The following is a 41,077-nucleotide window of genomic DNA, read 5'->3' on the forward strand; positions in this document are numbered from 1 at the left end:
ACAGACCCGGCCGCGGCCTTCTACGCCCGGTCCGGCTGGCAGGACCTCGGACTCGTGAACCAGAGGTGGGGGCCCGACCAGGTGGTTTCCCTGCGCTGCTATGCGGCGCCGGGACCCGCGGCGCGGACCTTGTAGCACGGAACCGGGCACCGCAGGAGCCGGGACGAGGAGAAGGCACCCGGATCCGCGCCTTTCCTCACCCGTTCTCGTGGTGTTCACGCTCACCCTGCCGCGCCACCCCCCGGTCCCCGTGGGAAAGTTGCCGCCCACACCACACGGGGGGGCATGTGACACCTGGTCAAGAGCGGTCCCGTACGCGCAAAGCGGCGCTGACGCTTCTGACGGCACTGGGCACGTTGGCCGGCGCGGCCCTGACGGGGGTGACACCGGCCGGCGCGGCGACGGGGTCGGGGGCGGGCACCACCATCGCGTCCGGCGTGGTGTACCGGCAGTACGACCTCGAGGCGGCGGCCGGCGTGACGCACGCGCACGTGCTCGGGGTCGACCTGACCGACGCCCACGTACACCTGGGCCTGTTGTATCCGGGGAAGGTCGCGTCCCGCGCCACCCTCAGCCGGCAAGCCACCGCCCAGAACGCCGTCGCCGGCATCAACGGCGACTTCTTCAACGTCATCGAGACGCAGCATCCGGGCGTCACCGCGACCGGCGCGAGCGTGGGCCCCGCCATCGCCGACGGCAAGGTGCTCAAGGCCGCCGTTCCGACGGGACAGCGGTTCGGCCCCGAACTGCCGCCCGGCACGGACACCGACGACGTGCTCGGGGTGGCCGGTGACGGGCGGGCCCGGCTGGACAGCCTGGCCCTCGACGGCACGGTCTCCACCCTCGGTCGGCGGTTGCCGCTGCGCGGCCTCAACCAGTACGCGCTCCCGGAGGACGCCATCGGCGCGTACAACTCCGACTGGGGCGGCGTCTCACGGGCGCGGGCCACCTGTGGCACCGACAGCGAACGGGCCGCGCCGTGCAGCACCAGCACCTACGAGGTGACGGTGAAGGCGGGCCGGGTGGTGTCGGCCTCGGAGAGGCCGGGCAGCGGCGCCATCGCGGCGGACACGACGGTGCTCGTCGGCCGGGAGGCGGGCGCGCGGCACCTGCGGAAGCTGGCCGAGGGGCAGCGGGTGGCGGTGCGGTACGGCCTCGCGGCCGCTTCGCGGCGCGCCTACCGCTTCGCCGTCGGCGGACATCCGGTGCTCATCGGCGGGCATCCGTTGACAGGCCTGGACACCCGGACCTCGGCGGTACGCACCGCGGTGGGGATCGCGGACGGTGGACGGCGTGTGCTGCTGTTCGCGGTCGACGGCGCGCCCGCGTACCGCGAGGGCCTGACGGTCGCCGAGGTCGCGGCCGCCCTCAAGAGCCTGGGGGCGACCGAGGGCTTCAGCCTGGACGGCGGCGGCTCCTCGACCCTGGTGGCTCGCGCGCCGGGCGCGACCAGGGTGTCGGTGCGCAACCATCCCTCCGGCGGGGTGGAGCGTGCCGTGCCGAACGGCATCGGGGTGTTCACCAGGTGAACCGTCCGCGCGGGGTCCGTTCGGCCGGTGACCGCGCAGGGCCTCACGGCCGCAGGCTGCTGACGATGTCGGCGGTCGCCGTGAGGCCACTGTGAATGGTGGGGGCCATGCTCGTGCCGGCCAGGAAGAAGCCGAGCAGCAGGCAGACCAGCGCGTGCGAGACCTTCAGTCCGCCGTTGCGCAGGAAGATCACCGCCAGGATCAGCAGCAACAGCACCACGGAAATGGAAACGGCCACGTCAACCTCCTCCGCCACGTCCGCTTTCGCGGCATTCGGCCGCAAGTGTGGCGTAGCGGAGGCTTCGTCCGTGCGGCTGGCCTGTCCGCCGAACGAGTGGTTCACGAATCGGCCGGGCGTTCGGTGGCGGTCACGCCGTCCCGCGGGCGTCGAGGAAGGCCTCCAGGCCGGAAAGATCGTCGGTGTTGAGGTAGTCGACACCGGCGTCGAGCAGTTCACCCCAGAGCGCGTCCCGAGCGGGGCCGGCCAGGTCGGGCGTGGCCCAGAAGCGCACCTTCTGCCGGCGGTCGTGGGCGGCCCGGACAAGGGCGCGCAGCCTCTGCCGCTCCGCGTCGGGGAAGGCACCGACGCCGAGCCAGGTGAAGTTGAGCGTCCAGTTGTCGCTGATCAGGGCGGCGAAGGAGGCGTCGGTGCTGCCGAGGTCGGCGAGGCGGCCGTCGTAGAAGGCGCGCCGCACGGTCTGTGCCGTCATCGGCGCCCGGGCCGCGCGGTCACCGGAGATGACGACGGTGACCGGGCCGCGGCGCACCCGGCCGTGGTCGTAGGTGGTGAACAGGTGCTGGTAGCGGCGCAGTCGGCGGTCGAGTTCGAGGTAGGTCGACGAGCCCTCGGTCTTGATGTCGATGAGCAGTTGCAGCGGGGTGCGCGAACCACGGTGAACCACCCCGTGGTTCGCCGCGACGCGGGCGGCGAGCGGGGCGAGATAGAGGGATTCCAAGGTGCGGGCCGGGTCGAGGTCGGCCGGGTCGTGGGCGACGAGAAGTTGGCCGTCGACGAGGAAGATGTCGGCCTCGACGCTGCCGAAGCGGTGGTCGAGGGCGTCGAACAGGGGGCGGGGGTGCTCGTAGTCGTTGTGGGCGTGCGCGTGCCACAACGGACGTGGGCGGTACCGGTGTTCGTCGGCGAAGGCACTGCCGGCGGGCGACGCCAGCACTGCCGTGAGGACGGCTCCGAACGTGGTGAGGGCTCTGCGACGAGTGGTGAGGGCCATGCTCTGCCTCCCTGTGGGACGGTCCGAACCACAGGGAGTATGAGCCCGGCGGAGCCGCGATGAACCTGTACATGCCAGGAGTTGGCCGGACCGCCCTCGTCTGTTCACTCCTTCCGCGCGGGCGCACGAAGAAGCCCGCCCCAGGTGGGGCGGGCTTCACCGGTGGATCGTCAGGGGGCTTGCAGGTCGACGAGTTCGGCCAGGGCTCCACGGTGCGAACCCGCCGTGCCGTAGGCGATCGAGTCGGCCTTCGCACGCTTCAGGTACAGGTGGGCCGGGTGCTCCCAGGTCATCCCGAGGCCGCCGTGCAACTGGACCGCCTCCTCGGCGGCCCGGACGGCGACGGACGCCGCGTACGCCTGGGCCACGGCGACGGCCACGTCGACGTCCTCGCCGGTCGCGAGCGCGTCCGCCGCGCCCCGGGCCGCCGCCCGCAGATTGACGACCTCCAGCCACAGCTGGGCGAGCCGGTGCTTGAGCGCCTGGAAGCCGCCGACGGGCCGGTTGAACTGCTTGCGGTCCTTCAGATAGCGCACGGTCTCGGTCAACGCCCATTCGGCGACGCCGAGTTGCTCCGAGGCCAGCAGCCCGGCTCCGGTGCGCAGGGCCCGCCGCACGGTGGGCGCGGCGTCCCCGAGCCGACGGCCCGGTGCCGCGGCGAGGGTGACCGTGGCGAGCGGCCGGGTCAGGTCGAGGGACACCTGCGGAGTGACGGTCACGGCGGCGGCGTCGACCGCGTACAACCCGCCGTCGTCCGCGGGGACGAGCAGCAGGCCGGCGAAGGCCGCGTCGGCGATGCCGGTCAACTCCCCGTGCAGCGCGCCGTTCTCCAGCCGTACGGACGGGAAGGCCGCGCCCGGCGCGGTGTGCAGCCCGACGGCGAGCACGGCGACCGCCGTGGTTTGTGCCAACCGGCCGAGCAGATCGTCGGCGCGGCAGGCCAGCAGCGCCTCGGTGGCGACGACCGCGCTCGTGAGGTACGGGACGGGGGCGACCGCGCGCCCCAGTTCCTCCAGGACGACGGCTGCCTCCCGGTGGGTGGCGCCCTGGCCGCCCAGTTCCTCGGGCACCAGCAGCCCCGCGAGGCCCATCTTGTCGGTGAGCGTCTTCCACAGCCGGAGGTCGTGCGGAGCGTCCGACTCGGTGCGGGCGATCACGCCTGCCGCGTCGCAGTGGTCGCCGAGCAGGTCACGGACCGCGGCGCGGAGCGCCTCTTCCTCCTCGGTGTAGAGAAGATCTGTCATCGGGCCAGGTCCTTCCAGGCGACGTCCTTGTCGGTGCGCGGCTCGGTGGGCAGGCCCAGGACGCGCTCGGCGACGATGTTCAGCAGGACCTCGGTGGTCCCGCCCTCGATGCTGTTGCCCTTGGAACGCAGGTAGCGGTAGCCCGCCTCGCGGCCGGTGAAGTCGACGAGTTCGGGCCGGCGCATGGTCCAGTCGTCGTACAGCAGGCCCTCCTCGCCGAGGAGTTCGACCTCCAGGCCGCTGATCTCCTGGTTGAGGCGGGCGAAGGCGAGCTTCATGCCGGCGCCCTCGGGTCCGGGCTGGCCGGCGACGAGCTGCTGACGCAACCGCTCGGCGGTGAGCCGGGAGACCTCGGCCTCCACCCACAGCTTCAGCAGCCGCTGGTGCAGATCGTGCGTGCGCAGTCCGGGGCGCTCGCGCCAGGTTCTGGCGGCGGGGCCGATCATGCCGCCCTCGCGGGGCAGCCGCATGCCGCCGATGGCGACCCGCTCGTTGTTCAGCGTGGTCTGCGCGACCCGCCAGCCGTCGCCGACCTCGCCGAGGCGGTGTGCGTCGGGGATGCGGACGCCGGTGAGGAAGACCTCGTTGAACTCGGCCTCGCCGGTGATCTGCCGCAGCGGCCGGACCTCGACGCCGGGGTCGGTCATGTCGCAGACGAAGTACGTGATGCCGCGGTGCTTGGGCACGTCCGGGTCGGTGCGGGCGATGAGGATGGCCCAGCGGGCGACGTGGGCGCTGGACGTCCACACCTTCTGTCCGTCGACGATCCAGCCCTCGCCCTCCCGGACGGCCCGGGTGCCGAGGGCGGCCAGGTCCGAGCCGGCACCGGGCTCACTGAACAGCTGACACCAGACCTCCTCACCGGTCCACAGGGGCCGCAGGAAGCGCCGCTTCTGCTCGTCGGTGCCGTACTGGAGGATCGTCGGCGCGGCCATGCCGAGGCCGATGCCGATGCGCCGCGGGTCGTTGTCGGGCGCGCCCGCGGCCTCCAGTGCGGCGTCCACGACGGCCTGGAGGGAGCGCGGCGCGCCGAGTCCGCCGAGTCCCTCGGGGTAGTGCACCCAGGCGAGACCGGCGTCGAAGCGGGCCTTGAGGAAGTCGAGCCGGTCGGTGCCGGCCGGCGGGTGCGCGGCCAGCAGCTCGGAGGTGCGGCGGCGGAGTTCGGCTGCGTCGGTCATACGGCGGCTCCGTTCTGCGGTACGACGGCGACCCGGCCGGTGGTCACACCGTCGGCGACCCGCTGGACGGCGGCGGCGGCCCCGTCCAGCGGCACGCGCTCGCTCACCAGCGGCTTGATCGCGCCACGGGCGGCCAGGCCGGTGAGCTGCTCGTGGCAGTGCTGGACCAGCTTCGGGTTCCTGGTGTTGTACAGGCCCCAGTGCAGGCCGAGGATGGAGTAGTTCTTCACCAGGGCGTGGTTGAGCGAGGGGCTGGGGATCGTCCCGCTCGCGAAGCCGACGACGACGATCCGGCCCTCGAAGGCGACGGCCTTGGCGGACTGGGCGTAGGCCTCACCACCGACCGGGTCGTAGATCACGTCGGCGCCCCGGCCGCCGGTGGCCCCCTTGACAGCGGCGATCACGTCCTCGGCGCTCCGGTCGATCACCACGTCGCAGCCCACCTCGCGGGCGACGGCCGCCTTCTCGGGACCGCCGACGACGCCGATGACGGTGGCCCCGGCCGCCTTGCCGAGCTGGACGGCGGCGCTGCCGACGCCGCCCGCCGCGGCGTGCACGAGGAGCGTCTCACCGGCCTCCAGGCCGGCCCGGCGGTGCAGGCCGAACCAGCCCGTCTGGTAGCCGATGTGGAGCGCGGCGGCCTCGGCGTCGTCCAGCGAGTCCGGGGCGGGCAGCACAGCGGCGGCGTCCGCGACGGCGTACTCGGCGAAACCGCCGTGGGGAAGCGCGGGGTTGGCGATGACGCGGCGGCCGTCCTCGGTCTCGCCGCAGATCTCCACGCCCGGCGTGAACGGCAGGGGCGGCCGGACCTGGTAGTGGCCGCGGACCATGAGCGCGTCCGGGAAGTTGATGTTCGCGGCGCGCACCCTGAGCAGGATCCGGCCGTCGCCGGGCGTGGGCCGCTCCACGTCCGTCAGCCGCATCACCTCGCTCGGCTCGCCGTTCTCGTGCACCTGCCATGCCTGCATGCGGAGCCTCCACGGGACTGCGTCGTCTGACCGGGGTCGATCGCATACTAAGCGGTCGCTTGCCCATCAGGGAACAGCCCGCGGGCAACCGCCCCCGCCCACGGGACGTCGGATGCGTCACTCCCCCCTGGACCGCGCCCGCACATGCATCCGCTCCCCCTGCGGCCCGAAGAGGCTGAGGAACTCCACCGGCCCCTCCCCCGTCGACCCGAACCAGTGCGGCACCCGCGTGTCGAACTCGGCGGCCTCCCCCGCCGCCAGCACCACGTCGTGCTCCCCCAGAACCAGCCGCAGCCGCCCGGACAGCACGTACAGCCACTCGTAGCCCTCGTGCGTACGCGGGTCCGGATCGAGCTCGCGCTGCGGTTCCAGCACCTTGAACGCCTGGAGACCGCCGGGTTGGCGGGTCAGCGGCCAGTGGGTGCGGCCGTGGCGGACGATCGGCTGCGCCCGGACCCGCGGATCGCGCACCGACGGCGCGCCCACCAGTTCGTCCAGCGCCACCTCGTGGGCCCGCGCGATCGGCAGCAGCAGCTCCAGGCTCGGCCTGCGCAACCCCGACTCCAGCCGCGACAGCGTGCTCACCGAGATGCCGGTCGCCTCGGACAGCCCCGCCAGCGTGGCGCCGCGCTCCTTGCGGATCCGGCGCAGCCGGGGCCCGACCTCCGCGAGCACGGTCTCCATGCGGCCGTCGATGTCGTCGTCGCTCATGAATCTATTGCAGTTTCGGCAAACTTGTTTGTCAATACGGTAGTGCTCGCGCGACCGTCCGAAGTGGAGGTGGTCATCATGACCGAGAACACCGCGAGCGCGGACACCTACGAAGTGATCGTCGTCGGCGGCGGCGCGGCGGGCCTGTCGGCAGGCCTGGTCCTGGGTCGGGCCCGGCGCCGCACCCTGGTCGTCGACGCCGGCGAGCCGCGCAACGCGCCCGCCGCCCACATGCAGGGCTACCTGTCGAGGGACGGCATGTCGCCGGCCGAGTTCCTGGCGGTCGGGCGGGAGGAGATCGCCCGGTACGGCGTCGAGCTGGTCCGGGACCGGGCGGTGGACGCCACGCGGGGCGACGGGTTCGCTGTGACGCTGGCGAGCGGGCGGATCGTACGGGCCCGCCGGCTCGTCGTCGCCACCGGCCTCAAGGACGAGCTGCCCCCGGTCGACGGCCTGGCCGAGCGGTTCGGGCGGGACGTCCTGCACTGCCCGTACTGCCACGGCTGGGAGGTCCGCGACCAGGCCCTCGGAGTGCTCGCCACCAGCGCGATGAGTGTGCACCAGGCGCTGATCGTGACCCAGTGGTCGAAGGACGTGAAGCTGTTCCTGCACACGGTCGACGAGACCGGACTGTCCCAGGAGGACCTGCGTCGGCTCGCCGCGGCCGGAGTGGACGTCGTCCCCGGTGAGGTGGCCGGACTGGTCGTCGAGGACGACCGGCTCACCGGCGTCCGTCTCGCCGGGGCCGCCCTCGCCGGGGGAAGGACCGTGCACGCCCGCGAGGCCTTGTTCGTCGCGCCTCGGGCGGTCCCGCGGACCGGTCTTCTGACACGTCTGGGAGCCGAGATGACCGAGACGCCGTTCGGCGCCTACCCCGTGGTCGACGACCGGGGGCTGACGACCGTGCCCGGACTGTGGGCGGCGGGCAACGCCTCCGGCTTCGCCGAGCAGGTCGTCAACGCGGCGAGCCGCGGCTACCGGGCGGGCGCCGCGATCAACGGGGAGCTGCTGATGAGCGATCTCGACGCCGCCGTCCAGGTGTAGTCGGCACGTCGGCGTTGCACCATGGCTGCATGTTGCTGACCCGGCTCGCCGACGTGTCGCGGGAGGTCGCCGCCACCTCGGCGCGCTCCCGCAAGATCGCTCTGCTCGCCGCACTGTTCCGGGACGCGGAGGCGGACGACGTTCCGATCGTGATCCCGTATCTCGCCGGACGGCTTCCGCAGGGGCGGCTCGGCATCGGCTGGAAGGCGCTCAGCCGCCCGGTCGCCCCGGCCACCGCGCCGACCCTGACCGTGCGTGAGGTGGACGCCCGGCTCACCCGCCTGGGCAAGGTGTCGGGCTCCGGATCGCAGGCGGAACGGGCCAGGCTGGTCGGGGAGTTGCTGGGCGCGGCCACCGCGGAGGAGCAGCGCTTCCTGATCGCCCTGATCAGCGGTGAGGTGCGGCAGGGCGCCCTGGACGCGGTGGCGGTGGAGGGTCTCGCCGCGGCGACCGACGCTCCCCCGTCGGACGTACGGCGGGCGGTGATGCTGGCCGGCTCGCTCCAGACGGTGGCCGACGCGCTGCTGCGGGACGGGCCGCCGGCTCTGGAGCGGTTCCGGCTCACCGTCGGCCGCCCGGTGCTGCCGATGCTCGCGCGCACCGCGTCCTCCGTGGCCGAGGCGGTCGGCAAGCTGGGTGCCTGTGCGGTGGAGGAGAAGCTGGACGGCATCCGCGTCCAGGTCCACCGGGACGGCGACGCGGTACGGGTCTACACCCGCACCCTGGACGACATCACCGACCGGCTGCCCGAACTCACCTCGGCCGCACTGGAGTTGCACGGCGAGCGGTTCATCCTGGACGGCGAGGTCATCGCCCTCGACGAGACGGGCCGGCCCCGCTCGTTCCAGGAGACGGCGGGCCGCGTCGGCTCCCGCGCGGACGTGGCCACGGCCGCGGCGGCGGTACCGGTCTCCCCGGTCTTCTTCGACGCGCTGTCGGTCGACGGCCGGGACCTGCTCGACCTGCCCTTCTTCGAGCGGCACGCGGAGCTGGCCCGGCTGGTACCCGAGCCGATGCGGGTGCGCCGGACGGTCCTGGCGGGTGAGGCGGACCTCCAGGCGGCGGAGGACTTCCTGGAGGAGACGCTGACCAGGGGCCATGAGGGTGTGGTCGTGAAGTCCCTCGACGCGCCCTACAGCGCGGGCCGGCGCGGCGCGTCATGGCTGAAGTTCAAGCCCGTGCACACGCTCGACCTGGTGGTCCTGGCCGCCGAGTGGGGCCACGGCCGGCGCACCGGCAAGCTCTCCAACCTGCACCTGGGCGCCCGCACCGCCGACGGCGGCTTCGCCATGCTCGGCAAGACCTTCAAGGGCATGACCGACGCCGTGCTCAGCTGGCAGACCGACCGCCTCCGGGACCTGGCCGTCGAGGACGACGGCTGGGTGGTGACCGTGCGCCCCGAACTCGTCGTCGAGATCGCCTACGACGGCCTCCAGCGCTCCACCCGCTACCCGGCCGGCGTCACCCTCCGCTTCGCCCGCGTGGTCCGTTACCGCGAGGACAAGCGCCCGGAAGAGGCGGACACGGTGGAGACACTGCTGGCCGCACACCCGCAGGTACGGCCGTGACGGCGCGGCGCAGCGCGGGTCTGCTGTTGTTCCGGCACACCGCCGACGGGCCGCAGGTGTTGCTGGGGCATATGGGCGGGCCGTACTTCGCGAAGAAGGACGCCGGCGCGTGGACGGTCCCGAAGGGCGAGTACGAGCCGGAGGAGCCGGCCTGGGAGGCGGCCCGCCGTGAGTTCCTGGAGGAACTGGGGGTGGCGCCGCCGGACGGCGACGCGTTCCCGCTCGGGGAGGTCCGGCAGACGAACGGCAAGATCGTGACGGCCTGGGCTGTCGAGGCCGACCTCGACCCGGCGGCGATCGAGCCCGGCACCTTCGTCATGGAATGGCCGCCGCGCTCCGGCCGTACGCGGGAGTTCCCCGAACTGGACCGGGTCGCCTGGTTCGGCCTCGACCGGGCGCGCGAGGTGATCGTGAAGGCACAGGCCGCGTTTCTCGACCGACTGGCGGAGCACTCGGGCTGAGCGGACGCGCACGCGTTGCGGGGCCCCCCGCGACGCGGGAAGGTCGAAGCACAGCCAGCACTCCAGGAGGTCGGTCATGCCCATCGCGACGGTGAACCCGGCGAACGGCGAGACGCTCAAGACGTACGAGGCCATGGACGAGGAGGAGCTCGAACGCCGGCTCCAGCTCGCCGAGGCCACGTTCCGCACGTACCGCACGACGGCGTTCGCCGACCGCGCCCGGCTGCTGAACCGGGCCGCCGACCTCCTCGACGAGGACCGGGCGGAGATCGCCCGCGTGATGACCACCGAGATGGGCAAGCCGGTGACGCAGGCCCGCGCGGAGTCCGCGAAGTGCGCGAAGGCGATGCGGTGGTACGCCGAGCACGCGCCGGAACTCCTGGCCGACGAGCGGCCGGCCGAGTCCGACGTGAAGGACTCCGGCGCCTCCCACGCCCTGGTCCGCTACCGGCCGCTGGGTCCGGTGCTCGCCGTGATGCCGTGGAACTTCCCCCTGTGGCAGGTCGTCCGCTTCGCCGCGCCCGCGCTGATGGCGGGCAACGTCGGCCTGCTCAAGCACGCCTCGAACGTCCCGCAGACCGCTCTGTACCTGGAGGACCTCTTCCACCGGGCCGGCTTCACCGAGGGTTGCTTCCAGACCCTGCTGATCGGCTCCGGAGCGGTCGACGAGATCCTGCGCGACGAGCGGATCAAGGCGGCCACCCTGACCGGCAGCGAGCCCGCGGGCCGCGCGGTCGCCTCCACCGCCGGCACGATGGTCAAGAAGACGGTGCTGGAGCTGGGCGGCAGCGACCCGTTCGTCGTCATGCCGTCCGCGGACGTCGACCGGGCCGCCGAGGTCGCGGTGACCGCGCGTGTGCAGAACAACGGGCAGTCGTGCATCGCCGCCAAGCGGTTCATCGTCCACTCGGACGTGTACGACCGCTTCGCCGACCGCTTCACCGAAGGCATGAGGTCGCTGAAGGTCGGCGACCCGCTGGCGGAGGAGACGGAGGTCGGTCCCCTCGCCAGCGAGCAGGGTCGCGCCGACCTGGAGGAGCTGGTGGACGACGCGCGGCGCAGCGGCGCCGAGGTGCTGTGCGGTGGCGAACGTCCTGACCGGCCGGGCTGGTACTACCCGCCGACCGTCCTCGCCGGCATCGACCGCGAGATGCGCATCCACCGTGAGGAGGCCTTCGGACCGGTGGCCACCCTGTACCGCGCGGCCGACCTGGACGAGGCGGTCCTCATCGCCAACGACTCCCCCTTCGGCCTGAGTTCCAACGTGTGGACCCGGAAGGAGGCCGAGGTGGACCGCTTCGTACGGGATCTGGAGGCGGGTGGGGTGTACGTCAACGGGATGACCGCGTCCCACCCGGCGTTCCCGTTCGGCGGGGTCAAGCGGTCCGGGTACGGGCGTGAGCTGTCCGGGCACGGAATCCGCGAGTTCTGCAACATCACCACGGTTTGGCACGGCGCGTGAGCGCCGCGCGGATACGATCCCGGTTGTGAACCGCGAAGTGACTCTGCCTCTGATCGTCGATGACCGCGGGACCCTCCAGGTGGCCGCGGCCGACGTGAGCAAGCTGCTCCGCACGTTGGGCGGACGGTGGCTGCATCTCGTCGAGGCCGGGACCGAGGGTTTGGACGAGGACACGGTGGCCGCGCTGACGATCGAACTGGCGAAGCTGGCCGACCGGATCGATGTGGCGTGCATCGCCCACAGCAGCGGGGGCGCGCCGTAGGCGTGCCCCCTGCCGGGCAGCCGGACGACCGACCCGGGGCCTGTGAGGGGACCGCGCGACCGGCCCACCACCCCCGGAGCGGATCGCGCCGTTCCCGCCCTCGACGGCTACCGGATCGGCATCCCCGACAGGGTGCGGGCGATCACCAGCCGCTGAATCTCGCTCGTGCCCTCGAAGATCGTGTAGATGGCACTGTCGCGGTGCATCCGCTCCACCGGGTACTCCCGCGTGTAGCCGTTGCCGCCGAGGATCTGGACGGCCTGCGCCGTCACCTTCTTCGCCGTCTCGCTGGCGTACAGCTTCGACATGGAACCCTCGGCCGCGGTGAACGGCCTGCCGTTGACAGCCATCCACGACGCACGCCACACCAGCAGCCGCGCCGCGTCGATCTGCGTGCGCATGTCCGCGAGCTGGAAGGCGACGCCCTGGTTGTCGATGATCGGGCGGCCGAACTGCTCACGCGTCCTCGCGTAGTCGAGGGCGACCTCGTACGCCGCGCGGGCCGTGCCGACGGCCATCGCGCCGACGGCCGGCCGTGAGGCCTCGAAGGTCGCCATCGCCGCGTTCTTCACCCGCTCGCCGCCGCCCGCCCTCGCCCGCTCGCGCGCCCGCGCCAGCCGCTCGTCGAGCTTCTCCTTGCCGCCCAGCAGGCAGGAGCCCGGGACGCGCACGTTGTCGAGGACGACCTCCGCGGTGTGCGAGGCGCGGATGCCGTGCTTCTTGAACTTCTGGCCCTGGGCGAGCCCCGGCGTGCCCGGCGGGACGATGAAGGAGGCGTGGCCCTTGGATCCCAGCTCGGGGTCGACGACCGCGACGACCACATGGACGTTGGCGATGCCGCCGTTGGTCGCCCAGGTCTTCGTGCCGTTGATCACCCATTCGTCCTTGGCCTCGTCGTACACGGCACGCGTGCGCATCGAGGCGACGTCCGAGCCGGCGTCGGGCTCCGAGGAGCAGAAGGCGGCGACCTTGACGTCGGCCGGGTCGCCGTACATCTGGGGGATCCAGGTGCCGATCTGCTCCTCGGTGCCGTTGGCGAGGACGCCCACGGCGGCGAGGCCGGTGCCGACGATGGACAGGGCGATGCCCGCGTCGCCCCAGAACAGCTCCTCCATCGCCATCGGGATGCCGAGGCCGGTGGGGTCGAAGTACTGCTGGGCGTAGAAGTCGAGGGAGTAGATGCCGACCTTCGCGGCCTCCTGGATGACCGGCCAGGGAGTCTCCTCACGCTCGTCCCATTCGGCGGCCGCGGGGCGGATGACGTCGGCCGCGAAGCCGTGCAGCCAGTCCCGGACCTCCTTCTGTTCGTCGTTGAGCTCCATGGTGAACTCGGCCATGTCCCCTCCAGCGGCGGAACGTGCTTGTTACTAACGGTAACGCGAGTCTGTTACCGGTCGGTAGGAAAAGTCAACTCCTGAGGACAGCCCGGCAACCCGTTCGATGCCGGGCCACCGTGAAGTGTTAGTTTGCGCAGGCGTCACCGAATCAGCACGGGTGGGGAGAGCACATGGACACCACGCAGCGGACCGAGCAGCAACGGTCCGCCGACCGCCGACGGCGCGAGTTGCTGGAGGCCGCCGACAGAGTGGTGCTCCGAGACGGCCCCCAGGCCTCCATGAACGCCATCGCGGCGGAGGCGGGCATCACCAAGCCCATCCTCTACCGCCACTTCGGCGACAAGGGCGGGCTGTACGCCGCTCTCGCCAAGCGCCACACCGACGCGCTGCTCGCCTCCCTGAGGGCCGCGCTGGACGCTCCCGCCGAACGACGGGAGCGGGTCGAGGCCACGCTGGAGACCTACCTCGCGGCCATCGAGGCCCGCCCCCAGGTCTACCGGTTCCTGATGCATCCCGCGGACGGCGGCCCCGGCGAACAGGGCTTCGACGTCGGCAAGCACTCGGCTCCCCTGCTGCGGCGGATGGGCGAGGAACTCGCCCAGGTCATCGAGGAGCGGCTGGACCTCGGACCCGGGACGCAGCAGCTCGCCCGTGTCTGGGGACACGGGATCGTCGGCATGATGCACGCGGCGGGTGACTGGTGGCTGGGTGAGCGGCCCTGCTCCCGGGCCGACCTGGTGCGCAGCCTCGCGGATCTGTTGTGGGGTCGCCTCGCCGCGGCCGGCGACAAGGTGGGCGGACCGGGGTTCTGAACCGCCCCCCGCGCCTGCGCGTGCGCCCGCTCAGCCACCCCAGGAGGCCCGCCTCACCTGGCGTGTCAGCCGCCTCCTGCGCCAGCCCGTCACACGGTCCGCGTACACCCGCCCCTCCAGGTGATCGCACTCGTGCTGCAAGCATCTGGCAAAGAATCCCGTGCCGTGGACGGTGACGGGCTCGCCCGTCACCGTGAATCCCTCGACCACGGTGTGGTCGTAACGTTCCGTCCCCGCCTCCAGGCCCGGCAGGGAGAGGCAGCCCTCCGGGCCGCGGACCACCACACCGTCCACGTCCACCAGGCGTGGGTTCACCACATGGCCGAGGTGGCGCACGTCCTCGTCGTCCGGGCAGTCGTAGACGAACACCCGCAAGGACTCCCCCACCTGGTTGGCGGCGAGGCCCACGCCCTGCGCCGCGTACATGGTGGCGAAGAGGTCCTCGACGAGGCGGGCCAGTTCCGGACCGAACTCGGTGACCTCGGCGCAGGGTTGCCGCAGGACCGGATCGCCGAGCAGGGTGAGGGGCCGGACGCGCCCGTGGGCACCCGGGATGGAACCTTGTCGCATGGCGGCAAGGGTACGGTCCTTCATGACACGCGCATGCCGTGCGCAGCGTGAGACGGTGCCGGGATTCGGGACTGCGAACGGATCTCGATAGGCTGACCACCTACCACGTTGCCGTCAGGCTTCAGGCGCGGCGCGTACGCAAGGAGGATCGAGAACTGATGGCAGGCAACTCGGACCCGCTCACGCCGCGGGCCAAGATCGCCGTGACCGCGGGCAAGGCGGTCGCTGCGGCATCGCGTGCCGCGGGACGCGGCAGCGGTTCGGTGATCGGCGGCCGGGTCGCGCTGAAGCTCGACCCCGACCTCCTTGCCCGGCTCGCCCAGAACCTGGACGTCATCCTCGTCTCGGCGACCAACGGCAAGACCACGACCACCCGTCTCATCGCGGAGGCCCTGCGGGCCGCCGGACCGGTCGTGTCCAACGCGCTCGGCGCCAACATGCCCGCCGGCATCACCTCGGCGCTCGCGGGCGGTTCGGACGCCAAGTTCGGCGTGATCGAGGTCGACGAGAAGTACCTCGCCGGCGTCGCCCGCGACACCGCTCCCAAGTGCATCGCGCTGCTCAACCTCTCGCGCGACCAGCTGGACCGCGCCGCCGAGACCCGCATGCTCGCGGAGAACTGGCGCGAGGGACTGGCGGGTTCCAAGGCCGTCGTCGTCGCCAACGCCGACGATCCGCTGGTGGTGTGGGCCGCGTCCTCCTCCCCCAACGTGGTCTGGGTCGCCGCCGGGCAGATGTGGAAGGACGACGCCTGGTCCTGCCCGTCCTGCGGTGGTGTGATGCAGCGCCCGGGTGACGACTGGTTCTGCGGCGAGTGCGGGTTCCGGCGGCCGACGCCGAGCTGGGCGCTCTCCGGCGACCACGTGCTCGACCCGCACGGCTCGGCCTGGCCGATCCACCTCCAGCTGCCGGGCCGCGCCAACAAGGCCAACGCCGCCTCCTCGGCCGCCGTCGCCGCCGTCTTCGGCGTGCCGCCGCAGGTCGCGCTGGAGCGGATGTACCAGGTGCAGGCCGTCGCGGGACGCTACGACGTCGTCCAGTTCATGCAGCGCGACCTGCGCCTGCTGCTGGCGAAGAACCCGGCGGGCTGGCTCGAGACGTTCAGCCTGATCGACCCGCCGCCCACGCCGGTCATCCTCTCGGTGAACGCGCGCGGCGCCGACGGCACCGACACGTCGTGGCTGTGGGACGTCGACTACACCCGTCTGACCGGCCACCCGATCTTCGTCGTCGGTGACCGGAAGCTGGACCTCGCGGTACGCCTGGAGGTCGCCAACCAGCACTTCCAGGTGTGCGAGAACGTCGACCAGGCCGTGCAGCTCGCACCGCCCGGCCGTATCGAGGTCATCGCGAACTACACCGCATTCCAGGACCTGCGCCGCCGCGTCGGCAACTGACCCCGAGGGACCTTCACGTGATGAGTGACAATCAACTGCGGGTCGTCTGGGTCTACCCGGACCTGCTCAGCACCTACGGCGACCAGGGCAACGTCCTGGTCGTGGAGCGGCGGGCGCGGCAGCGCGGGCTCGACGTGGCCCGGCTGGACGTGCGCAGCGACCAGCCGATCCCCACCTCCGGCGACATCTACCTCATCGGCGGCGGGGAGGACCGGCCGCAGCGGCTCGCCGCCGAGCGGCTGCGCCGTGACGGGCACCTGTACCAGGCGGTGCAGAACGGCGCGATCGTGTTCGCGGTGTGCGCCGGCTACCAGATCCTGGGCCACGAGTTCGTCAACGACCTCGGTCAGCGCCAGCCCGGCCTCGGTCTGCTGGACGTCACCACGACCCGCGGTGAGGGCGAGCGGTGCGTCGGCGACGTGCTGGCGGACATCGACCCGCGACTCGGCCTGCCCTCGCTGACCGGCTTCGAGAACCACCAGGGCGTCACCCACCTCGGGCCGACCGCCCGCCCGTTGGCCCGCGTCCAGATCGGCAAGGGCAACGGCACCGGCGACGGCACCGAGGGGGCGTACAACGACACCGTCTTCGGCACCTACATGCACGGTCCGGTGCTGGCCCGCAACCCGCTCATCGCGGACCTGCTGCTGAAGCTGGCGCTCGACGTGAACGCGCTCCCGCCGACCGACGACCGCTGGTACGAGGCCCTGCGCAACGAGCGGATCGCGTCCGCGCAGCAGCCCGCCTAGCGACACCTCACGGCACCCCGCGCGACCAGTGTGTTCACCGGATCTTCGGGGTGCCGTCAGCAGCCCGGATGACGGTACGTCCGCACAGGTGAGCGGGCGCGTCCAGCAGGCGGACGTGTGCTTCGGCGACGCCCCCTCCTGCCGCTAGGGTGGCCGGGATCCAGCCGGACAACGCGGTCCGGATCCGGCCCACGTGGAGAAGGTTGTTCGGGCTATGCGCATTGGTGTCCTCACGTCCGGCGGCGACTGCCCCGGCCTGAACGCCGTCATCCGGTCCGTCGTACACCGTGCCGTCGTCGACCACGGCGACGAGGTCATCGGCTTCCGGGACGGCTGGAAGGGCCTCCTGGAGTGCGACTACCTCAAGCTCGACCTGGACGCCGTGGGCGGCATCCTCGCCCGCGGCGGCACGATCCTCGGCTCCTCCCGCGTCCAGCCCTCGCACCTGCGGGACGGCGTGGAGCGGGCCCGCGGACACGTCGAGGAACTCGGCCTCGACGCCGTCATCCCGATCGGTGGTGAGGGCACGCTCAAGGCGGCCCGCCTGATGTCGGACAGCGGCCTGCCCATCGTCGGCGTGCCGAAGACCATCGACAACGACATCGCCGTCACCGACGTCACCTTCGGTTTCGACACGGCCGTGGGCGTCGCCACCGAGGCGCTCGACCGGCTCAAGACCACCGCCGAGTCCCACCAGCGGGTCCTGGTCGTGGAGGTCATGGGGCGGCACACCGGCTGGATAGCGCTGCACTCCGGCATGGCGGCCGGCGCCCACGCCATCGTCGTACCGGAGCGTCCCTTCGACATCGAGAAGCTGGCCCGGCGGGTCGGCGAGCGGTTCGAGGCGGGGAAGCGGTTCGCGATCGTCGTCGCCGCGGAGGGGGCCAAGCCGGCGCCCGGCTCCATGGTCTTCGACGAGGGCGACAAGGACATCTACGGGCACGAGCGGTTCGCCGGGATCGCCCGGCAGCTGTCCATCGAGCTGGAACAGCGGCTCGGCAAGGAGGCCCGGCCGGTGATCCTCGGGCACGTGCAGCGGGGCGGCACGCCCACCGCGTACGACCGTGTCCTCGCCACCCGCTTCGGGTGGCACGCGGTGGAGGCCGTGCACCGCGGCGAGTTCGGCATGATGACGGCCCTACGCGGGACGGACATCGTGATGGTGGAGCTGTCGGAGGCCGTCGAGACGCTGAAGACGGTGCCCTCGGACCGGTACGCCGAAGCGGAGTGCGTGCTCTGAGCCGTCCGGCGGGCGCGCCTGGTCCGTGGCTGGCTCCGCCCACCCGACGGCGCCGCCCCCCGTTCGGCCCCGCGCCCCCGGGACACGGCCCGGCGCGCCTGGCCGTGTCCCGCCCCCGGTCGCAGTCCCGCCCCCGGTCGCAGTCGCGACCGGGGGCGGCTCTACTCTTGGGGCGCAGGAAACGTACAACCCCCCACGAATCAGGAGCCGGCGGATGGATCACAGCGGGCACGGCATGACCATGGATCTGCCGCCGTTCACGCTGGGGCGAGGTCTTCAGTGGTCGGCGGACCCGTTCTTCCTCGTCGCCTGTCTGGCCGCGCTGGGGCTGTACGCCTGGGGTGTCGTCCGGCTGCGGCGGCGCGGGGACACGTGGTCCGCGGGACGGACGGTGGCGTACGTCACCGGCGTGCTGACGATCATGCTGGTGATGTGCACCGGGCTGAACGACTACGGCATGGTCATGTTCAGCGTGCACATGGTGCAGCACATGGTGATCAGCATGCTGTCACCGATCCTCATCCTGCTCGGCGCCCCGGTCACCCTGGCGCTGCGCGCCCTGCCCACCGCCGGCAAGGGCCGCAAGGGGCCGCGTGAGCTGCTGCTGATGCTGCTGCACAGCTGGTACATGCGGATCGTCACGCATCCCGCGTTCACCATCCCGCTGTTCATCGCGAGCCTGTACGGGCTGTACTTCACGCCGATCTTCGACTTCCTGATGGGCTCGAAGACGGGGCACGTCGCGATGATGGTGCACTTCCTCGCCGTCGGGGTGGTGTTCTTCTGGCCGATCATGGGCGTGGACCCGGGACCCAACCGGCCCGGTTACCTGATGCGCATGCTGGAGCTGTTCGCCGGGATGCCGTTCCACGCGTTCTTCGGCATCGCGCTGATGATGGCGTCCACGCCGATGGTGGAGACGTTCGAGAACCCGCCCGCCTCCCTCGGCATCGACGCCCTCTCGGACCAGAACGCGGCCGGCGGTATCGCCTGGGCGTTCAGCGAGATCCCGTCGGTGCTGGTGCTGGTCGCGCTGCTGTTCCAGTGGTACGGCTCCGAGCAGCGGCAGGCCAAACGCCAGGACCGGGCCGCCGACCGGGACGGCGACAAGGAGCTGGAGGCGTACAACGCCTACCTGGCCTCGTTGAACGGACGCGGGTGAACCGGTCGTGGCCGAACGGACGCGTTGGAGCGTTCGCCTGGGCTGAAGGGCCGCAACCGGGGCACCATGGAAGGGGACACACCCTGTGGGGGGTGTGCCGGAGGAGGGTGTCGCGATGCCCGGTTCCATCAACGGTTCGACGGACGGCTCCACGAAGACCATGGGGGTGCTCACCATCGGCGGCCTCGTCATGGTGACGGCCTACACGGTGGCGCTCGGCAGCAACGGCTGGCTGTGGTTCGGCTGGGTCGTGCTCGGGCTGATCACGCTCGCGATGGTCGCCACGCGCACGACGTGAGCGACGGGGCGGCGTGAGCGACGGGAGGCTCACCCCGGTGCGAGGCGGGCGGCGGAGTGGACGCCGGGCTGGTACTTCGGCACTCGGGCGCTGATCTTCATGCCCGCTCCGGGCGCCGTCTCGATGACGAGTCCGTGGGCGTCGCCGTACACCTGGCGGAGCCGGTCGTCGACGTTGGACAGGCCGATACCGCCGGAGGGGCTCACCTCGCCGGCCAGGATGCGGCGCAGCAGGGCCGGGTCCATGCCCGCGCCGTCGTCCTCGATGACGACCAGGGCCTCGGCGCCGGCGTCCTGCGCGGTGATCTGGATGTGGCACTTGTCGGCCTTGCCCTCCAGGCCGTGCTTGACGGCGTTCTCCACCAGGGGCTGGAGGCAGAGGAAGGGCAGCGCCACCGGGAGGACCTCGGGAGCTATCTGGAGGGTGACGGAGAGACGGTCGCCGAACCGGGCCCGGACCAGCGCCAGATAGTGGTCGATGGCGTGCAGCTCGTCGGCGAGCGTGGTGAAGTCGCCGTGCCGTCGGAACGAGTAGCGGGTGAAGTCGGCGAACTCCAGGAGCAGCTCGCGGGCCCGCTCGGGGTCGGTGCGGACGAACGAGGCGATCACCGCGAGCGAGTTGAAGATGAAGTGCGGGGATATCTGGGCGCGCAGGGCCTTGATCTCGGCCTCGATGAGGCGGGTGCGGGAGTCGTCGAGGTCGGCCAGCTCCAGCTGCACGCTCACCCAGCGGGCCACCTCCCCCGCGGCCCGGACCAGGACGGCGGATTCGCGGGGCGCGCAGACGACGAGGGCGCCGTGCACCCGGTCGTCGACGGTGAGCGGGGTGAGGACGGCCCAGCCGACCGGGCAGTCGGGGGCGTCACAGGCGAGCGGGAAGGCCTCGCCGCGGCCGGTGTCCAGCGGGCCGGCCAGCCGGGCCATGATCTCCGTGCGGTGGTGGCCGCCCACGCCGTCCCAGGCCAGGAGTTGTTCGCGGTCCGTCAGGCAGAGCGCCTCCGTGCCGAGCAGGGTGCGCAGCCGGCCGGCGGACTTGCGGGCCGTCTCCTCGGTGAGGCCGGCGCGCAGGGGCGGCGCGGCGAGGGACGCGGTGTGCAGGGTCTGGAAGGTGGCGTGTTCGACGGGAGTGCCGAGGCCGCCGAGGCTCTGCGGACGAGCGGTGCGCCGGCCCAGCCAGAAACCGGCCGCGAGGAAGGGCAGGATCGCGATGCACAGGCCCGCCAGGAAGCCGCTCATGCCTTGACCTCCGCCGTCCGCAGCTCCTCCGGGAGATGGAAGCGGGCCAGGATGGACGCGGTACCGGCCGGGACGCGGCCCGGGGTCGCCAGCGACACGAGGATCATGGTCAGGAAGCCCAGCGGGACCGACCACAGAGCGGGCCAGGCCAGCAGGGCGTGCGGTCCGCCCTTGACGGGGAGCCCGGCCATGGTCGCGGCGACGGCGACGAACGCCGAACCACCGCCCACCAGCATCCCGGCGGCCGCGCCGGGCGGGGTGAGCCGTCGCCACCAGATGCCGAGCACGAGCAGGGGACAGAAGGAGGACGCGGACACCGCGAAGGCCAGTCCCACCGCGTCGGCCACCGGCAGCCCGCCCACCAGCAGACTCGCGGCGAGTGGGACGACCATGGCGAGACCGGTGCCCAGGCGGAAGTGCCGTACGCCGCGGGTGGGCAGGACGTCCTGGGCGAGGACGCCGGCCACGGCCATGGTCAGGCCCGACGCGGTGGACAGGAACGCCGCGAAGGCGCCGCCCGCGACCAGTGCGCCGAGCAGGTCGCCGCCGAGGCCGCCGATCACCCGGTCGGGCAGCAGCAGGACGGCGGCGTCGGCGTCGCCGGTGAGGGCGAGTTCCGGGGCGTACAGGCGTCCTAGGGCGCCGTAGACGGGCGGCAGCAGGTAGAAGGCTCCGATGAGCGCGAGGACGGCGACGGTGGTGCGGCGGGCGGCGACGCCGTGCGGGCTGGTGTAGAAGCGGACGACGACGTGCGGCAGACCCATCGTGCCGAGGAAGGTGGCCAGGATCAGGCCGTACGTCGCGTACAGGGGGCGTTCCTCGCGGCCCGCGGCGAGGGTGGTGGACATGCCGCCGTTGCCGCCGGGCTCCGCGGTGGGGACGGGGGTGCCCGGGACGAAGGTGAGCCGGGTGCCCTGTTCGATGCGGTGGGTGCCGAGGGGCAGCCGCACCGCGGCGTGCTCGTACCGGCGGCCGTCGACCGTGCCGGTCACCGTCACGCTCAGGGACCGGTCCAGTTTCAGGTCGAGGGTGGTGTCGACGCGTACGGCCCGCTGCTCGCGGAAGGCGGGCGGCTCCTCGAACACGTGCCGGGGCGCGCCGTCGCCCTGCCAGGCGAGGATCAGGAACAGGGCGGGGACGAGGAGGGCGGTGAGCTTGAGCCAGTACTGGAAGGCCTGCACGAACGTGATGCTGCGCATGCCACCGGCGGCGACGATCGCGGTGACGACCACGGCGACGATCAGCCCGCCGAGCGAGTCGGGCGCACCGGTGAGCACGGCCAGGGTCAGCCCGGCACCCTGGAGCTGGGGCAGCAGGTACAGCCAGCCGATGCCGACGACGAAGGCGCCCGCGAGCCGCCGTACCGCCTGGGAGGCGAGGCGGGCCTCGGCGAAGTCGGGCAGGGTGTAGGCGCCGGAGCGGCGCAGCGGGGCGGCGACGAAGAGGAGCAGGACCAGGTAGCCGGCGGTGTAGCCGACCGGGTACCAGAGCATGTCGGGGCCCTGTACGAGGACCAGTCCGGCGATGCCGAGGAAAGAGGCCGCGGAGAGGTACTCGCCGCTGATGGCGGCCGCGTTGAGGCGGGGGCCGACCGTGCGGGAGGCGACGTAGAAGTCGGAGGTCGTGCGGGAGATGCGCAGGCCGAAGGCGCCGACGAGGACGGTCGCCACGACGACCAGGGCGACGGCGGGCACGGCGAACGCGGAGTTCACCGGTCCTCGACCAGGCGCACGAGGTCGTGTTCGTTGCGTTCGGCGCGGCGGACGTACCAGCGGGCGAGCATGACCAGCGGGGCGTACAGGCCGAAGCCGAGGACCGCCCACTCCAGGCGGCGGGCGTCGGGCATCGCCGCGAACAGCAGGGGCAGCGGACCCACCAACAGGACGAGGACCGCGAACACGGTCAGCGCGGCCCGCAGTTGGGTGCGCATCAGGGAGCGGACGTAGGTGTGGCCGAGGGTGGTCTGCTCGTCGATCTCGGTGCGCGGGCGGTAGTAGCCGGAGGCGTGGGGGTAGCGCCCGCGCGTGCGGGGCCGGGGATGGGCAAGGGTACGGCGGGGCGGGCCGGTGACGACGACGCGACGTTCGGCGGGGTCCTGCTGGGGCACCGTCACGGCCTCCTCATCAGCAGGTCCCGCAGTTCGCGGGCGTGGCGGCGGCTGACCTGGAGTTCCTCGCCGCCGACGACGACGCTCACCGTGCCGGCGTCCAGGCGGAGTTCGCCTATGTGACGCAGGGCGACGAGGTGGCGGCGGTGGATGCGGACGAAGCCGCGGGCGCGCCAGCGCTCCTCCAGGGTGGACAGCGGGATCCGGACCAGGTGGCTGCCGCGGTCGGTGTGCAGGCGGGCGTAGTCGCCCCGGGCCTCGACGTGGGTGATGTCGTCCACGGACACGAAGCGGGTCACGCCGCCCAGTTCGACGGGTATGTGGTCGGGGTCGGGTTCGTGGACGGGGATGCGCGGGGCGGCGCCGCACCGTTCGGCGGCGCGTCGCACGGCCTCGGCGAGGCGTTCCTTGCGGACCGGTTTGAGGACGTAGTCGACGGCCTTCAGGTCGAACGCCTGGACGGCGAAGTCCTCGTGGGCGGTGACGAACACGACCAGGGGCGGGCGGGCGAAGCCCGTGAGCAGCCGGGCCAGGTCGAGGCCGTCGAGGCCGGGCATCTGGATGTCGAGGAAGACGACGTCGAGGGCCTCCGGGCCGTCGGGGCCGCACTCCAGGGCCCGGTTGATCCGGCGCAGCGCCTCCGTCGCGTCACCGGCGCCCTCCACGCTCCGTATCCGGGGATCCGCGGTGAGCAGGTACAGCAACTCCTCCAGCGAGGGGCGTTCGTCGTCGACGGCGAGGGCGCGCAGCATGAAGGTGGAGTGTAGGGGCGATCGGTGCGCCTGGACACGTGCCGGGGTGCGGACGTATCCGCTGGATACAGTGCCCGCATGAACAGCGGCCCCGCCCCCTTCGACGAACTCGACCGGAAGATCCTCACCGCGCTGATGGCGAACGCCAGGAAGAGTTTCGCAGAGATCGGCACGGCGATCGGGCTGTCGGCCACGGCGGTCAAGCGCCGGGTGGACCGGCTGCGGGAGAGCGGGGTGATCACCGGGTTCGCGGCGACGGTGCAGCCGTCGGCGCTGGGCTGGCGTACGGAGGCGTACGTGGAGGTGTACTGCGAGGGGGCCGCGCCGCCGCGTCGGCTCGCGGAGGTGGTGCGCAACCATCCGGAGATCACCGCGGCGATGACGGTGACCGGTGGCGCGGACGCGTTGCTGCACGTGCGGGCGCGGGACGTGGGGCACTTCGAGGAGGTGCTGGAACGCATCCGGGTGGAGCCGTTCATCCGCAAGACGATCAGCGTGATGGTGCTGTCGCACCTGCTGCCGGAGAGCCCGGAGGCGGGCGCGACCCACGTGGCCCCGCGCGCCGACCCCACTGACGCATCAGACGTGCGCTGAGCGGGCTGAATACGCAGTGTTCCTGCGTGAACACGCAACTCTTCTTCCTTGTCGGGCGTCCTGATCCCTTTCTACCGTGGTGACACCACAAGTCGACAGCGCAGGAAAAGCGGAGGAACCCCTCTGTGACCCTCAGCCGTGTGCCGCGCCTTCGGCGCTTCCTGGTCTGTGAACCCAGACACTTCGCCGTGCAGTACGCGATCAATCCCTGGATGCATCCCGACTCCCCCGTCGACGTCGACCTCGCGCACGAGCAGTGGCAGGCGCTGATCCGGACCTACCGTGCGCACGGCCACACCGTCGACACCGTCGAGCCCGCTCCCGGTCTGCCCGACATGGTCTTCGCCGCGAACTCCGCGGTCGTCGTCGACGGCCGCGTCTTCGGCTCCCTCTTCCACGCGCCCGAGCGGCGTCCGGAGTCCACCCACTACGACACCTGGTTCAAGACGGCGGGCTTCGACGTCCACCGGCCCGACTCCGTCTGCGAGGGCGAGGGCGACCTGGTGTGGACCGGCCGGTACATGCTGGCCGGCACCGGGTTCCGGACGAGCCGGGAGGCGCACCGGGAGGTGCAGGAGTTCTTCGGGCACCCGGTGGTCAGCCTGACGCTGGTGGACCCCCACTTCTACCACCTCGACACCGCCCTGTTCGTGCTCGACGACCAGAACATCGCGTACTACCCGGAGGCGTTCTCGCCCGGCAGCCGTGAGGTGCTCGCCCGGCTCTACCCGGACGCGGTGCTCGCCACCCGTGACGACGCGCTGACGTTCGGGCTGAACTCCGTCTCCGACGGCCGCAACGTCTTCATCGCGCCGCGCGCCGAGGCGCTCGCCGGCCGGCTCGCCGACCGCGGCTACGTCCCCGTCCCCGTCGACCTCTCGGAGTTCCAGAAGGCCGGAGGTGGCATCAAGTGCTGCACCCAGGAGATCCGTTCATGACCGCACCCGCTCGCACGCGCACGTCCGCCGATCTGATTCGAGCCGAGGAGCCCGTCCTCGCGCACAACTACCACCCGCTGCCGGTGGTCGTCGCGCGGGCCGAGGGGACGTGGGTGGAGGACGTGGAGGGCCGCCGCTACCTCGACATGCTGGCCGGATACTCGGCGCTGAACTTCGGACACCGCCACCCCGCGCTGGTCGAGGCGGCGCGCGACCAGCTCGACCGGCTGACGCTCACCTCCCGCGCCTTCCACAACGACCGGCTCGCCGAGTTCGCGGAACGGCTCGCCCAGCTGACCGGGCTGGACATGGTGCTCCCGATGAACACGGGCGCGGAGGCCGTCGAGAGCGGGATCAAGGTGGCCCGCAAGTGGGCGTACGAGGTGAAGGGGGTGCCGGCCGACCGGGCGACGATCGTGGTCGCCGCGGAGAACTTCCACGGCCGTACGACGACGATCGTCAGCTTCTCGACCGACGAGGCGGCGCGGGCCGGGTTCGGACCGTTCACGCCCGGGTTCCGGATCGTGCCGTACAACGACCTCGCGGCGCTGGAGGCGGCGGTCGACGAGACGACGGCGGCCGTGCTGATCGAGCCGATCCAGGGCGAGTCGGGGGTCGTCATCCCCGACGACGGCTACCTGGCGGGCGTGCGGGAGCTGACCCGGCGCAAGGGCTGCCTGTTCGTCGTCGACGAGATCCAGTCCGGGCTGGGGCGGACCGGCCGGACGCTCGCCGTCGAGCACGAGGGGGTCCTCCCCGACGTACTGCTGCTCGGCAAGGCGCTGGGCGGGGGGATCGTGCCGGTGTCCGCGGTCGTGGCGCGGCGGGACGTGCTGGCCGTGCTGCGACCGGGTTCGCACGGGTCGACGTTCGGCGGGAACCCGCTGGCGGCGGCGGTCGGGACGGCGGTGGTGTCGCTGCTGGAGACCGGGGAGTTCCAGGCACGCGCGGCAGCGCTGGGAGGTGTTCTGCGGGAAGGGCTGACCGGGCTGGTCGGCCGGGGAGTCGTCGGGTTCCGCGCACGCGGGCTGTGGGCCGGGGTCGACGTGGACCCGGCGGTCGGCACCGGGCGGGAGATCGGGGAACGGCTCCTGTCCGAGGGCGTCCTGGTGAAGGACACCCACGGCTCGACCATCCGGCTGGCCCCGCCCCTGACGATCACGGAGGAGGAGCTGGGGACGGCCCTGGGGGCCCTGGAGAGGGTGCTGACGGCGTAGGTGGGCCGGTTGTCTCCGGGATCCTCGCGGCTTCCTTCGGCCCCGGCGCCCCTCCCGTTCCGTGGGGCGCCCGTGGGGCCCGCCCCACGGGGCCGCGAGCCGCGCCGACCCTCGGGGGCCGCCCCGGGGGCCGCCCCGACCCGCCGATGGGCCCGTCCCCCGGGCCGCGCCGACCCGTGGGACGGGGCTGCCCCCGGGGGCCGCGAGCCGTAGTGCTCCGGTGACCGCCGGAGGCCGTCCCCGGGGTGCAGGGTGAAGATGGAGTCGAGAGGTGGTAGAGGACTCTCAGGACCCTCAGCGACAGAGAGGTCGGCCGTGGGCAGTCACGACCTGGACGATGTTGCCCGCCGGCGGTTCGACGTGGCGGACGCCGTGCCCCTGCTGCTCGACACACGGGGTGTGGTGACCAGCTGGACCAGGGACGCCGAGCGGCTGTTCGGCTATGGGGCCGCGGAAGCGGTGGGCAAGGATCTCGCCGGGCTGCTGACCGTCGGGGACGCCGCGCGGGTGCCTGACGTGCTGGAGCTGTGCCGTCGGTCCGGGGGGTGGGCCGGGCTGCTGTCGGCCCGCCGCAAGGACCAGCAGCCGCTGCCGGTGATGGCGCGGATCACCTCGGCGGACGAGCCCGGCGGACCGGGGCGCTGGCTGGTCCTGGTGAACGAGATGGGCGAGGCTCCCGGCTGGAGCATGAGCCGTTCCGTGCTGGAGCAGATGGTCGCCGGTTCACCGATCGGTATCGCGATCGTGGACACCAACCTCCGCTTCGTGTGGTCGAACACGGCCCTGGCCCAGTTCGGCGGCGGAGCGCCCGACAGCCGGCTGGGGCTGCGGCTGGCGGACGTCCAGCCGGGGTTCGACTCGGAGGCCGTCGAGGCGCTGATGCGGCAGGTGCTGGAGACCGGCGAGCCCGTGGTCGGCTACGAGCACGTCGGGCGCCTGCGGGCCGCGCCGCACCGCGAGACGGCACACATGCTGTCGTTCACCCGGCTGGTGGACGACCGCCGCCAGCCGATGGGCGTCTACTACACGGTCGTGGACGTCACCGACCGGCACCGCGCGCGGCAGCGCCTCGGTCTCCTGGACCGGGCCGGCCGGCACATCGGCCGCAGCCTGGACATCGCCCGGACCGCGCAGGAACTCGCCGAGGTCGCGGTGCCGGGTTTCGCCGATGCCGTAGCCGTGGATCTTCTGGAGTCGGTGCTGCGGGGTGCCGAGCCCGTCGTGGGGCGGGCGGAGGGGCCCGACGGGTCCGTGGAGCTGCGCCGGGCCGGGCAGCGGTCGGCGGCCGGCGGCAAGGTGGCCGACGGGACGGGGACCGACGCCGAAGCCGTGGTGGCTCACCGGGCCGGGTCCCCGGCGGTCCGGTGTCTGGCGACGGGGCGGGCCTGGCGCGGGGAACGGCTCGGGCCGGACGCCGCGGACTGGAGCCCGGTCCTTCCCCCGCTGGGTGCCGGCGCGGGGTCGCCCAGCGCCCTGGTCGTGCCCGTGCGGGCGCGCGGCGCCACCCTGGGCGTGACCACGTTCCTGCGCCGCGCCACACAGGAGCCGTTCTGCGAGGACGATGTCGCGCTGGCCGAGGATCTCGTCTCGCGGGCCGCGGTCTGCGTGGACAACGCCCGCCGTTACACCCGCGAGCGTGACGCCGCCCTGGTGCTCCAGCGCAGTCTGCTGCCGCACCGGCTGCCCGAGCAGGACGCGGTGGAGGTGGCCGCCTGTTACCGGCCGGCGGACGAGCTGACCGGTCTCGGCGGCGACTGGTACGACCTCATCCCGCTGTCGGGGGCCCGGGTGGCCCTCGTCGTGGGCGAGGTGCAGGGGCACGGCATCGACGCCGCCGCGGCCATGGGACGGCTGCGCACCGCCGTCCGCACCCTCGCCGCCCTGGAGCTGCCGCCCGACGAGGTCCTCGCCCATCTCGACGACCTGGTGGCCCGCACGGCGCAGGAGGACGGCGGAGACGGCGGGGAGTCCGACGAGGAGGACGGGGCGCGGGCGGTGGGAGCCGGGTGCCTCTACGTGGTGTACGACCCCGTCGACGGACGGTGTGCGATGGCCACCGCCGGACATCCCGCCCCGGCGGTCGCCCTGCCCGACGGCACGATCACGTTCGTCGACCTGCCGCAGGGGCCGCCGCTCGGGGCGGGCGGACCGCCGTTCGAGTCGGCCGAGCTGCTGCTGCCGGAGGGCAGCACGCTGGCGCTGCACACGGACGGGCTGCTGACCCAGGGCGAGCAGGGGACGCCGGACGCCGCCCGTGAGCGGCTGGTGCGGGCCCTGGAGGCGCGGAAGGACTCCCTCGACCTGCGCTGCCGGACGGTGATCGACGTGCTGGTCCCGGACCGCCCGCACGACGACGTGGCCCTGCTGATGGCCCGTACCCGGCGGTTGCTCCCGGACCGGGTCGCGGAGTGGGACCTGCCGGCCGATCCGGCCGCGGTCGCCGAGGCCCGTAAGGGCGCGGCCCGCCGGCTGGCGGAGTGGGGCCTCGCGGAGCTGTCGTTCACCACCGAGCTGGTCGTCAGCGAACTGGTCACCAACGCCATCCGGTACGCCACCGGCCCGATCCGGCTGCGGCTGATCCGCGAGCGCGCCCTGGTCTGCGAGGTCCACGACGGTGGCGCCACGACCCCCCATCTGCGTCATCCGCGCACCACCGACGAGGGAGGCCGGGGCCTGCTGCTGGTGTCCCAGGTGACCCGTCGCTGGGGCACGCGTTTCGTCCCCGACGGAAAGATCATCTGGGCCGAGCAGTCGCTCACCGACCCCGGCGTCTGACACACCTGCCACCGCAGCCTCCACTCCCCGCCGCACGCCGTGCGAAAATAGCGCAATACCGGCAGATGGGGCGCGGGCATGGACGACTCGGCGATCGACTACGCGGCGGTGTTCCAGGCCCTGCCCGGCATGGTGGCCCTGCTGACCCCCGCCCTGGTGTACGCCGACGCCAACGAGGAGTTCCTGCGGGCGACCGGACGCAGTCGCGAGCAGGTGGTCGGCCGGCACCTCTTCGAGGTCTTCCCGGAGAACCCGCACGACCCCGCCGCCAACGGCATGCGCGATCTGGAGGCCTCGCTGCGCCGGGTGATGGCGACGGGCGAACGCGAGGCGATGGCCCTTCAGCGCTATGACGTGGAGTCGCCGGACCGGCCCGGGGAGTGGGAGGAGCGGTACTGGAGTCCCGTCAACGCGCCCGTGCGCGACCGGGACGGCTCGGTGGTGCTGCTGGTGCACCGTGTCGAGGAGGTCACCGAGCTGATCCGCGCCCGAGGCGGCCACGCCGGCGGCCGGACCGGCCGGGGCAGGACCGGCGACGGCAGGACCGGAGGCCGACCCCGGGTGTTGGAGGCCGAGTTGTACACCCGCGCGCGTGAACTCCAGGAACTGAACGAGCGCCTGCGGCTGGCGCACGCCCGCGAGCGCGAGGTGGCCCTGGTCCTCCAGGAAGCCATGCTGCCCGCCCGCCGGCAGGTCGGGCACCACCGGGCCGCGGTGCGCTACCGCCCCGCGGCCGGCTCGCTCAACGTCTGCGGCGACTGGTACGACCTGGTCGACCTGGTCGGCGGCAACCGGATCGGGGTGTCGGTGGGTGATGTCGTCGGGCACGGACTGGCGGCCGCGGGCGTGATGGGCCAGCTGCGCAGCGCGCTCAGTGCCGCCTCCCGGGTCGCGGCGGGCCCCGCCCAGGCGCTGGACGTGCTGGGCCGCTACGCCCACGTCGTGGACGGGGCCGAGTCGGCGACGGCGGTGACGACCTTCATCGACCGCGACGACCGCACCATCACCTACAGCAGCGCGGGTCATCCCCCGCCGGTGCTGGTGCATCCCGACGGCCGCGTGGAGTTCCTCGACCGGGCCACCGACCCCCCGCTCGACGCCCGCCCGGACCCCCGGCCCCGGCCGCAGGCGGTCACCGCCTACGCGCCGGGGGCGCTGCTGACGCTGTACACCGACGGCCTGGTGGAACGGCGGCGCGAGGACATCGACACCGGCCTCGCCCGCCTCGCCGACTCCCTCACCCGCCACCGGCACGCCGACCCTGAGCAACTCGCCGACGCCGTCCTGATGGAGTTGCTGCCGCCCGGGGGCGCCACCGACGACACGGCCCTGGTCATCGTCCGGCTGTGACGGCCGAGGTCACCGTGCCGCACGGCTCGCGCCGTCGATGCGCGCGGGTTCCGGCAGTACGCCGCCCCGCCTAGACTTGCACCCCACACCATGCCGGTTGACCTGCTGGAACACGGCGGTTGAGCCGATCCGCCGGATTGAGGAGCCACCTGTTGTTCTACTACCTCCTGAAATACGTGGTGCTGGGACCGCTGCTGCGCCTGGTGTTCCGGCCCCGCATCGAAGGGCTCGAACACGTGCCGGCGTCGGGCGCGGCGATCATCGCGGGCAATCACCTGTCGTTCTCCGACCACTTCCTGATGCCGGCGATCCTCAAACGGCGCATCACGTTCCTCGCGAAGGCCGAGTACTTCACGGGCCCCGGTATCAAGGGCCGGCTGACCGCGGCCTTCTTCCGCAGCGCGGGGCAGATCCCGGTCGACCGCTCCGGCAAGGACGCCGGCCAGGCCGCCATCCGCGAGGGCCTCGGGGTCCTGGGCAAGGACGAGCTGCTCGGCATCTACCCGGAGGGCACCCGCTCGCACGACGGCCGCCTCTACAAGGGCAAGGTCGGTGTCGCGGTGATGGCCCTGCGGGCCGGGGTGCCCGTCGTGCCCTGCGCGATGATCGGCACGTTCGAGGCGCAGCCGCCGGGCAAGAAGATCCCGAACGTCCACCCCGTGGCGATCCGCTTCGGCGAGCCCCTCGACTTCTCCCGGTACGCCGGCATGGAGAGCGAGAAGGCGGTCCTGCGCGCGATCACCGACGAGATCATGTACGCGATCCTGACGCTGTCGGGGCAGGAGTACGTCGACCGGTACGCGGCCGAGGTCAAGGCGGAGGAAGCGGCGGCGGCGAAGGAGCGAGCGCGCAGGTTCCCCCGGCTGCCGATGCGTTGACACCGGCCGGACCGCACGGGGTGGGGCGGTGGGAGTGAGGGGCGGCCGGGATGATCCGGCCGCCCCTCGTCGTCGTTCCAGCCGCTACGGCCGGGCCGTGGCGGTGCTCACGGCCTGGGCGTGGCGTGCGGCGCGCAGGTCACGTCCAGACCGTCGTTCCAGCCGCTACGGCCGGGCCGTGGCGGTGCTCACGGCCTGGGCGTGGCGTGCGGCGCGCAGGTCACGTCCGCGGTGTCCAGCTTGCCCGTGAGGAGGTAGGTGTCCACCCGGCTGTTGACGCAGGAGTTGACCAGGCTGGTGACACCGTGGGATCCCGCGGCCTTCTCGGTGATCAGGCGGGAGCCCTTGAAACGTTGGTGCAGTTCGACGGCGCCCTCGTAGGGGGTGGCCGCGTCCCGCTCGGACTGCACGATGAGCACCGGCGGAAGACCCTTGTGGGTCTTGACGTTCACCGGTGTCTGCTGCTTGACCGGCCAGGTGGCGCACGGCAGGTTCATCCAGGCGTTGGCCCAGGTCATGAACGGGTGGTCCTTGTGCAGACGCGTGTTGTCGCGGTCCCATCTGGTCCAGCTGGTCGGCCACTTGGCGTCGGTGCACTCCACTGCCGTGTAGACGGCGTTGCCGTTCTCCGAGGCGGCGTTGCCGACGGTGTCCGACAGGTCGGGGGCAGCGGCGTCGATGAGGGCCTGGGTGTCACCGGCGACGTACTTGCTGAAGACGGTGGCGACCGGGACCCAGGAGGAGTCGTAGTACGGAGCGCTCTGGAAGAAGGAGATCAGTTCGGCCGGGCCGACGACGCCGCCGAGGGGGCTCTTCTTGGCGGTGGCACGCAGCTCCAGCCACTTGGCCTGGACGGCGGCGCGGGTGGTGCCGAGGTGGAAGGTGGCGTCGTTGGCGGCGACCCAGTCCTGCCAGTCCTTCCAGCGGCCCTCGAAGGCGACGTCCTGGTCGAGGTTGGCCTCGTACCAGATCTTCTCCCGCGAGGGGTTCACCACGCTGTCGACGACCATGCGGCGCACGTGCCCCGGGAACAGGGTGCCGTAGACAGCGCCGAGGTAGGTGCCGTAGGAGACGCCGAGGAAGTTGAGCTTCTTCTCGCCGAGGGCGGCGCGGATGACGTCGAGGTCACGCACGGTGTTCGGCGTGGTCATGTACGGCAGCATGTCGCCGCTGCGTTCGTAGCAGCCCTCGGCGTACTCGCGGGCGAGCTTGCGCTGGGCGCGCTTGTCGGCCTCGGTGTCCGGGACCGGGTCGGCCTTGGGCGCCTTGACGAACTCCTGCGGGTCGACACAGGAGATGGGCGCGGAGTGGCCGACGCCGCGCGGGTCGAAGCCCACGAAATCGTACGCCTTGGCGACGTTGGCCCAGACCGGCGCCTTGGTGGTGACCCGGCGCGGGAAGCGCAGGCCGGATCCGCCGGGGCCGCCCGGGTTGTAGACGAGGGCGCCCTGGCGCTCCTCCTTGGTCCCGGTGTTGCCGATGCGGTCGACGGCGATCTTGATCTGCCTGCCGTTGGGCTTGGCGTAGTCGAGCGGCACGGTCACATAGCCGCATTGGATGGGCTTCTCCAGCCCCCAGTCGGCCGGACAGTCCTGCCAGTCGATGCCCGCCTTCGCGGCGCGGTCCGCCGCGATCGCGGCGCCACGCATCTCGCGGCCCTGCCCCGACCGGTCGCTGGTCGCGCTCGCGGTCGGTGCCACGACCGCGCCGGCCACCAGCATCGCGGCGACGAGTGCGCCGGCCGAGCCGAGCGCCGCCGTCCGTCTGGTCGGTCGTATGTCCCTCAAGTGGACCCTCCCCGTATCTCAGTTCGTCAGTTCAGAACATCCGTACGGGGATCCTTGCCGCTGCGGGGTCACTGGGGACAGGTGTCGTTGACCTTCTTTGCCAATCCGATAACCGGAGAGAGGCGTCCCGCTCACCGGAGGAACGAACCCGTCACACCAGGGACTTCAGGGCCGCGTCCAGAACGCGCCGCAGCCGCAGGCCGTCCGGCGCGACCGCGGTGACCAGGGCGGCGGGCCCGGCCAGCGGCACGAGCGTGGCACTGTCTCCGAGCACCCGGGCGGTGACAGGGGCGTCAGCGAACTCCGGCCGTGCCACGACGAGTTGTCCGACGGCTCGGTGTCCTCCGAGGACGGCGGGCCCGTCCCAGCCGCAGGGAGCGCCCGGCCCGCAGGTCAGCGACTGGTCGAGGAGGGGCCGGCCGCCGACCCGGACGACGAGCCGGCTGGTGAGCCGGCCGGGTTCCTCGCCCACCCGGCCGAGCACCTGCTCCTCGCGCAGGACGAGCCGGGCGCCCGCGGCGAGGTCGGCTCGGGTGGTGACGTACAGGTCGCTGCCCCGTGCGGAGACAAGGGGCTCGGGCAGCCAGTGCAGTTCGCCGGCGTCGGCGACGTCCAGCCGTACCGCGTAGTGGGCCTCGTCCTCGACCTGGCCGGGCAGGGCGATGGTGGCGGCGGCAGAACCGACGCGCAGCCTGGCGCCGCCCCCGACGTCCGCCTCGACGGCGAAGCGGTCGCCGCCGAGGGGGCCGCTCATCGCACCGACCAGCACGACGCGGGCCTCGCCCGCGTCACCGCGGGTGCGCCGCAACGCGAGCGGCCCGTCGCTCTCCAGCACGGGCAGCGCGGTGCCGCCGCGGCCGTCCTCGCGGGCCCGGATCCTCGCGGTGGCGTGTACACCGCTCATGTCACGCGGTCCCACGCGGCGAGGCGCTCCCGCACCCAGGCGGCGACCTCCCGTACGCCGTCCTCGCTCCGCAACGACTGGAACACGACGGGCAGTTCGGCGCGCTGCGTCTTGGCGTCGGCGGCCATCCGGGCGAGATCGGAGCCGACGTACGGCGCGAGGTCGGTCTTGTTGACGACGAGGAGGTCGGCGGTGGTGACGCCGGGTCCGCCCTTGCGGGGGATGTCGTCCCCGCCGGCGACGTCGATGACGAAGATCTGCGCGTCCACGAGCCCCTTGGAGAAGGTGGCGGTGAGGTTGTCCCCGCCGGACTCGACGAGCACGAGATCAAGCGGTCCGACCTCGTCCTCCAGGTCCTCCACGGCTTCGAGGTTGGCGGAGATGTCGTCCCGGATCGCGGTGTGCGGACAGGCCCCCGTCTCGACGGCCGTGATCCGCTCGGGCGGCAGGACGGCCTCCCGCAACAGGAACTCGGCGTCCTCACGGGTGTAGATGTCGTTGGTGACGACGGCCAGCGACAGCTCGTCACGCAACGCCCTGCACAGCGCGGCCACGGTGGCCGTCTTCCCGGACCCCACGGGCCCCCCGAGTCCGACCCGGAACGCCCGCCGAGCCCCATCGGGACGACGAGCGTCGGCACCGACGGCGGCGGGCCCGTCACGGAAGTGGTCACGATGCATGTACAGCTCCTTGCAGCCGGGCGACGGCACTCACCCCGTCCGGCGGTTGAGGACGGGCCGTTCAGGCCGATTTTCGGGGGGCGGGGGGACGGAATCGGGAAGGGAGACGGGGCGGAGAACCTCACGAAGCGAACAGCCGCACCCCCCACTCCGCATGCAACTGCGCCCCGATCTCCGACAACGGCGCGGACGCCGAAGGCAGTGCGCCCGCCCCCTCGCTGAGCACCGCCGCCCCCGCCACCACCGCCCGACCGACGACCCGGTCCACCTCTGGAGCCACCCTCGCCAGCACAGCGGTGGCCTGGAACGGATCGAGACTCAGCAGCCGCACCGCCGCCCATGCCGGCCCGCTCACGCTCTCGTACGCCGCACAGTAGGCGGCGTCCGGGGCCCCGAGCCCGGCCGCGCGAGCCGTCAGCCCGAGGACCACCGGCTGATGCGCGCCCTTGGGGAACTCCCGTGCCAATGCGTCGAGTTCGGCAGCCGGCCAGGTGGCCCGTGCCGCCCGCGTCAGTTGCCGCCCGAGCCGCCGCGCGGCCATCCGCAGCACGGGCGACGGCGTCCGCGCGTCGGCGGCGGCGTCCAGTTCGACGGGGTCGGCCCCGGCCGCCGCGGCCGCGGCCAGCGCCGCCGCCACCAGCCCGGCCGTGTGCAGCCGGCCCCGGCAGAAGTCCTCCAGGTCCGCCGCGCCGGTGATCCGGCCCGCCCTGACCGCTTCCTCCGCCCCGCCGGAGTGCGCGTGCCCGCCGGCGGGGAAGCGGCCGTCGGCCAGGACGAGGAGGGCCGCCCTGCTCATCGGAGGCCCATCAGAAGAGGAAGTAACGTTGGGCCATGGGCAGTTCGGTCGCCGGTGTCGCCTCGACCAGTTCACCGTCGATGCGTACGGCGAAGCTGTCGGGGTCGACCTCTACCCGCGGGCGGGCATCGTTCTCCCGCATGTCGGCCTTGGTCACGCCCCGCGTGGAGTCGATCGCGAGGAACGTCTTGCCGAGCTGGAGGCGTTCGGGCAGTCCGTCCTCGATCGCCAGCGGGGCGACGAAGTTGAACGAGTTGGAGGCCGGTGCCCGGCCGATCGCCCCGTACATGGGGCGCGGCAGGATCGGCTGCGGGGTCGGGATGGAGGCGTTGGCGTCGCCCATCTGGGCGTACGCGATCTGCCCGCCCTTGAGGACGAGGTGCGGCCTGACGCCGAAGAACGGCGGTTCCCACAGGACGAGGTCGGCCAGCTTGCCGGTCTCGACGGAGCCGATCTCCCTCGCCAGGCCCTGCGCGACCGCGGGGTTGATCGTGTACTTCGCGACATAGCGGCGTACCCGGTGGTTGTCGGCGTTTCCGTCGCCGGGCAGCGCGCCCCGGCGCCGCTTCATCACGTGCGCCGTCTGCCAGGTCCGCAGGATCACCTCTCCGATCCGGCCCATCGCCTGGGCGTCGGAGGAGATGATCGAGATGGCACCTAGGTCGTGGAGGATGTCCTCGGCGCCGATCGTGGAGGGCCGGATCCGGGACTCGGCGAAGGCGAGGTCCTCCGGCACCGCCGCGTTCAGGTGGTGGCAGACCATCAGCATGTCGAGGTGTTCCTCGGCGGTGTTGACGGTGTAGGGCCGGGTCGGGTTGGTCGAACTCGGCAGCACGTGCGGCTGGGAGACGACGGTCATGATGTCGGGCGCGTGCCCACCGCCCGCGCCCTCGGTGTGGTAGGCGTGGATGCCGCGCCCGGCGATCGCCGCGAGGGTGTCGCCCACGAATCCGGCCTCGTTCAGCGTGTCCGTGTGGATGGCGACCTGGATGCCGGTGCGGTCGGCCACCATGAGGGACGCGTCGATGACGGCCGGGGTGGAGCCCCAGTCCTCGTGCAGTTTCAGGCCCAGCGCGCCGCCCCGGATCTGGGAGAGCATCGCCTCGTGCGAGACGGTGTTGCCCTTCCCGAGGAAGCCGACGTTGAGCGGGTACTGCTCCATCGCCTCCAGCATGCGGGCCAGGTGCCAGGGGCCGGGCGTGACGGTGGTCGCCTTCGAGCCCTCGGCCGGTCCGGTGCCGCCGCCGACCAGGGTGGTCACGCCCGAGGAGAGCGCCTCGTCGGCGATCTGGGGGCAGATGAAGTGGACGTGCGCGTCGATCGCGCCGGCCGTGAGGATCCGTCCGTTGCCGGCGATGACCTCGGTCTCGGGCCCGATCACCAGGTCGGGGTGGACCCCGTCCATGGTGTCGGGGTTGCCGGCCTTGCCGATGCCGGTGATGCGGCCGTCACGGATGCCGACGTCGGCCTTGACGACTCCCCAGTGGTCGACGATGACGGCCCCGGTGACGACGGTGTCCGGGGTGCCGTCCGCGCGCGTGGCGCGCGCCTGGCCCATGGACTCCCGGATGACCTTGCCACCGCCGAACACGGCCTCGTCACCGGCGAGACCGGGTCCACCGCACCGGTCCTCCTCGATCTCGATGAGCAGGTCGGTGTCGGCGAGCCGGATGCGGTCCCCGGTCGTCGGGCCGAACAGGTCGGCGTACGCGGCACGCGAGATCTCAGGCATCGAGGGCACCTCCGGTCTCCCCGCGCAGACCGGGCACGATCCGGGCGCCTGCGAGCGGTACGAGTTCGACGTCGACGGGGATCCCCGGTTCGAAGCGCACGGCGGTTCCGGCGGCGACGTTCAGCCGCTTGCCGCGCGCGGCGTCGCGGTCGAACTCGAGGCCGGGGTTCGCCTCGGCGAAGTGGTAGTGGGAGCCGACCTGGACGGGCCGGTCGGCGGCGTTGAGGACGATGAGCCGGGTGACCTCGCGACCCGCGTTGTAGACGATCGGGCCCGAGGCGAACAGGATCTCTCCGGGAATCATCGAAGCCCCTGTCAGACGATCGGGTCGTGGACGGTGACGAGCTTGGTGCCGTCCGGGAAGGTCGCCTCGACCTGGACGTCGTGGATCATCTCGGGGATGCCCTCCATGACGTCGTCACGGGTGAGCAGCGTGCGGCCGGAGGCCATCAGCTCGGCGACGGTACGGCCGTCCCGCGCGCCCTCGAGGAGGTGTGCCGTGATCAGGGCGACGGCCTCGGGGTGGTTCAGCTTGAGTCCGCGGGCCCGGCGCTTCTCGGCGACGTCGGCCGCCACATGGATCAGCAGCCTCTCCTGCTCGTGCGGGGTCAGTTGCACGTCCCACCTCACCTCCTCGCTCCGGACCGTGCGGGGTCCGGTCGCCGCGACCATCGGGCAAGGTGCCTGGTGGCGTGGAGGGGCAGGCTAGTGGGACCGCGTTTCGAGGACGTTAACCAAGCTGTGACCACCCCCGCGTGCGGCTGTTCGGCCGACAGGCTCATCAGGCGCAGGCCGTCGCGCGGGACCGGGACGGAGGCCGGGACGGAGGTCGGGACGGAAGTCGGGACGGAAGTCGGGACGGAAGAGGCCTGCTGGGGCAGGAGGCCCATGACCTCCGCGATCACCGTTCGGGCCAGGCCCGCCGGTTCGTCCGCGCGCATCCGGCCCGTTTCCTGGTGATTCCCGACGATCGGCCCGCAGGCCGCGCGCGCCGCGTCGTACCCCTCGCGCGGGACGGCCGCCGCAACCGGCGTCGCGCGATCCCTGTGCAGCCTGGACGACCAGAGGCGGGAAGGCGGGCACGCCGTCGGGGGTCAGGGTGGCGCGGGTGGCGAGGACGGAGGCCACAGGAGGTCGCGGGGGCGGTGATGGGCTCTGCCGGGCGGCCTCCCCGAAGGCCGCGGGGGCTCGCCGGGTACCTCGGCGACGATCGCGCCGATCAGCGGTCTCCTCGCCGCTGGAGCAGCCGGGCGCGGGAAGCACCCTGCTGCGTCCCGTGGCATCCTTCGACAGCGCGGCGGGGACCGGGCCGGACCGACGTTCACCTGGTGGGCCGCGCCGGGCATGGCGGCGGTGGTGCTGGGCGGCGCGCTGAAGAAGCGGCGGACGGAGACCGAGCTTTCGGCAGGACCGTCAGCGGCGTAGACGGCGACCTCTTCGGGGAACCGGCCCCGGTGGGAGCCCCGCACCGGCCGGCCGACCCACCGTCCGCCGCCCGTGCCCAGACCCACGTCCCACGCCCAGACTCACGTCCGCGTCCGCGTCACGACCGACCGTGTGCCTCCGTCGTGGCGAACGGAGACGCACGGTCTCTTCCCCGACCGGCTACTCGCTTCGCGTGTCCGGCTCGGACGCCCAGGAAGGGCCGGACCCGCGGTGCTCGGCCGCGATCCCGAACCGCTGCCGTTCGCGGGAGGCGGAGGCCACGTCGCGCACGGCCGAGACCGAGCTGACCACCTGCTCCCCGTCCCGGGCGTCGAGCGCGTCCAGCGCGTCGAGCCGCTCCAGGTCGGCGGCCGAGACGAGGGCGACGAGGGGCTTGCCGTGGCGCGTCACCACGACGTGCTCACCGCCGTACACCACCCGGTTGATCAGGTCGGCGAGGTCAGCCCTGGCTCGTGTCACCGGAATCTCGTAGGCCATGCCCCCATTCTAACGTCACGTACGTCCTGTACATTTTTTACAGACGCCGAAGGAGGGGCTTCCCATGACCCGACCGTCCGACCGTCACGTACCGCCCGGCTTCACCGGACGTGCGAGCGCGGGACACCGCACGCCGAAGCCCTGCGCGAAGCTCGCGGAGGAGCGGATCGCCCTCCAGGGGACGACGATCGACGACATGGCGGCGAACGATGTGGCGGCCCAGCTCATGCACCTGGAACACCGCGCCCCGGACCAGGACATCTCCCCCGGCGGCTCGTTCGGCGCCGTGGCGGCCGTCTACGACACGCTCCGGTCCCTCACCTGCGACGTGGAGACCGTCTGCCTCGGTCACGCCGGCTCCCCCGCCGCGGTCCTCCTCGCGGCGGGCACACCGGGCAAGCGGTCCGCGCGGCCGGGCGCCCGCGTGGTGCTCCGCCGGCCGACCCTGCCGGAACCGGTCGCGGAACGGCCCGGCGACCTGGTCCAGCCGGCCGAGGAGGGGGCCCGCACCCGGTCCCGCCTGGCGGAGACGCTCGTACGACACACCGGGCGCGAACCGGGGCACGTGAGCGCGGACCTCGAGCGGGGCCTGGTCCTCGACGCGCGAGAGGCCGTGGCGTACGGCCTGGTGGACCGGGTCGGCCCCAGCCGCAGGGTGACCGACGGCACGCCCGACGGGGGGTGAACCGCCGATGCTTCCCGAGCTGCCGCCGCTGCCCGCGCTGACGCGCGCCGAGGCCGAGCTGATCGACCGTTACCTGGAGGTGGTCGACCTGGTCGGCCGTATCAACCCCGCCCGGCACGGCGACACCTACGGCGGACTGCGGGCCGCCCAGGCACTGGTGAGCCGGGCGACCGCGCTGCGGGACGCGCTGACGCTGATGCACCAGCGGGGGGAGAGCGAACTGCACGCGCCGACGCTCGCGCGGGCGCTGCGCGTCCTCGACGGGGAGCGCCGTACGGCGCGCGTCACGATGCCGCCGCTCTCCGACAGTTGACCCGTCTTCGTCCGGTCCGGACGGAGGCGGGTCGCGTGCGTGACGTCCGGGCCGGGACTCAAACGGACCAAACGACGTACCCCTGTCCGGAGTAGGCCTGGCTGCTTTCTCCGACCCCAAAAGTTGCGCGCAGAGGGGTGAAAGGGAGCGGGATCCCGGGTTTCTGTGCTGGTCGGAGGCCCTGCGGCACCTCGACATCTGATCGAACATCAGCCTGTCCACCCGAACGGGTGAGTGGTGAGTAACCCCACAAATCCCCGGTTCCGTTGGGATTTTCGGACATCGGTGAGCCAAGATCCCTGACTGACGACAAGCCCCCGCCACAAGCGGCGGGGCGGTCCGGGCGGACGCCGAGTCCTGCCGCCGCCCGGATGCCCGAGTCGACAGAAGTGCACCGGCAGGAGTGGAGGACCCGAGCAAGCCGGGTCGCCGGACCGGTCGTCCCCGACAGGGGAGGCACCGGGCCGAGCAGCCCTTGGGGTGAAGCCGCAGCAGCGGCCGGGCAACTTCGCCAGCCCGAATCCGACAGGTCATCCTTCACAGGCGGCTGACGAAGGGTTGCGCATGACTGCGCTCAATCGTGTTCCGTCGCTCATGGCCCGAGCCGGTACGGCCTCGGCGTTCGCCATCGCCGCCGTGGGCGGCTCGATCGTGGTTCCGGGTGTCGCCTCCGACGCCGCGGCCGCCGCGGCCGCCGCACCGGCGACGAAGGCACTGAAGATCGCTGCGTCCAAGAAGGGCTCCCCGTACCGGTACGGGGCCGCCGGGCCGAACAGGTTCGACTGCTCCGGGCTGACGCTGTACTCGTTCAAGAAGGCCGGCAAGAAGCTGCCGCGCACGGCCGCCCAGCAGTACAACAAGACGCGCCACATCTCCGCCGGCAGCCGCAAGGCCGGGGACCTGGTGTTCTTCCACTCGGGGTCGAACGTGTACCACGTCGGGATCTACGCCGGTAAGGGCAAGATCTGGCACTCCCCGAAGACGGGGGACGTGGTGCGGCTCCAGAAGATCTGGACCAAGAGCGTCTGGTACGGCCGGGTCAAGTGACCTCCCGGGGCGGGGGGGGGGGGGGGGGGGGGGGGGGGGGGGGAGAGGGGGAGGGGGGGGGGGGGGGGGGGGGGGGGGGAGGGGGTAGGGGGGGGGGGGGGGGGGAAGAAGAGCAGGGCGACAAGGGGCGGAGGACATAACGC

The 41,077-nt window shown here is 72.5% G+C and carries 42 protein-coding genes (1 of these 42 running past the window's edge); 22 read left to right on the forward strand and 20 right to left on the reverse strand.

The window, feature by feature from the left end:
- Both ACZ5Y0_RS11525 and ACZ5Y0_RS11530 read left to right on the forward strand, forming a co-directional pair.
- Positions 1-135, forward strand: the 3' end of a protein-coding gene (locus ACZ5Y0_RS11525) for a GNAT family N-acetyltransferase (protein ID WP_469128421.1). 408 nt of this gene lie to the left of the window's left edge; the window shows 135 of its 543 coding nt (coding positions 409-543); its start codon lies off the left edge, out of view; its stop codon occupies positions 133-135.
- 152 nt (positions 136-287) lie between these two features.
- Positions 288-1,529, forward strand: a complete 1,242-nt coding sequence (locus tag ACZ5Y0_RS11530) for a phosphodiester glycosidase family protein (RefSeq protein ID WP_469128422.1) — start codon at positions 288-290, stop codon at positions 1,527-1,529.
- A 43-nt stretch (positions 1,530-1,572) separates the two neighbouring features.
- Here ACZ5Y0_RS11530 and ACZ5Y0_RS11535 read toward each other — a convergent pair whose 3' ends face one another.
- The 6 genes from ACZ5Y0_RS11535 to ACZ5Y0_RS11560 all read right to left on the reverse strand — a co-directional run bounded on the left by ACZ5Y0_RS11535 (position 1,573) and on the right by ACZ5Y0_RS11560 (position 6,859).
- The gene (locus ACZ5Y0_RS11535; protein WP_383249126.1) at positions 1,573-1,767 is read right to left on the reverse strand and encodes a hypothetical protein; all 195 of its coding nucleotides are present in this window, start codon (positions 1,765-1,767) and stop codon (positions 1,573-1,575) included.
- 130 nt (positions 1,768-1,897) lie between these two features.
- Entirely contained in the window at positions 1,898-2,758 is an 861-nt protein-coding gene (locus tag ACZ5Y0_RS11540) for a phosphatidylinositol-specific phospholipase C/glycerophosphodiester phosphodiesterase family protein (protein ID WP_469128423.1), read from the reverse strand.
- Positions 2,759-2,928: 170 nt separating this feature from the next.
- Positions 2,929-4,002 carry an acyl-CoA dehydrogenase family protein gene (locus ACZ5Y0_RS11545; RefSeq protein WP_469128424.1) on the reverse strand — a complete coding sequence of 358 codons (1,074 nt, stop codon included), beginning with the start codon at positions 4,000-4,002 and terminating at the stop codon, positions 2,929-2,931.
- On the reverse strand, positions 3,999-5,180 hold the full coding sequence (locus ACZ5Y0_RS11550; protein WP_469128425.1) for an acyl-CoA dehydrogenase family protein: 1,182 nt from the start codon (positions 5,178-5,180) through the stop codon (positions 3,999-4,001). Before ACZ5Y0_RS11550 ends, ACZ5Y0_RS11545 begins: the two co-directional genes overlap by 4 nt.
- Positions 5,177-6,148, reverse strand: coding sequence for an NADPH:quinone oxidoreductase family protein (locus ACZ5Y0_RS11555; protein ID WP_469128426.1), 972 nt, complete (start codon positions 6,146-6,148; stop codon positions 5,177-5,179). The genes ACZ5Y0_RS11550 and ACZ5Y0_RS11555 overlap by 4 nt, the downstream gene beginning before the upstream one ends.
- Positions 6,149-6,265: 117 nt before the next feature.
- Positions 6,266-6,859 (reverse strand): helix-turn-helix domain-containing protein, encoded by a 594-nt coding sequence (locus ACZ5Y0_RS11560; protein WP_469128427.1) that lies wholly within the window; start codon positions 6,857-6,859, stop codon positions 6,266-6,268.
- Between the two features lie 78 nt (positions 6,860-6,937).
- On the opposite strand from ACZ5Y0_RS11560, the gene ACZ5Y0_RS11565 reads away from it, so the two are divergent.
- The 5 genes from ACZ5Y0_RS11565 to ACZ5Y0_RS11585 all read left to right on the forward strand — a co-directional run bounded on the left by ACZ5Y0_RS11565 (position 6,938) and on the right by ACZ5Y0_RS11585 (position 11,656).
- Positions 6,938-7,903, forward strand: a complete 966-nt coding sequence (locus ACZ5Y0_RS11565; RefSeq protein ID WP_469128428.1) for an NAD(P)/FAD-dependent oxidoreductase — start codon at positions 6,938-6,940, stop codon at positions 7,901-7,903.
- A 29-nt stretch (positions 7,904-7,932) separates the two neighbouring features.
- On the forward strand, positions 7,933-9,471 hold the full coding sequence (locus tag ACZ5Y0_RS11570) for an ATP-dependent DNA ligase (RefSeq protein WP_469128429.1): 1,539 nt from the start codon (positions 7,933-7,935) through the stop codon (positions 9,469-9,471).
- Positions 9,468-9,932, forward strand: coding sequence for an NUDIX hydrolase (locus ACZ5Y0_RS11575; protein ID WP_469128430.1), 465 nt, complete (start codon positions 9,468-9,470; stop codon positions 9,930-9,932). The genes ACZ5Y0_RS11570 and ACZ5Y0_RS11575 overlap by 4 nt, the downstream gene beginning before the upstream one ends.
- A gap of 76 nt (positions 9,933-10,008) precedes the next feature.
- Positions 10,009-11,394, forward strand: coding sequence for an NADP-dependent succinic semialdehyde dehydrogenase (locus tag ACZ5Y0_RS11580; RefSeq protein ID WP_469128431.1), 1,386 nt, complete (start codon positions 10,009-10,011; stop codon positions 11,392-11,394).
- Between the two features lie 25 nt (positions 11,395-11,419).
- Entirely contained in the window at positions 11,420-11,656 is a 237-nt protein-coding gene (locus tag ACZ5Y0_RS11585) for a DUF6213 family protein (RefSeq protein WP_469128432.1), read from the forward strand.
- A gap of 107 nt (positions 11,657-11,763) precedes the next feature.
- Here ACZ5Y0_RS11585 and ACZ5Y0_RS11590 read toward each other — a convergent pair whose 3' ends face one another.
- A complete protein-coding gene (locus ACZ5Y0_RS11590; protein ID WP_469128433.1) occupies positions 11,764-12,993 on the reverse strand; it encodes an acyl-CoA dehydrogenase family protein in 1,230 nt (409 codons plus the stop codon).
- Positions 12,994-13,163: 170 nt separating this feature from the next.
- Here ACZ5Y0_RS11590 and ACZ5Y0_RS11595 point away from each other — a divergent pair, with 170 nt between their 5' ends.
- Positions 13,164-13,805 carry a TetR/AcrR family transcriptional regulator gene (locus tag ACZ5Y0_RS11595; RefSeq protein WP_469128434.1) on the forward strand — a complete coding sequence of 214 codons (642 nt, stop codon included), beginning with the start codon at positions 13,164-13,166 and terminating at the stop codon, positions 13,803-13,805.
- A gap of 30 nt (positions 13,806-13,835) precedes the next feature.
- Here the strand turns inward: ACZ5Y0_RS11595 and def are convergent, their stop codons facing one another.
- Positions 13,836-14,375, reverse strand: a complete 540-nt coding sequence (gene def, locus ACZ5Y0_RS11600; RefSeq protein WP_469128435.1) for a peptide deformylase — start codon at positions 14,373-14,375, stop codon at positions 13,836-13,838.
- Positions 14,376-14,533: 158 nt separating this feature from the next.
- On the opposite strand from def, the gene ACZ5Y0_RS11605 reads away from it, so the two are divergent.
- The 5 genes from ACZ5Y0_RS11605 (at position 14,534) to ACZ5Y0_RS11625 (ending at position 19,221) form a co-directional block, all read left to right on the forward strand.
- Entirely contained in the window at positions 14,534-15,772 is a 1,239-nt protein-coding gene (locus ACZ5Y0_RS11605; protein ID WP_469128436.1) for a DUF1727 domain-containing protein, read from the forward strand.
- 20 nt (positions 15,773-15,792) lie between these two features.
- Positions 15,793-16,521, forward strand: coding sequence for a type 1 glutamine amidotransferase (locus ACZ5Y0_RS11610; protein ID WP_469128437.1), 729 nt, complete (start codon positions 15,793-15,795; stop codon positions 16,519-16,521).
- Positions 16,522-16,735: 214 nt separating this feature from the next.
- On the forward strand, positions 16,736-17,761 hold the full coding sequence (locus tag ACZ5Y0_RS11615) for a 6-phosphofructokinase (RefSeq protein ID WP_469128438.1): 1,026 nt from the start codon (positions 16,736-16,738) through the stop codon (positions 17,759-17,761).
- A gap of 214 nt (positions 17,762-17,975) precedes the next feature.
- Positions 17,976-18,923, forward strand: a complete 948-nt coding sequence (locus ACZ5Y0_RS11620; protein WP_469128439.1) for a cytochrome c oxidase assembly protein — start codon at positions 17,976-17,978, stop codon at positions 18,921-18,923.
- A gap of 115 nt (positions 18,924-19,038) precedes the next feature.
- Positions 19,039-19,221 (forward strand): hypothetical protein, encoded by a 183-nt coding sequence (locus ACZ5Y0_RS11625; RefSeq protein WP_469128440.1) that lies wholly within the window; start codon positions 19,039-19,041, stop codon positions 19,219-19,221.
- A 29-nt stretch (positions 19,222-19,250) separates the two neighbouring features.
- On the opposite strand, the gene ACZ5Y0_RS11630 is transcribed toward ACZ5Y0_RS11625, so the two are convergent.
- The 4 genes from ACZ5Y0_RS11630 to ACZ5Y0_RS11645 are packed head-to-tail and all read right to left on the reverse strand — an operon-like array spanning position 19,251 to position 23,315.
- Positions 19,251-20,456, reverse strand: coding sequence for a sensor histidine kinase (locus ACZ5Y0_RS11630; RefSeq protein ID WP_469128441.1), 1,206 nt, complete (start codon positions 20,454-20,456; stop codon positions 19,251-19,253).
- A complete protein-coding gene (locus ACZ5Y0_RS11635; RefSeq protein WP_469128442.1) occupies positions 20,453-22,168 on the reverse strand; it encodes a sodium/solute symporter in 1,716 nt (571 codons plus the stop codon). Before ACZ5Y0_RS11635 ends, ACZ5Y0_RS11630 begins: the two co-directional genes overlap by 4 nt.
- Positions 22,165-22,569 (reverse strand): hypothetical protein, encoded by a 405-nt coding sequence (locus ACZ5Y0_RS11640; protein ID WP_469128443.1) that lies wholly within the window; start codon positions 22,567-22,569, stop codon positions 22,165-22,167. The genes ACZ5Y0_RS11635 and ACZ5Y0_RS11640 overlap by 4 nt, the downstream gene beginning before the upstream one ends.
- Positions 22,566-23,315 (reverse strand): LytR/AlgR family response regulator transcription factor, encoded by a 750-nt coding sequence (locus tag ACZ5Y0_RS11645; protein ID WP_469128444.1) that lies wholly within the window; start codon positions 23,313-23,315, stop codon positions 22,566-22,568. The genes ACZ5Y0_RS11640 and ACZ5Y0_RS11645 overlap by 4 nt, the downstream gene beginning before the upstream one ends.
- A 78-nt stretch (positions 23,316-23,393) precedes the next feature.
- Between ACZ5Y0_RS11645 and ACZ5Y0_RS11650 the strand changes: the two genes are divergently transcribed.
- From ACZ5Y0_RS11650 to ACZ5Y0_RS11675, 6 genes are all read left to right on the forward strand, one after another.
- Positions 23,394-23,909 carry an Lrp/AsnC family transcriptional regulator gene (locus tag ACZ5Y0_RS11650; RefSeq protein ID WP_469128445.1) on the forward strand — a complete coding sequence of 172 codons (516 nt, stop codon included), beginning with the start codon at positions 23,394-23,396 and terminating at the stop codon, positions 23,907-23,909.
- Between the two features lie 125 nt (positions 23,910-24,034).
- Positions 24,035-24,847, forward strand: a complete 813-nt coding sequence (gene ddaH, locus ACZ5Y0_RS11655; protein WP_469128446.1) for a dimethylargininase — start codon at positions 24,035-24,037, stop codon at positions 24,845-24,847.
- Positions 24,844-26,064 carry an ornithine--oxo-acid transaminase gene (gene rocD, locus ACZ5Y0_RS11660; protein WP_469128447.1) on the forward strand — a complete coding sequence of 407 codons (1,221 nt, stop codon included), beginning with the start codon at positions 24,844-24,846 and terminating at the stop codon, positions 26,062-26,064. Before ddaH ends, rocD begins: the two co-directional genes overlap by 4 nt.
- A 315-nt stretch (positions 26,065-26,379) precedes the next feature.
- Positions 26,380-28,839, forward strand: coding sequence for a SpoIIE family protein phosphatase (locus tag ACZ5Y0_RS11665; RefSeq protein ID WP_469128448.1), 2,460 nt, complete (start codon positions 26,380-26,382; stop codon positions 28,837-28,839).
- A 78-nt stretch (positions 28,840-28,917) separates the two neighbouring features.
- On the forward strand, positions 28,918-30,189 hold the full coding sequence (locus ACZ5Y0_RS11670; RefSeq protein WP_469128449.1) for a PP2C family protein-serine/threonine phosphatase: 1,272 nt from the start codon (positions 28,918-28,920) through the stop codon (positions 30,187-30,189).
- Between the two features lie 152 nt (positions 30,190-30,341).
- Positions 30,342-31,067, forward strand: a complete 726-nt coding sequence (locus ACZ5Y0_RS11675; protein ID WP_469128450.1) for a lysophospholipid acyltransferase family protein — start codon at positions 30,342-30,344, stop codon at positions 31,065-31,067.
- A gap of 188 nt (positions 31,068-31,255) precedes the next feature.
- Here ACZ5Y0_RS11675 and ACZ5Y0_RS11680 read toward each other — a convergent pair whose 3' ends face one another.
- The 8 genes from ACZ5Y0_RS11680 to ACZ5Y0_RS11715 form a co-directional block, all read right to left on the reverse strand.
- The gene (locus ACZ5Y0_RS11680; RefSeq protein ID WP_469128483.1) at positions 31,256-32,788 is read right to left on the reverse strand and encodes an alpha/beta hydrolase; all 1,533 of its coding nucleotides are present in this window, start codon (positions 32,786-32,788) and stop codon (positions 31,256-31,258) included.
- Positions 32,789-33,005: 217 nt separating this feature from the next.
- Positions 33,006-33,758, reverse strand: a complete 753-nt coding sequence (locus ACZ5Y0_RS11685; protein ID WP_469128451.1) for an urease accessory protein UreD — start codon at positions 33,756-33,758, stop codon at positions 33,006-33,008.
- Positions 33,755-34,438, reverse strand: a complete 684-nt coding sequence (ureG, locus tag ACZ5Y0_RS11690; RefSeq protein WP_469128452.1) for an urease accessory protein UreG — start codon at positions 34,436-34,438, stop codon at positions 33,755-33,757. The genes ACZ5Y0_RS11685 and ureG overlap by 4 nt, the downstream gene beginning before the upstream one ends.
- A gap of 121 nt (positions 34,439-34,559) precedes the next feature.
- Positions 34,560-35,234, reverse strand: a complete 675-nt coding sequence (locus tag ACZ5Y0_RS11695) for an urease accessory protein UreF (RefSeq protein WP_469128453.1) — start codon at positions 35,232-35,234, stop codon at positions 34,560-34,562.
- Between the two features lie 10 nt (positions 35,235-35,244).
- Positions 35,245-36,966, reverse strand: coding sequence for an urease subunit alpha (locus tag ACZ5Y0_RS11700; protein ID WP_469128454.1), 1,722 nt, complete (start codon positions 36,964-36,966; stop codon positions 35,245-35,247).
- Positions 36,959-37,270 (reverse strand): urease subunit beta, encoded by a 312-nt coding sequence (locus ACZ5Y0_RS11705; protein WP_469128455.1) that lies wholly within the window; start codon positions 37,268-37,270, stop codon positions 36,959-36,961. Before ACZ5Y0_RS11705 ends, ACZ5Y0_RS11700 begins: the two co-directional genes overlap by 8 nt.
- Before the next feature lie 11 nt (positions 37,271-37,281).
- Positions 37,282-37,584 (reverse strand): urease subunit gamma, encoded by a 303-nt coding sequence (locus ACZ5Y0_RS11710; RefSeq protein ID WP_469128456.1) that lies wholly within the window; start codon positions 37,582-37,584, stop codon positions 37,282-37,284.
- A gap of 987 nt (positions 37,585-38,571) precedes the next feature.
- Positions 38,572-38,889 (reverse strand): type II toxin-antitoxin system Phd/YefM family antitoxin, encoded by a 318-nt coding sequence (locus ACZ5Y0_RS11715; RefSeq protein WP_469128457.1) that lies wholly within the window; start codon positions 38,887-38,889, stop codon positions 38,572-38,574.
- Positions 38,890-38,953: 64 nt separating this feature from the next.
- Between ACZ5Y0_RS11715 and ACZ5Y0_RS11720 the strand changes: the two genes are divergently transcribed.
- The 3 genes from ACZ5Y0_RS11720 to ACZ5Y0_RS11730 all read left to right on the forward strand — a co-directional run bounded on the left by ACZ5Y0_RS11720 (position 38,954) and on the right by ACZ5Y0_RS11730 (position 40,934).
- Entirely contained in the window at positions 38,954-39,574 is a 621-nt protein-coding gene (locus ACZ5Y0_RS11720; RefSeq protein ID WP_469128458.1) for an ATP-dependent Clp protease proteolytic subunit, read from the forward strand.
- A gap of 7 nt (positions 39,575-39,581) precedes the next feature.
- Positions 39,582-39,887 carry a hypothetical protein gene (locus ACZ5Y0_RS11725; RefSeq protein WP_469128459.1) on the forward strand — a complete coding sequence of 102 codons (306 nt, stop codon included), beginning with the start codon at positions 39,582-39,584 and terminating at the stop codon, positions 39,885-39,887.
- A 564-nt stretch (positions 39,888-40,451) separates the two neighbouring features.
- Positions 40,452-40,934: a C40 family peptidase gene (locus ACZ5Y0_RS11730; RefSeq protein WP_469128460.1), complete on the forward strand. Its 483-nt coding sequence runs from the start codon at positions 40,452-40,454 to the stop codon at positions 40,932-40,934.
- Positions 40,935-41,077 lie beyond the last annotated feature (143 nt).

The organism is Streptomyces sp. NPDC033216, assembly GCF_055577115.1.

Coding starts and splice junctions, on each gene's coding strand:
- ACZ5Y0_RS11540 (WP_469128423.1), bottom strand. CDS start 2,758: ATGGCCCTCACCACTCGTCGCAGAGCCCTCACCACGTTCGGAGCCGTC.
- ACZ5Y0_RS11545 (WP_469128424.1), bottom strand. CDS start 4,002: ATGACAGATCTTCTCTACACCGAGGAGGAAGAGGCGCTCCGCGCCGCG.
- ACZ5Y0_RS11550 (WP_469128425.1), bottom strand. CDS start 5,180: ATGACCGACGCAGCCGAACTCCGCCGCCGCACCTCCGAGCTGCTGGCC.
- ACZ5Y0_RS11555 (WP_469128426.1), bottom strand. CDS start 6,148: ATGCAGGCATGGCAGGTGCACGAGAACGGCGAGCCGAGCGAGGTGATG.
- ACZ5Y0_RS11560 (WP_469128427.1), bottom strand. CDS start 6,859: ATGAGCGACGACGACATCGACGGCCGCATGGAGACCGTGCTCGCGGAG.
- ACZ5Y0_RS11565 (WP_469128428.1), top strand. CDS start 6,938: ATGACCGAGAACACCGCGAGCGCGGACACCTACGAAGTGATCGTCGTC.
- ACZ5Y0_RS11570 (WP_469128429.1), top strand. CDS start 7,933: ATGTTGCTGACCCGGCTCGCCGACGTGTCGCGGGAGGTCGCCGCCACC.
- ACZ5Y0_RS11580 (WP_469128431.1), top strand. CDS start 10,009: ATGCCCATCGCGACGGTGAACCCGGCGAACGGCGAGACGCTCAAGACG.
- ACZ5Y0_RS11590 (WP_469128433.1), bottom strand. CDS start 12,993: ATGGCCGAGTTCACCATGGAGCTCAACGACGAACAGAAGGAGGTCCGG.
- ACZ5Y0_RS11595 (WP_469128434.1), top strand. CDS start 13,164: ATGGACACCACGCAGCGGACCGAGCAGCAACGGTCCGCCGACCGCCGA.
- def (WP_469128435.1), bottom strand. CDS start 14,375: ATGCGACAAGGTTCCATCCCGGGTGCCCACGGGCGCGTCCGGCCCCTC.
- ACZ5Y0_RS11605 (WP_469128436.1), top strand. CDS start 14,534: ATGGCAGGCAACTCGGACCCGCTCACGCCGCGGGCCAAGATCGCCGTG.
- ACZ5Y0_RS11610 (WP_469128437.1), top strand. CDS start 15,793: ATGAGTGACAATCAACTGCGGGTCGTCTGGGTCTACCCGGACCTGCTC.
- ACZ5Y0_RS11615 (WP_469128438.1), top strand. CDS start 16,736: ATGCGCATTGGTGTCCTCACGTCCGGCGGCGACTGCCCCGGCCTGAAC.
- ACZ5Y0_RS11620 (WP_469128439.1), top strand. CDS start 17,976: ATGGATCACAGCGGGCACGGCATGACCATGGATCTGCCGCCGTTCACG.
- ACZ5Y0_RS11625 (WP_469128440.1), top strand. CDS start 19,039: ATGCCCGGTTCCATCAACGGTTCGACGGACGGCTCCACGAAGACCATG.
- ACZ5Y0_RS11630 (WP_469128441.1), bottom strand. CDS start 20,456: ATGAGCGGCTTCCTGGCGGGCCTGTGCATCGCGATCCTGCCCTTCCTC.
- ACZ5Y0_RS11645 (WP_469128444.1), bottom strand. CDS start 23,315: ATGCTGCGCGCCCTCGCCGTCGACGACGAACGCCCCTCGCTGGAGGAG.
- ACZ5Y0_RS11650 (WP_469128445.1), top strand. CDS start 23,394: ATGAACAGCGGCCCCGCCCCCTTCGACGAACTCGACCGGAAGATCCTC.
- rocD (WP_469128447.1), top strand. CDS start 24,844: ATGACCGCACCCGCTCGCACGCGCACGTCCGCCGATCTGATTCGAGCC.
- ACZ5Y0_RS11670 (WP_469128449.1), top strand. CDS start 28,918: ATGGACGACTCGGCGATCGACTACGCGGCGGTGTTCCAGGCCCTGCCC.
- ACZ5Y0_RS11680 (WP_469128483.1), bottom strand. CDS start 32,788: ATGCTGGTGGCCGGCGCGGTCGTGGCACCGACCGCGAGCGCGACCAGC.
- ACZ5Y0_RS11685 (WP_469128451.1), bottom strand. CDS start 33,758: ATGAGCGGTGTACACGCCACCGCGAGGATCCGGGCCCGCGAGGACGGC.
- ureG (WP_469128452.1), bottom strand. CDS start 34,438: ATGCATCGTGACCACTTCCGTGACGGGCCCGCCGCCGTCGGTGCCGAC.
- ACZ5Y0_RS11695 (WP_469128453.1), bottom strand. CDS start 35,234: ATGAGCAGGGCGGCCCTCCTCGTCCTGGCCGACGGCCGCTTCCCCGCC.
- ACZ5Y0_RS11700 (WP_469128454.1), bottom strand. CDS start 36,966: ATGCCTGAGATCTCGCGTGCCGCGTACGCCGACCTGTTCGGCCCGACG.
- ACZ5Y0_RS11705 (WP_469128455.1), bottom strand. CDS start 37,270: ATGATTCCCGGAGAGATCCTGTTCGCCTCGGGCCCGATCGTCTACAAC.
- ACZ5Y0_RS11715 (WP_469128457.1), bottom strand. CDS start 38,889: ATGGCCTACGAGATTCCGGTGACACGAGCCAGGGCTGACCTCGCCGAC.
- ACZ5Y0_RS11720 (WP_469128458.1), top strand. CDS start 38,954: ATGACCCGACCGTCCGACCGTCACGTACCGCCCGGCTTCACCGGACGT.
- ACZ5Y0_RS11725 (WP_469128459.1), top strand. CDS start 39,582: ATGCTTCCCGAGCTGCCGCCGCTGCCCGCGCTGACGCGCGCCGAGGCC.
- ACZ5Y0_RS11730 (WP_469128460.1), top strand. CDS start 40,452: ATGACTGCGCTCAATCGTGTTCCGTCGCTCATGGCCCGAGCCGGTACG.